Source organism: Streptomyces durocortorensis (genome assembly GCF_016901035.1).
GTDB lineage: Bacteria > Actinomycetota > Actinomycetes > Streptomycetales > Streptomycetaceae > Streptomyces > Streptomyces durocortorensis.
Genome location: NZ_JAFEUF010000010.1, coordinates 1 through 57,374 on the forward strand (window position 1 = coordinate 1; position 57,374 = coordinate 57,374).

A 57,374-nucleotide genomic window follows, 5' to 3' on the forward strand; every position below is an offset into this window, starting at 1 on the left:
CGCCCGTCCCGCCCGCTCCGTCCGCTCCGTCCGTTGCGGCGCCCTTGTTGGCTTTGGCCTCCGACACGGTCAATCCCCAGCTTTCACGACGCGATTGACAAACGCGAGTGCTCGCTCGCATTCTAGAGAAACGCGAGCGACTACTCGTGTTTGCCACGATAGACGGCAACGACCGACCCATGCTGCCCTGTGCTGCCCGGGTCTCGGTGAAGGGGACACCGCACCATGCCCGAAGTCAACCGTTCCGCGCCGCCGCCGGTCGGCGGCTGGACCCGGTTCGTCACCGCCCGGCCACGGCTCGCGCTGCTGGCCGCTCTGGTGATCACCGCACTCGCCGTGTTCGCCGGGAGCGGGGTGGCGGACCGGATGGGCAGCGGCGGCTGGCAGGCCCCCGACGCCGAGTCGAGCTACGCGACCGAGGTGCTGGCGCGGGAGTTCCCCGCCTCCCAGCCCAACCTGCTCCTCCTGGTGGACAGCGGCTACGCGACCGTCGACGACCCGGCGGTGGCCGCAGAGGCCGCCCGTCTCACTGAGCGGCTGGAGGCCGAGCCGGGGATCTCGGGCGTCGGGTCGTACTGGGGGACCGAATCGCCCGCGCTGCGCTCCGAGGACGGTCACGAGGCGATCATCGCCGCCCGGATCGGGGGTGACGAGACGACCGCCGGGGAGACCCTCGACCGGATAGCCCCGGCCTTCGCGGGGGAGCGGGGGCCGGTGACGGTCTCCCTCGGCGGGCCGGTCGCCGTGCAGCACGAGATGCAGACGATCATCCAGGAGGATCTGCTGCGGGCCGAGCTGATCGCCCTGCCGGTGACGCTCGTCCTGCTGGTCATGGTCTTCGGCAGCGCCGTCGCCGCGATGCTGCCGCTCGGCGTCGGCATCGTCGCCATCCTGGGCACCAACGCCGTGCTGCGCGGCCTGACGGAGTTCACCGACGTCTCGGTCTTCGCCATGAACCTCACCACGGCGCTCGGCCTCGGACTCGCCATCGACTACGCCCTGTTCATCGTCCGCCGTTTCCGCGAGGAGCTGGCCGGCGGGGCGGACCCCCGGACGGCGGTGGGCACGACGCTGCGGACCGCCGGGCGTACGGTGCTGTTCTCCGCGCTGACCGTGGCGGTGTCCCTGTCGGCCATGCTCGTCTTCCCGCAGTATTTCCTGCGGTCCTTCGCCTACGCCGGTATCGCCGTGGTCCTCCTGGCCGCCGCTGCCGCACTGATCCTGCTGCCCGCGGCGCTGGTCCTGCTCGGCCACCGGATCAACTCGCTGGACCTGCGCCGACTGCTCCGCCGCCGGAAGAAGGCCACGACAGGCTCGGCGGGCTCGGCGGGCACGACGGCCGAGGTGGGTACGGGTGCGGGTGCGGGTGCCGGCGCGATGGCCGGGGCGGGCGCGGCTTCCGGCGGCTCCGCGGCGGCCTCCGGTGACGGCGCCGATGTGTCGCCGGGCCGGGGCTGGGCGCGGCTGGGTGCGCTGGTCATGCGCAGGGCACCCGTCTTCGCCGTCGTCACCACGGTCGGGCTCCTGCTGCTCGGACTGCCTTTCCTGGGAGTCAAGTTCGGCACTGCGGACGACCGTCAGCTGCCGGCCGGCGCGGAGTCCCGGGTCGTCCAGGAGCACATCCGCGACGGGTTCCCCGGCAGCCCCGGCGGCGGCCTGGAGGTGCTGGCCGAGGGGCAGGGTTCGCCCGCCGCGTACGCGGACCTGAAGGAGCGGATCCAGCAGCTCCCGGGCGTCCAGCGGGTCGACGGCCCGGTGGCCGAGGGCCCCGTCGCCTACTACAGCGTGCTGCCCGAGGGGGAAGCGGTCGGCGAGGAAGCCCAGCAGCTCGTACGGGACCTGAGGTCCATGCCCTCCGCCTCCTCCCTCGACACCTCGGTGACGGGCACGGCGGCGGTCCTGGTCGACTCCAAGGACGCCATAGCCGACCGGCTGCCCTGGGCCCTGGCGATCATCGTGGTCGTGACCCTGTTCCTGGTCTTCCTGCTCACCGGCAGCGTGCTCATCCCGCTCCAGGCGGTCGTGCTCAACGCCCTCAGCCTGACCGCGATGTTCGGAGCGGTGGTCTGGGTCTTCCAGGACGGGAATCTCTCCGGGCTGCTCGCGTTCACCAGCACGGGCGACATCGAGACGACGCTGCCCGTCCTGATGTTCTGCGTGGCCTTCGGGCTCTCCATGGACTACGGGGTCTTCCTGATATCCCGGATCAAGGAGGAGTACGACCGCACCGGCGACCACGAGCACTCCGTCACCTTCGGCCTCCGGCACACCGGCGGACTGATCACCGCGGCCGCCGTCATCCTCGCGGTCGTGATGGTGGCCATCGGCACCTCACGGGTCACCAACACCAAGATGCTGGGGCTCGGCATCGCGCTGGCGGTCCTGATGGACGCCATGGTGGTGCGCAGTCTGCTGGTCCCCGCGGTGATGAAGCTGATGGGCCGCTCCACCTGGTGGGCCCCCGCACCCCTGCGGGCCTTCCACCGCAGGTTCGGCCTCAGCGAAGGGGAAGCGGCCCCGGCCGGCGCGCCTGCGGCAGAGCCCGCCCCCGAGGTGGCCGCGCTCCTCGCCGAACGGCCCGAACCAGCCGAACCGGCGAGACGCTGACACCCGTTCCGGGTCGGCAAAGTCCTTCGGAAACAGGCCTCGGGGGGCTGGGAATACCCTCCGGACGGGCCCCGGTGGGCCCGTCCGGCACCGAACGGGTGGGGGCGGCGGGGCCGGATCCCCCGCCCGGCCGGAAGGCGTCAGAGGGGCGTGGGCGGCCTCGACGATAGGGCGCTGACCTGGGGTTTCATGCTCCGGCTCCCTAGAATTGCCCCATCGGAAAAGGGGGCCCGGATGGACCGGCACGTACGCACGACCGACGATGTACTGGCGCTGATGGACGGGCTGTTCGCTCCGGGGGCGGACCGGTGGACGAGCGAGGGAGCGCCCTGGTGGGACGACTTCTACGCGGACCGTTCGAAGGCGGTGCCGTTCTTCGCGGACAAGCCCGACGAGAACCTCGACGCGTACCTCCGGCAGGGGCTGGTCGCCCCGGGCCGGGTGCTCGAACTCGGCTGCGGACCCGGCCGCAACGCGCTCCACCTGGCCTCGCTCGGCTTCGAGGTCGACGCGGTCGACCTCTCCCCGGCGGCGCTGGCCTGGGCCCGGGAGCGGGCCGACGAGGCGGGGGCCCACGGCGTCCGGTTCCACCGCGGGGACGCGTTCGCCCTGACGGCGGAGGGGGCCGCCCTGGCCGGCCCCTACGACCTGATCTACGACTCCGGCTGCTTCCACCACCTGCCGCCCCACCGGCGGATCAGCTATCTCGCCCTCCTGGAGCGCTGCCTCGCGCCCGGCGGCCACTTCGCGCTCGCCTGCTTCGCCGCCGGAGCGGGCGGGATGGGCTCGGAACTGCCGGACGCCGAGCTCTATCTGACGGGGCGTCTGCACGGCGGACTCGCCTACACGGACGACGAGCTGCGCCGCGTCTTCTCCGGGCTGACGGAGATCGAGCTGCGCCGGATGAACGACGAGGCAACCGACTCCTTGCTCTTCGGGGAGTCGTTCCTCTGGACGGCCCTCTTCCGCAGGGCCGTCGAGGAGGAGTGATCGGGCGTCAGCGCCCCCGGTTGCGCGGGCGCGAGGCGACCCAGGCACGGACTGTGTCGCCGAACCAATACGGCTTCCCGTTCTTCACCTCGTCGGGCGGCGGCAGGAGCCCGTGCTTGCGGTAGGAGCGGACGGTGTCCGGCTGGACCTGGATGTGCGCCGCAATGTCCTTGTAGGACCAGAGCGTTCTGTCCGTCATCGGTGACACCTCTCTGCACTTCTCAAGCCGACGATCACTCAGCCTGTGGCCGGTTGAACGACCCCGTGCGGTGGGCGGGGTGGGGCTGTCGACCGGCTGTGACAGAAAACCCGCGTAACGGAGATATGTGTGCCCAAACGGTTACTGCTGTGGCAGAAAGGATGAACCGGGGCCGGTGGTGCGGGCCCGGTGGTGAGGAGCGGCCGCTGTCGGACCCGGGTGCCACGATGGAGAACATGAGTACTGTCGAACGCCCGATGCCCCCGCTGGACGCCGACGAACGCACCACCTTGGAGAGTTGGCTCGACTTCTACCGCGCCACCCTCGCCCAGAAATGCGCAGACCTGCCGGAGAAGGGCCTGCGCGAGGCGTCCGCGGCGCCCTCGCCGATCACGCTGCTCGGACTGCTCCAGCACCTGGCGGAGGTCGAGCGGAACTGGTTCGGCCGGGTGCTCGCCCAGGAGGACGCGCCGCCGCTCTTCGCCCCTCCGGCCGGCGGCGGGGACGGGAGCCAGGGCCGTGAAGGGGGCTGGGAGTTCGCCGAGGACGCCACCTATGAGCAGGCGCTCGCGCAGTGGGAGGGAGAAGTGGCGGCGGCCCGGGAGAACTGCGCGGCCCGGGCGATCGACGACACCAGCCCGTTCATGGGCGGGCGGGTCACGTTGCGCTGGATCTACACCCACATGATCGGTGAGTACGCACGGCACTGCGGCCACGCCGACATCGTCCGCGAACGCGTCGACGGCCGCACGGGAGTCTGACCCGAGGACCTCCGGCCCGGGGATCCTCGGACCCGGGGATCCCTGACCTGGAGATATCTGACCCGGGGATTTCTCCGGCCCCGGGGTCGCCCGGTCTCAGCCGAGGGGCGAGCCGGGCCTTCCGCAGGAGCGGAGGAACTCCCGGGTGCGGCGCGCGATGGGGAACGGCTTGTCCGGCGGGCACGGATACATGTCCTGCTCCACGATCGCGAACAGGTCGACGTCCAGGGCGCGGGCCGCCTCCAGGACCGGTTCCAGGGCGGGCACCCCGCCGGGCGGCTCGCACATCACCCCCCGGGCCACGGCCGGGCCGAACGGCACCTCGTCCGCGACCACCGCCGCCAGGACCTCCGGGTCGACCTGCTTGAGATGGAGGTAGCCGATGCGTTCCCCGTACGTCTCGATGAGCTTGACGCTGTCCCCGCCGCAGTAGGCGTAGTGCCCGGTGTCCAGGCAGAGCGAGACGAGCTCCGGATCGGTGGCGTCGAGGAAGCGGTTGACGTTCTCCTCGGTGTCGATGTGGGTGTCGGCATGCGGGTGGACGACGATCCGCAGCCCGAACCGCTCCCGGACCTCCCGGCCAAGACGCTCCGTCTGCGCGGTCAGGTCACGCCACTGCGCGGGCGTGAGCGTGCGGTCCTCCAGCACCTCGCCCGTCTTGTCGTCGCGCCAGAAGGAGGGGATGACGACCAGGTGTTCGGCGCCCATGGCCCGGGTCAGCGCGGCGATGTCCGCGACATGCGCCCAGGTCCGGTCCCAGACGGCCGGGCCGTGGTGCAATCCGGTGAAGACGGTGCCGGCGGAGACCGTGAGCCCCCGGTCGCGGGTCTCGTCGGCCAACCGGGCCGGGTCGGTGGGCAGATAGCCGTACGGGCCGAGCTCGATCCACTCGTACCCGGCCTCGGCCACCTCGTCGAGGAAGCGTTGCCAGGGCACCTGCTGCGGGTCGTCGGGGAACCACACGCCCCAGGAGTCGGGGGCCGAGCCGATGCGGATGCGGGCCGAGGAGCGGACGGAGGGGGTCATAATGCCCAGCCTCCTGGCCCGTGCGGAAGAGTGTCAAGGGTTCGTCCGAATGTCCGGACAAAATGTTGACAGGGTTCCCGGGAGAGGGCTAGACCTGGGACCAGCCGGCCACCGGCGGGGCGAACCGGCGGGGCGAGCCGGTGGTGCGAAGGGATGGGCATGCCTGAGCCGTACGACGTGATCACCATGGGGCGGATCGGGGTGGACCTCTACCCGCTGGAGGTCGGTGTACCGCTCGCCCGGGTCGAGACGTTCGGCAAGTTCCTCGGCGGTTCCCCGGCGAACGTCGCGGTGGCGGCGGCCCGGCAGGGGCGGCGCACGGCCGTCATCACCCGGACCGGGCAGGATCCCTTCGGCGCGTACCTCCACCAGGAGCTGGAGCGGTTCGGGGTGGACGACCGGTGGGTGACGCCCGTGCCGGAGTACCCGACCCCGGTCACCTTCTGCGAGATCTTCCCGCCGGACGACTTCCCGCTCTATTTCTACCGGCAGCCCAAGGCCCCCGATCTGGTGATCCACGCGTCGGACCTCGACCTGGACGCGGTGCGCGACGCCCGGATCTTCTGGATGACGGGCACCGGCCTCAGCGCCGAGCCGAGCCGCTCCGCCACCCTGGCTGCCCTCCGCGCCCGCAGTGGGAGCGCGGCGCGTACCACCCGCCCGGCGGACGCCCCCCGTACGGCGACCGTCTTCGACCTCGACTGGCGGCCCATGTTCTGGGACGGGGGCGACGACAGCGCCGAGGCGCCCGCACGGTACCGGGAGGCGCTGGCCCATGCCACGGTCGCCGTCGGCAACGTCGACGAGTGCGCGATCGCGACCGGCGAGCGCGATCCGTACGCCGCCGCCCGGGCCCTGCTCGCGGCCGGGGTGGAGCTCGCCGTCGTCAAGCAGGGGCCGAAGGGCGTGCTCGCCGTGCACCGCGACGGCACCACCGCCGACTGCCCGCCGCTGCCGGTGGAGGTGGTCAACGGCCTCGGCGCGGGCGACGCGTTCGGGGGTGCGCTCTGCCACGGCCTGCTCGCCGGGTGGCCGCTGGACCGCCTCGTGCGGTACGCGAACGCGGCCGGCGCGATCGTCGCCTCCCGGCTCGCCTGCTCCTCCGCGATGCCGTTCCCGGACGAGGTCGAGGAAGCCCTCGCGGCCGGCGCGGTCACGGCGCAGCTGGGCGCTCCGGCGAGGACCGGTGCGGCGACTGCCCCCGGCGCTCCTGCAAGCAGCGGTGCGGCGACCGGCCCGGCCGCTCCGACCGGCCCAGACACTTCAACTGCTCACCCGGGCAGCCCCGGCCCCGCAGCTCACCCAGCCGCTCCGGGCGGCCCCGACGCCTCTGCGGGCCCCCGCACCGGGGCGGGCTCATGACGCCGCTCGCGCCCTCCCTCTCCGCGCTCGTCCGGCTGCGTGCCGAGCGTCCCGAAGCCGTTGCCGAGGCCGCCGCGCGACGGAAGCGGCGACGGCTGATCCGGCACCCCGGCGACCGGCTGATGATCATCGCGGCCGACCACCCCGCGCGCGGCGCGCTCGCCGTGGGGGACCGGTCCCTCGCCATGGCCAACCGCTTCGAGCTGCTGGAGCGGCTCTGCCTCGCCCTCTCCCGCCCCGGGGTCGACGGCGTGCTCGCATCGGCCGACGTCCTGGACGACCTCCTCCTGCTCGGAGCCCTGGAGGACAAGGTCGTCATGGGCTCGATGAACCGCGGCGGGCTGGCCGGGGCCGCGTTCGAGCTCGACGACCGGTTCACCGGGTACCGTCCCGACGACCTGGTCCGGCACGGGTTCGACGCGGGGAAGCTGCTGCTGCGCATCGACCACGACGACCCCGGTTCGCTGGACACCCTGCACACCGCCGCCCGCACCATCGACGCGATGGCGGCGCACCGGCTGCCCGTCTTCGTCGAGCCTTTCCTCTGCCGCCGGGTCGACGGCCGCCTCCGCAACGACCTCGGCGCCGCCGCCGTGGCGACGTCCATCGCCATCGCGTCGGGCCTCGCCGGGACCTCCGCGTACACCTGGCTGAAGGTCCCCGTCACCGAGGACCCCGACGCCATGGGCCGGGCGATGGAGGCCTCCACGCTGCCCGCCGTCCTGCTCGGCGGCGAGGTCGGCGACGACCAGGACGCCGCGTACGGGAAGTGGCGCGACGCCCTGCGGCTGCCCACCGTGCGCGGGCTGGTGGTGGGCCGTTCGCTGCTCTACCCGACCGACGGGGACGTGACGTCCGCCGTCGACACCGCCGTATCGCTGCTCCGCACGGGTAGGGAGGGGCTATGACGACGCATCACCCCGACCAGGGACAGCACCGGGGCCAGGGACAGCATCAGGGCCAGGAACCGCGCCGGTTCCATCTCCCGTCCGGCAGCGCCGCGCGCGGGGCGTACGCCGTCGACATCGATCCCGGGCGGGCCGGCTGGGACCGTTCGGCCCTGCGGGTGCTGGAGCTGGAGCCGGGCGGTGTTCATGAGTTCGTCACCGGCGGCAGTGAATGGATCGTTCTGCCGTTGGCCGGTGGCTGTACGGTGCATACGGCAGGTGAGACCTTTGAACTGCTGGGCCGGGACAGCGTGTTCAGCGGGGTGTCCGACTTCGCCTACGTACCGCGCGACACCCGCGCGCAGATCTCCTCCGGCGCAGGTGGCCGCTTCGCCCTGGCAGGAGCGAAGTGCGAGCGACGACTCCCCGCTCGCTACGGCCCCGCGCCGGAGGTACCCGTCGAGCTGCGCGGCTCCGGGACCTGCTCCCGCCAGGTGAACAACTTCGCCGCCGCCGACACCTTCGACTGCGACCGGCTGATCGCCGTCGAGGTCCTCACCCCGGGCGGCAACTGGTCCTCGTACCCGCCCCACAAGCACGACGAGCACGTCCCGGGCGAGGAGTGCGAGCTGGAGGAGATCTACTACTTCGAGGTGCGGGACGGCGGGCTCGGCTACCACCGCGTCTCCCCGTCGCGCGACGGCGGTACGGACGTCCTGGCCGAAGTCCGCACCGGGGACGCCGTCCTGATCCCCGACGGCTGGCACGGCCCGTCGATCGCCCCGCCCGGCCGGACGCTGTACTACCTCAACGTGATGGCCGGGCCGGGGGAGGAGCGCGCCTGGCTGATCCGCGACCATCCCGACCACCGGTGGATCCGCGACACCTGGCCAGGCGAGCCGATCGACGCCAGACTCCCGCTCTACACGGCGCATCCGTCGCCCGGCCCGGAGGTAACGCCTTGAGCCCGACGAGTCCCGCGAGCCCGAAGAAGCACAACCCCGCCCCCACCCGCCGTCTGACCACCGCTCAGGCCCTGGTCACCTTCCTGGCCCGGCAGTACACCGAGAGGGACGGCCGCAGGCAGCGGCTCATCAGCGCCACCTGGGGCATCTTCGGCCACGGCAACGTCGCGGGCATCGGCCAGGCGCTCGTTGAGGCGGCAGCGGGCGGCGGCCCCGGCGGAACCACCCACAGCACCGGCACCGGGCACCGCATGCCCTACCTCCAGGGCCGCAACGAACAGGCCATGGTGCACGCGGCCGTCGGGTACGCCCGGCAGTCGGGGCGCCTCTCCGCGCACGCGGTGACCACGTCCATCGGGCCCGGGGCCACCAACCTCGTCACCGGGGCCGCCCTCGCCACCATCAACCGGCTGCCCGTCCTGCTCCTGCCCGGGGACACCTTCGCGACGCGGCCCGCCGACCCCGTACTGCAACAGCTCGAAGTGCCGTACGCCGGTGATGTGTCCGTCAACGACTGTCTGCGGCCGGTCTCGCGCTACTTCGACCGGATCACCCGGCCGGAGGCGCTGATTCCGGCCGCCCTCCAGGCGATGCGCGTCCTCGCCGACCCCGCCGAGACCGGGGCCGTCACCCTCGCGCTGCCGCAGGACGTACAGGCGGAGGCGTACGACTGGCCGGAGGAGTTCTTCGCCGAGCGCGACTGGCACATCCGCCGGCCCGCGCCCGACACGGCCGAACTGGAAGCGGCGGTACGAGCGATTCGCTCCGCCCGCCGCCCCCTCATCGTCGCGGGCGGCGGGGTCCGGCACAGCGCCGCCGAGGAGACCCTCGCCGCGTTCACCGCCGCGACCCGCATCCCGGTCGCCGCCACCCAGGCGGGCAAGGGCGCGCTCCGCCACGACCACCCGGCCGACGTCGGCGGCATCGGCCACACCGGCACCGCCACCGCCGACGAGCTGGCCCGCACCGCCGACCTGGTGATCGGCGTCGGCACCCGCTTCTCCGACTTCACCACCGCATCCGGCACCCTCTTCACCGGCCCGGCCGTCCGCTTCCTCCACCTCAACATCACCGCCTTCGACGCCCACAAGCTGGCCGCCCTCCCGCTGGTCGCCGACGCCCGGGCGGGCCTGGAGGCGCTCACGGCAGCGCTCGCCGGACGCGGCTACCGGGTCGACCCGGCGTACGAGACGGAGTACACCGGCGCGAAGCAGGCGTGGGAGGAGCGGGTCGAAGCGTCCTTCGCCACCCCCGACCCCACCGCACGCCCCACCCAGACCCAGGTCCTCGGCCTCCTGGACTACCTGGTCACCGAGGAGGACATCCTCATCAACGCCGCCGGCTCCCTCCCCGGCGACCTGCACAAACTCTGGCGGACCCGCTCCCGCGACCAGTACCACGTGGAGTACGGCTACTCCTGCATGGGCTACGAGATCCCGGCCGCGATCGGTGTCCTCCTCGCCACCGCAACCCACGAGCGGCCCCGCCCCGTCTGGGCGCTCGTCGGCGACGGCACGTATCTGATGAACCCCACCGAGATCGTCACCGCCGTCCAGGAGAACCTGCCGCTGAAGCTGCTGATCCTCCAGAACCACGGGTACGCCTCCATCGGCGGCCTCTCCGAGGCGGTCGGCGGCGAGCGCTTCGGCACCGCCTACCGCCACCGCGACGCGGACGGCGGCTTCACCGGACCGCCGCTCCCCGTCGACCTGGCCGCCAACGCGGCGTCCCTCGGTATGCGGGTCCTGCGCGCCGCCACGGTCGACGACCTGCGCAAAGCCCTCTCCGAGGCCCGTGACGCCGATGGTCCCACTTGTGTCTACGTCGAGACCGAAACGCCCGACACAGTGTCGGGCCCCCCTCCGGCACAGGCGTGGTGGGATGTTCCGGTAGCCGAAACCGCGAGCCGACCGGCGGCGGTGAAGGCCCGGGAGGAGTACGACCGGCAGGTCGCCGCCCGACGCCGCCACCTGTGAAGCCCTGCCTGAACGCGTGAACCGGCCCCCACGCCTGCCCGAAGTCTGAAGGAGTACGTCATGACGAAGACCGTCAACCACTGGATCGGCGGCAAGACAGTGGAGGGCACGTCGGGCCAGTTCGGTCCCGTCACCGACCCGGCCACCGGCGCGGTCACCACGCAGGTCGCGCTCGCCTCCACGGAGGAGGTCGACGCGGCCGTCGCGGCGGCCAAGGCCGCGTACGCGACGTGGGGCACCTCCTCGCTCGCCCAGCGCACCACGGTCCTCTTCCGCTACCGCGCGCTGCTGGACGCCCACCGCGACGACATCGCCGCGCTGATCACCGCCGAGCACGGCAAGGTGCACTCGGACGCGCTCGGTGAGGTCGCCCGGGGTCTGGAGATCGTCGAGCTGGCGTGCGGGATCACCACGCAGCTCAAGGGCGAGCTGTCCACCCAGGTCTCCAGCCGGGTCGACGTATCGTCCATCCGCCAGTCGCTGGGCGTGGTCGCGGGCATCACCCCGTTCAACTTCCCGGCCATGGTGCCGATGTGGATGTTCCCGCTGGCCATCGCGTGCGGCAACACGTTCGTGCTGAAGCCGAGCGAGAAGGACCCCTCGGCCGCCAACCTGCTGGCCGAGCTGGCGTCCGAGGCGGGCCTTCCGGACGGCGTCCTCAACGTCCTGCACGGTGACAAGGTCGCGGTGGACGGTCTCCTCAACCACCCCGACGTGGCCGCCGTCTCGTTCGTCGGCTCCACCCCCATCGCCCGCTACATCCACGCCACGGCCTCCGCCAACGGCAAGCGCGTCCAGGCGCTCGGCGGCGCGAAGAACCACATGCTCGTCCTCCCGGACGCCGACCTGGACGCGGCCGCCGACGCGGCGGTCTCGGCGGCGTACGGCTCGGCCGGTGAGCGCTGCATGGCGATCTCCGCCGTCGTCGCGGTCGGCGCGATCGGTGACGAGCTGGTCGCCAAGATCCGCGAGCGCGCCGAGAAGATCAAGATCGGCCCCGGCAACGACCCCGCCTCCGAGATGGGCCCCCTGATCACCGCCGCCCACCGCGACAAGGTCGCCTCCTACGTCACGGGCGCCGCCGCCCAGGGCGCGGAGGTCGTCCTCGACGGCACGGGCCACACGGTCGAGGGCTTCGAGGACGGCCACTGGATCGGCCTGTCCCTCCTGGACAAGGTCTCCACCGACTCCGACGCGTACAAGGACGAGATCTTCGGCCCGGTCCTGTGCGTGCTCCGCGTGGAGACGTACGAGGACGGCGTCGCCCTCATGAACGCCTCGCCGTTCGGCAACGGCACCGCGATCTTCACCCGCGACGGCGGCGCGGCCCGCCGCTTCCAGCTGGAGGTCGAGGCCGGCATGGTCGGCGTCAACGTGCCGATCCCGGTCCCGGTGGGCTACCACTCCTTCGGTGGCTGGAAGGACTCGCTCTTCGGCGACCACCACATCTACGGCAACGACGGCGTGCACTTCTACACCCGCGGCAAGGTCGTCACCACCCGCTGGCCGGACCCGGCGGACGCCCCGGCGGGCGTCGACCTGGGCTTCCCGCGCAACCACTGACCGCCGCACCCCCGGCAGCGCCCGGGCCTCCGGCTAAATCCGGATGCCGGGGCGCTGTCGTGTCCCGCATCCTGGGCACATGAACACCCCGCCCGTCCCGCCCAGCCACGAGATCCGCGCGCTCCAGACCGCCACCACGGTCACCGTCTACCAGGCGTACCGGCCGGCCATCGGCCTCCCCGCAGCCCGCGACGGACGGTTCCCCGCCGAGTGGAAGCGGGACCGGATGACCTGGATCAAGCCCAGCTTCCTGTGGATGATGTACCGCTGCGGCTGGGGCACCAAGGAGGGGCAGGAGGTCGTCCTCGCCGTCGAGATCGAGCGGGCCGGCCTGGAATGGGCCCTCGCCCACGCCGAACTCTCCTATTACGTACGCGGAGTTCACCCGGACCAGGCCTCCTGGCGGCGCAGCCTGCGCACCGCCCCCGCCCGGGTGCAGTGGGACCCCGAACGCGACCTCGACCTGACCCCGCTCCCGTACCGCTCCCTCCAGCTCGGGCTGAGCGGCGAGGCGTCCCGGCGGTACGCGGACGAGTGGACCGTCTCCGTACGCGATGTCACCCCGCTCGCCCGCGAGGTCCACGCGGCGGTCCGGGCGGGGGAGCGGGAGCGGGCCGCCGCCCTGCTGCCCGTGGAGACGCCGCTCGACCTCGCCGTGCCCCGGCCGGTGCCGGCCGTGTGACTCCGGCCGGCCAGGTGACTTTCGGCAGTGCCGGGAGGCGTCCGGTCTCCGTAACCTCGCCTTCGTGAACACCTTCTCCCTCGTGAACAGGGTTTCCGGTGGCTCCGGCAGGAGGTCCGGCCGGGGATCCGGCCTCCGGTGGGCCGACCCCGGGGGTCTGCTGGTGCCCGCCGTCGCGGCGTTCGGCGCGCTGAGCCTGGTGGGGTGGTGGTGGGGCCTGCCCACGGCGCTCGCCGCGTTCGCCGCCGGGCGGGGGCCCGGGCGCGGCAGGACCGTCGTCCTGTGTCTGGCCGGGGCTCTGGTGGCCGGGGCGGTGGCGGTGGTCGTCGTGCCGTCCCTGCTCGCCCTTGCGACGCAGTTCGTCGCGGTCGTCATCCTCGCCGTGCTGGTGCCCTGGTTCGTCGGGCGGTTCTCCCGCCAGTACCGGGAGCTGGTCCGGGCCGGCTGGGAGCGGGCCGAACAGCTGGAGCGGGAGCGGCAGTTGGTCGCCGAGCAGGCGCGACTGCTGGAGCGGGCCCGGATCGCCCGGGACATGCACGACGTGCTGGGCCACGACCTCAGCCTGATCGCCCTGTCGGCCGGGGCCCTGAAACTCGCGCCCGGCCTGGACGAGGAGCACCGGCGGGCCGCCCAGGACATCCGGGGCAGGGCCGCGGCGGCGGTGGAGCGCCTCGGCGAGGTCATCGGCGTCCTCCGCGAGGAGCACGAGGGCCCGCTTCAAGGGCCGGGAGACTCCGACATCGGCCGGCTCGTCGGTGACGCGGCCGCCTCCGGGCTCCCGGTCGACCTGTCCGTGGACGGCGAGGCGACGGGACTGCCGCCCGCCGTCGGGCGAGCCGCCCACCGGGTCGTGCAGGAAGCCCTGACCAACGCGGCCAAGCACGCGCCCGGCACGTCCGTGAGCGTCGAGCTCGCGCACACGGCGACCGAGACCCGGGTGACGGTCAGGAACGCGGCCTCGGCCGCCGCTCCGGTGGGCCCCGCCGCAACGCCCCGTCCATCGGGCCGCTCGCCGGTGCGCCCGTCGCCGACCGGTCCAGCCGCCCGCCCGCCGACCGGCCCTCCTCCCGGGTGGGGCGGCCGCGGGCTCATCGGGCTGGACGAGCGCGTCCGGCTCGTCGGCGGCTCCCTCGACCACGGCCCCCGGGACGGCGGCTTCGCGGTCACCGCCCGGCTGCCCCACCGTGTCCTCGCGCAGATCCCGCCGCGCCCCGCCGACAGCCGGGAGGCACCCGCGCCCGCGGGGTACCGGCGGGCCCGGCGGCGCGTCCGCCGCACCCTGCTCACCGCGTTCGCGGTGCCGCTGGCGGCGGGCGCGGTGCTGCTCGCCGTCGTCGGGACGTGGGAGACCGTGGCCGCGTCCCGGTCCGTCCTCGACCCGCGCGACTACGCACGCCTGCGGGTGGGGCAGGATCGGACGGAGATACAGAAGGTTTTGCCGGACCGGCAGTCGGCGGAGCGGCCCGCGGGCGCGGGGCCTGAGGAACGACAGACACGACGGGGAGTGACGTGCGAGTACTACGCGATGACGGCCGACCGCTTCGACGACCGGTCCGGGGACGCGTACCGGCTCTGCTTCCGGGACGGCCTGCTGGTCTCCCGCGACGCGCTGACGCCGTGAGCGCCCGATGACCCGGTCCGACGCTGCCCCCGCCGCCGCACCCCGGTCGACGGAGGCCGAACCGATCCGGGTGCTCGTCGCCGACGACGAGCCCATGATCCGGGCCGGCGTGCGCGCCGTGCTCGCCACCGACCCGGGCATCGAGGTCGTCGCCGAGGCCTCCGACGGGCACGAGGCCGTCGAGCTGGTCCGGGCCCACCGCCCGCATGTGGCCGTCCTCGACGTACGGATGCCGAGGACGGGCGGCATCGACGCCGCCGCCGAGATCCGCCGCACCCTGCCCGCCACCGGCGTCGTCATGCTGACCACCTTCGGCGAGGACGACTACATCCTGCGGGCGCTGAGCGCCGGGGCCGCCGGGTTCCTGATCAAGTCCGGCGAGCCCGAGGAACTCCTCGCCGGGGTGCGGGCCGTGGCCGAGGGCGCCGCTTATCTGTCACCGAAGGTCGCCGCCCGGGTGGTCGCGCACCTCGCGTCCACCGGGGCCGGGGAGCGGGCCGGCCGGCGGGAGGCCGCCCGGGAGCGGGTCGCCGGGCTGACGCCCCGCGAGCGGGAAGTGCTGTCGTACCTCGGCGGCGGACTGTCCAACGGGCAGATCGCCCGGCGGCTGCACCTGGTCGAAGGAACGGTCAAGGCGTACGTCAGTTCCGTCCTGGCGCGCCTCGGCGTCGACAACCGGGCCGCGGCCGCCGTCGTCGCGCACGAGGCCGGCCTCCTGCCCCCGCCACCGCCCGAGCAGCGCTGAGACGAGCAGCCCGGCGGGGCGGTCCAGCACCAGGAGCACCGAGGCGACGACCGCCCCGCCGAGCAGGGCTCCGGCGACCACGTCGTGCGGGTAGTGGACGCCGACGAGGACCCGCAGCAGCGCCGCCGCCACCGCCACCGGCAGGGTCACCGCGGCCAGGCGCGGCCGCCGGACGGCCAGCCCGACCGCGAGGGCGGCGGCCAGCGTGGCGTGGTTGCTCGGGAACGACCAGTCGCCCGGCTCGGGGCACGCGGCGAGCGCCGTCGCGCCGTCCACCGCCCGGCACGGCCGCTCCTCGTCGACGACCAGCTTCAACGCCTCGCTGACGGCGTACGCCACCACCGTCCCGACGCCGATCAGCACGGTCCCCGCCACCGCGCCCGGATCCCTCCGGCGCAGGGCGGTCCAGCAGACCCCGAGCAGCAGCAGCCCGAGGACGATCAGTGTGGCCTCCGAGGACAGCTCCAGGAGGTGCCCCAGCCACCCCGGGGCGTCCCCGACCGCCTCCGTCAGTGAGCGGTACGCGGAGACGGACGCCCCGTCCGTGACCTCGGTCGGACCGGGCCGCCCCAGGCCGCCGGGCGACAGCATCCCGATCCCGGCCGCCGCTGTCGCCGGCAGCGCGGCCGCCCCGAACAGCCTCAGCGGCCAGTGGTGTTGATATGTGTGCTTTGCCATGCGGCGAACGTACGAAGGCGACCCGGTCCGGCGCGGGGGCCGAACGGCAGGAGCGACCCCCGACGAACGTCAGGGTTGACGCCCGGCCGTGTCGTCCCCGAACCCCCACACCAGCATCGCGAACCTCCCGTCGTCACCCGCCCCCGCCGCCCCGTACGTCGCGAGCGCCGCCTCGTTGTCCTGCTCCACGCCGACCCACACGTCGTAGCAGTCGCGCTCCCGGGCGAGGTCCACCAGCGCCCGCGTCAGGGCCTTGCCGATGCCCCGGCGGCGGAACGGTTCGTCGACACCGAGTTCGTACAGGCACATCTCCGTGCCCTTGTCCGGGTGCAGCATCTCGATGCCCGAGACGAAGCCCGCCGGGACGCCGTCCACGTACGCGATCAGCAGCACGTGGCCGTCCGCGGCGAGGAAGCGGGCCGCCCACTCCTCGCGGGGCGGGGCGTCGAAGAGATGGCCGGCGGCCAGGAGCTCCGCGACGGTCGAAGCGGGGCGAATGTCCACAAGGGCCTCCCGAGGGCAGGAATTCCGTACCGCGTCCGGAGTACGGGCGAGGCGCACCGTACCTCTCAGGGAGGCCGCGCACTTCACCCTGGCGGCACTCAACCGGCTTGCGTCCTCCGTTTAGGGTCGAGGGATGGAGACCCCTACTGCTCGATGGCGGCGCCTGCTGCCCCGTACCCCTGCCCGGTGGGCCGCGGTCGGCGCCGCGCTCGCCGTGCTCGTGGGCGGCGGCACCTGGTCCGCCGTCGCCGACGACGGCTCGCCCGCCGTGCAGCGCGAGGACCGGACGCTGCGCATGGACGGGGTGCCGATCGACACCTCGTACTTCCGTGCCGAGGGTTCCGGTAAGCGGCCCGCCGTGCTCATCGGGCACGGCTTCGGCGGCAGCAAGAACGACGTCCGGGCCCAGGCCGAGAAGCTGGCCGCCGACGGGTACGCCGTGCTGACCTGGTCGGCGCGCGGCTTCGGGAAGTCCGGCGGGGAGATCTCCCTCAACGACCCCGACCACGAGGTCAAGGACGTCTCCCGGCTCATCGACTGGCTCGCCGAGCGGCCCGAGGTGGAGCTGGACGGCAAGGGCGATCCCCGGGTCGGTCTCACCGGGGCCTCCTACGGCGGGGCCGTCTCCCTGCTGGCCGCCGGCCACGACGAGCGCGTCGACGCCATCGCGCCCGTGATCACCTACTGGAACCTCGCCGACGCCCTCTTCCCCGACGGGGTCTTCAAGAAGCTCTGGGCCGGGATCTTCATCACCACCGGCGGTGGCTGCGAGCGGTTCGAGAAGCAGCTCTGCGAGATGTACGAGCGGGTCGCCGTCAGCGGCAAGCCCGACGCGGAGGCGGTGAAGCTGCTCACCGAGCGTTCGCCGTCCGCCGTCGCCGACCGCATCAAGGTGCCGTCGCTGCTTCTCCAGGGGCAGTCCGACTCCCTCTTCCCGCTCGGCCAGGCCGACGCCATGCAGAAGGCCATCAGCGCCAACGGCGCACCCGTATCCGTCGACTGGATCTCCGGCGGCCACGACGGCGGCGACAGCGAGACCGGACGGGTCGAAGGGCGCGTCGGGGACTGGTTCGACCGGTATCTCAAGGAGGACACCGGCACCGGCACCGGGCCCGCCTTCCGCGTCACCCGCACCGGAGGCGTCGACTCCACCGACGGCGCCGCCCTCCTGCGCGGGGCGAGCAGCGACACCTACCCGGGGCTGCGCAGCGGCGGCCGGGACATCGCACTCGGCGGCGGGACCAAGACCTTCCGCAACCCGGCCGGTGCCGCCCCGCCCGCCATCTCCGCCGTGCCCGGCGTCGGCGGCGGACTCGCCCAGCTCTCCTCCCTCGGCGTCGGGCTCTCGCTCGACTTCCCGGGACAGTTCGGCCGGTTCGAGTCCGCCCCGCTGGACAGCTCCGTGCGCGTCACCGGCACGCCCACCGCGAAGGTGACGGTGAAGGCGGACGGCGACCGGGACGCGGTGCTCTTCGGCAAGGTGTACGACGTGTCGCCGGACGGCCGGCAGCAGGTTCTGCCCCACCAGCTCGTCGCCCCCTACCGGATCACCCCCGACCAGCAGGGCAAGCCGATAGAGCTGGCGCTGCCCGCCGTGGACCACGAGTTCGACGCCGGGCACCGGATGCGGCTCGTCTTCTCCGCGACCGACCTCGGCTACGCGTCCCCCGCCGAGCCCGCCACGTACACCGTGACCGCCGAGGGCCCGCTGACCGTCCCCACCGCGCCCGCAGTGACAACCGCCGCGGCCGCGCTCCCGTGGTGGACCTGGGGCCTCCCGGCTGCCGCGCTCGTCATCGCGGCCGCGCTGCTGATCACCGCCCGGCGGCGGACCGCGACGCCCGCCCCGGACCCGGAACTCGCCGACGTACCGCTCCAGATCACCGGGCTCTCGAAGAAGTACGCGAAGTCCGTCGACCGGTACGCCGTGCGCGAGCTGTCCTTCCGCGTCGAGAAGGGTCAGGTGCTCGGGCTCCTCGGTCCCAACGGCGCGGGCAAGACGACCACGCTGCGGATGCTCATGGGGCTCATCACCCCCGACGAGGGCGAGATCCGCGTCTTCGGACAGGCCATCCGGCCGGGCGCCCCGGTGCTGTCCCGGGTCGGGGCGTTCGTGGAAGGGGCCGGGTTCCTGCCCCACCTCTCCGGGCGCGCCAACCTCGACCTGTACTGGCAGGCCACCGGCCGCCCCGCCGAGGACTCCCACATCGACGAGGCCCTGGAGATCGCGGGCCTCGGCGACGCGCTGGCGCGTGCGGTGCGGACGTACTCCCAGGGCATGCGGCAGCGGCTCGCCATCGCGCAGGCCATGCTCGGCATGCCGGACCTGCTGATCCTCGACGAGCCGACCAACGGGCTCGACCCGCCCCAGATCCGTGAGATGCGGGACGTGATGATCCGGTACGCGGCCGGGGGCCGGACCGTCATCGTCTCCAGCCACCTCCTCTCGGAGGTCGAGCAGTCCTGCACGCACCTGGTCGTCATGGACCGGGGCCGGCTCGTGCAGGCCGGTCCGGTCGCCGAGATCACCGGTTCCGGCGACATGATCCTGGTGACCACGGCCGATGAGGTGTCCGAGCCGCTCGCGGAGAAGGTCGCCGCCCTGCCCGGCATCGGCTCCGCCGTCCGCACCGACGACGGGCGCGGGCTCCTCGTCCGCCTGGACGGGGCCACCACCTCGCGGCTCGTCTCCGACCTCGTCCGGCTGGACGTCCCGGTCACCGGCGTCGGACCGCACCGCCGCCTGGAGGACGCCTTCCTCACCCTGATCTCCGGAGGAGCAGCATGAGCGCCCCTGTACAGCCGCCCGCGGTCCGGGTGGAGACCGAGCACCCGGAGGCCGCGGGCTACCGCGCCGGGCGCACGCTTCCCCTCCGCGTCGAGGCCATGCGGCAACTGCGCCGCCGCCGCACCCTGCTCATGGGCGGGGTGCTCGCCGCCCTCCCCTTCATCCTGATCATCGCCTTCGCGATCGGCGGCACGCCGGACGGCGAGGACGGCGGCGGGGGAGGCGGCGGTGGCGGGGGCGGCAGCCGGATCAACCTGATGGACGTGGCGACCGAGTCCGCCGCGAACTTCGCCGCCACCTCCCTGTTCGTCTCGGCCGGATTCCTGCTCGTGGTGCCGGTGGCCCTGTTCTGCGGGGACACCGTCGCCTCCGAGGCGAGCTGGTCCTCCCTGCGCTATCTGCTCGCCGCGCCCGTGCCGCGCGTCCGGCTGCTGTGGTCCAAGCTCGTCGTCGCGCTCGGCTTCAGCCTCGCGGCGATGGTGCTGCTGCCGGTCGTCGCGCTGGCGGCGGGGACGGCGGTCTACGGGTGGGGGCCGCTGAAACTGCCCACCGGGGGAGCGCTGGCCGCCGGGGACACGGTGCCGCGCCTCGCGATCGTCGTGGCCTTCATCTTCGTCTCCCAACTGGTCACCGCAGGGCTGGCGTTCTGGCTCTCCACCAAGACGGACGCCCCGCTCGGCGCGGTCGGCGGCGCGGTCGGCCTCACCATCGTCGGCAACGTCCTCGACGCGGTCACCGCGCTCGGCTCCTGGCGCGACTTCCTGCCCGCGCACTGGCAGTTCGCCTGGGCCGACGCGCTCCAGCCGCAGTTGGAGTGGGGCGGCATGATCAAGGGCACGGCCGTATCAGTGACCTATGCCCTGATCCTGTTCGCGCTGGCCTTCCGCGGGTTCAGTCGTAAGGACATCGTGTCCTGAACCTGATGTTCCGCCGGTCTCCTGCCCGCTGTTGCCGCATCGAGATGGTTCCGCAACGCTTTCGTCGACTCCGGTCGGCGGCCCCGTACGTCACATTCACAGATGTCGAGGACATCGTGACGATGTGGGGGGTTACGCATGAACCAGATCAGCCGACGACATGAGAAGCGGGCGGGAGGCCGCGCGGGGCACCGGGCGGGGGCCGTGGCGCTCCTCCTCGCGGGTGCCGTGGTGCTCACCGCTTGCAGCGCCTCCGACGGCGGATCGAGCAGCACGCGCGACGTGAGCTCCGGCTCGCGCAAGGGACAGGGCTCGACCGGCGGCGGACAGCCCGCGCCGGACGCGGTGGCGCCCGAGAACGGCCGGTCGGCCGCACCGGGGGGAGACGCCGACTCCGAGGACTCCGCCGTGCCGGACCCCGAGGTGCCCGACTACCTCTCCACCTTCGCCCTGGACGTGGACACCGCCAGTTACGGCTACGCTCGCCGCACCCTCGGCGACGGCAGGCTGCCCGACGCCGGGGACGTACGCCCCGAGGAGTTCGTCAACAGCTTCCGCCAGGGGTACGAACGGCCGAAGGGCAACGGCTTCTCGGTGAACGTCGACGGGGCGCGCATCGGCTCCGGCAAGGGCGGGGGCGGTGGAACCGGAGCCTCCGACTGGTCGCTGCTGCGGGTCGGCCTGGCCACGAAGACCGCGCCGCCCGCCGCCGAACGCCCGCCCGCCGCGCTCACGTTCGTCGTCGACATCTCGGGTTCCATGTCCGAGACCGGCCGCCTCGACCTGGTCCGGAAGTCCCTGACGATCCTCACCGACGAACTGCGCGACGACGACTCCATCGCCCTGGTCACCTTCAGCAACGAGGCCGAGACCCGGCTGCCGATGACCCGCATCGAGGGCAACCGGAAGCGGATCAAGGACGTGGTGGCGGAGATGAGTCCGGCCCAGTCCACGAACGTCGAGGCAGGCATCACCCTCGGCTACGAGGAGTCGGTCGACGGCCACCGCGAAGGCGCCACCAACCGGGTGGTGCTCCTCTCCGACGCCCTCGCCAACACCGGTGACACCGAGGCCGAGTCCATCCTGAAGAGGATCGAATCGGCCCGCCGCGAGTTCGGGATCACCCTCTTCGGTGTCGGCGTCGGCAGTGACTACGGCGACGCGTTCATGGAGCAGCTCACCAACAAGGGCGACGGGAACACCACGTACGTCGGTGACGAGGCGCAGGCCCGCAAGGTCTTCGTCGACCAGCTGCCCGCCCACCTGGAGATCCGGGCCCGCGACGCCAAGGCCCAGGTGGCGTTCGACCGGAAGACCGTGCAGCAGTTCCGGCTGATCGGCTACGAGAACCGCAAGGTCGCCGACGAGGACTTCCGCGACGACAGCGTCGACGGCGGCGAGGTCGGCCCCGGCCACACGGTGACCGCCCTGTATGCCGTACGGCTGCGCGAGGGCGCCTCCGGCACGGTGGCCAAGGCGACGGTCCGCTGGCTCGACCCCAAGACCCGTAAGGCCCAGGAGGAGACCGGAACCGTCACGACCGGGGCGGTCGACACAACCCTCTGGGGCGGCGAGAACGACCGGCTCCAAGTCGCTGCCGTTGCCGCCTACTTCGCCGACCGGCTGCGCGGAGGCGACCTGCCCGGCGCACCCGGCCTCGGTGAACTCGCCTCCCGGGCATCCGGGTTGGCGGAGTCAACCGAGGACAGCGCCGTGGAGAAGCTGGCCACGGCCATCGGCCGGGCGGACCGGCTCCAGCGCGGAGCCGGGACGGACGACGCGCCGGAACCGAGCGAGGGCGAGATCGGCTGAGAGCGAGGGCGCGATCGGCCGAGACGGATCGCCCGCGCACGCCGGGGGGCCGGTACGGCCGGGCCCGCCCGCATCGGGACCGCCCCGGTGCGGGCGCGGCCGCTCGAAAATGCGTCCTGCGAACCGGCCTCCCAAGCCATGATGCCCGCCATGACCTCCCTCCTCCTGGTGCTTGCCACGATCGTCACCGGCCTCTACGCGGGCTTCATGCTGACCTTCCTGACCGGGATCATGCCCGGCCTCGCCGACCTGACGGACGAGCAGTTCGCCGTGGCCATGCGCCGCTTCAACGAGAAGGTCCCCGGGCCGGTCTTCCTGGTCCTGTTCCTCGGCGTCGTCGCGCTGCCCGCAGCCGCGTTCTTCACCGGCCTCGGCGAGCACGACGAAGGGGCGGGACCGGCCATCCTGGCGGCGCTGATCTGCTCGGTCGTCGGTCATCTGATCACCGTGATCGGGAACATCCCGCTCAACAACGCCCTCGCCGCCTCCGAGGGCGGCGACGACAGCGCGGCCCGCGCGGCCTTCGAGTCCCGCTGGAACACGCTGCACCGGGTGCGTACGGTGCTCTCGCTGGCGGCGTTCGTGCTGCTGGTCGTCGCGCTGTAAGTGACCGCAGGGGTACGGCGTACGTCACCACCGGGGTACGGCGTACGTCGTCACCGGGGTGCGGCGTACGTCGTCACCGGGGTGCGGCGTACGTCGTCACCGGGGTGCGGCGTACGTCGTCACCGGGGTGCGGCGGCGGGGCTACCGGCCGCTGCCGGCCCCGGCCCGCCCCGGGTGGCGGGGGCCCAGCAGCACCACGAGGGCCGCCTTCCCGGGCACCGGCGCGTCGACCCGCCGCCAGCCGGTCCGCTCGTACAGGCGCAGCGCCGCCTCGGCCCGTGCGGAGGTCAGCAGCCAGCACCGGCCGCCCGGGGCGGGCCCCGTCACCGCCTCCAGCAGCGCCGCACCCAGCCCCGCGCCATGGGCCTCGGGCGCGACCGCCAGTTCGTTCACCTCCAGCGCCCCGCACAGCCACGCCCGCGTACGCCCGGCCCCGAGAGCCTCGGCGACCTGCCCGTAGCTGCGGTCGGCCGGAAAGGCCTCCGGGGTGATCCAGGCCGTGGCGAAGCCGGCCACCGTCCCCCCGTCCGTCGCCACCGCCGCCGTGAACCCGGGCCGCAGCGCGTCCCGCGCCAGCCGCTCCGCATAGACGTCGGCCTGCGCCGGATCCTCGTTCCAGGGCGGGGCCGCGAAGGCGCTCGCGTACACGTCGCGGATGCCGTCCGCGTACCGGTTCAGCTCCCCGGGGCCCACCGTTCGCACCTCGGTCGTCATCGCACCGTTCCTCCGCCGTACCCCGGATGTCACCGGCGGATCATCCGCGAACTGCCGTTCCGAGCACAACCCTTCGCCCGGTAGGCCCGTCTGAAGGGGTGCGAGTGGCCACTCGATCACCCCCATGTCCGTGACAACCGAAGTACGCCGCGGTGCCGAGCAGACAGCGCTTTCCCGCTGTCCGTCCGGCACCCCGGAAACGAACGTTCCAGCAGAAGGAGTCCCCGTGACATCCCGAGCCATCGGTACCGGTGTGGTCCTGGCCCTCACCCTGGCCACCGCAGTCGTCGCCCTGCCCGCCACCGCCCACGCCGCACCGGCCCCCGACCCCCACGGCGCCCGCGCCGACTTCAACGGCGACGGCTTCCCCGACCTGGCGTTCGCCGCGCCCGGCGCGACCGTGAAGGGGGCCGAGGGCGCCGGATACGTCGGCGTGGCCTACGGCTCCGCCAACGGGGTCAAGGACTCCGCGAAGAGGGTGTTCACCCAGGCCTCGGCGGGCGTCCCCGGCACTCCGGAGGCCGGTGACGCCTTCGGTACCTCCGTCACCTCCGCCGACCTCGACCAGGACGGCTACGCGGACCTGGTCGTCGGATCGCCCGGCGAGCAGACCGGCGCCGCCGAAGCCGCGGGCGGCGCGACCGTCCTGTGGGGCGGGCCGGGCGGTCTGGCCGGCGGGGCGACCCTGCTGTCCGGCGAGGAGTACGACCGCCTCGGGCGCGGCCTGACCGTCGGCGACTTCAACGGCGACGGCGCACCCGACCTCGTCGTCGGAGGCGGCACCGACCTCCGTACGCTCACCGGGCCCTTCACCCGGGACGGCGCGGCGGCCGCGACGGGCGAGATCCCGAACCTCCACGACGAGCGCTACCTCGACGTGGCGGCGGGCGACGTGAACGGCGACGGCCGCGACGACCTCGTCGTCCTGGCCAACGACGGCGACGAGTTCGACGCCCGGCGCATCAACATCGGCCTCGGTTCTGCGGCCGGGCTCGGCACGGACCTCACCACCGTGAAGGGGAAGGACGGCTACTCCCTGGAGGGCGGCGAACACCTCGCCGTCGGCAATGTGAACAACGACAAGTACGCCGACCTCGCCGTCGGCCGTGCCATCGACGGCTACGACAGCGACCTGGACCTGCCGCTCGCCAAGGGCGGCATGCTCACCTACGTACCGGGCGGCGCGACCGGACCGCAGGGCACCAAGGCCGTCGTCCTCAACCAGGACTCGGCCGGCGTGCCCGGGGCCGCCGAGGACGACGACGCCTTCGGTACGTCCGTGGCCATCGGGGACACCGATGGCGACGGCTACGGCGAGATCGCGGTGGGCGTCCCCGGTGAGGGCCAGGGCACGGTCCAGCGGGCGGGCGGACTCGTCGTCCTCCCCGGTACCGCCACCGGCCCCACCGGGAAGGGCAGTTACGGCTTCAACCAGGGCACCCCGGATGTCGTCGGGGCCGTGGAGAAGGGAGACCGCTTCGGCGGCGCGGTGTCCCTGCGCGACCTGAACGGCGACGGCCGCACCGAACTGGCCGTGGGTGCGCCGGGCGAGAACGCGGACGAGGGCGCCCTGTGGGTGTTCCCGGCCACCGCCTCCGGCCTCGCGGCCAAGGGCTCGTTCAGCTTCGGCCACGGGACGCTCGGCACGGTGGCCGCGAAGGCGGAACTGGGCAGCGGCTTCAACCGCTGACCCGGGCGCGGAGGCCCGGCTCTCGCCCTCCCGCGAAGGAGGGGGAGAGCCGGGCGCCTTCGTCCGTCACACGTTGGGCACCTTGAGCCGGTCCCAACTGCTCTTCCCGGGAATGCCGTCCGCGTCGCCTCCCGAGTAGCCCAGCTTGCGCTGCCAGGCGGCGTACGACTTCCGGTCGGCCTCGGACCAGGCCGGTCCTGGGCCCACCGTGTACCGGCCGCAGCCCTCGGCCACCAGACGCTTGCCCATCGCCGTGACGATCGCGCTGTTACGGCCCACCGTGAAGAACGCGGCCCCCGGGAACGGCTCGTACGTCGGCTTCGGCGGCGGCTCGGAAGGGCCGTCCGGGGAGCCGCCCAGCCGCTTGCCGATCCGGGTGCGCATCGAGTTCATCGTGAAGCCGCGCGGATCGATCTTGCCCGGCTGCCACTCCAGATGCCCGATCACGGACCGCTGCGACCAGCGGTGCGCCCGGCAGACGGCGGCGGCGGCCCGCTCGATCGCCAGCAGCTGGGCCGCCGGCCAAGGGTCCTTGCCGTCGCCGAGGTTGACGCACTCGAAACCATAGAAGTGCCGGTTGCCGTCGGTGTTGGCCTCGTTGTCCGGGGGCAGCGCCTTCTCCGCGATGACGGCGCGCAGCACGTCGTCGTCGCCGAGCCCGGCGTGGTTGGCCCGCCCGTTCCCCACGAGGTGGACGGTCCCGTCCTTGGCGATGACCCCGTGGCAGAGCGGGCCGGGCAGGGCGGAGTGGCCGTTGTAGCAGAGCTCGACCGAGGACGCGGTGCCCGAGGTGACGGTGTGATGGATCATCACCCCGTGCGCCGGGCCCCACGGGCCTTTGTGGTTGCGGTTGTTGGTACGCCAGCTCCGGTGTTCGACGACGTGGAGGCCTTCGTCGCGGAGGGCTTTGAGCAGCTTGTCGGCGGACAGCGGCGTCGCCATCGCGGCGCTCCTTTCCCTGATGGTGCGTAGTTCACGCGGGCGCTTCGGTGTGCGGGCGGCGGGACCGTGGTGGACGGACGGCGGCACGGGGCCGCGGATGCCCGCCGGGTGACGGTGCGGGGCGGGGGCCGGTCCCGCGGAGGGGATTCCGCCTTTCGGAGCCCACCTGATCGATTTGCCCGCTCCCATGCCCTGACGAACGTCCCGTCGGGCGGAAGGTTTCAGCGCGCTCGAACTCCCGTCCGGGTATGTCCGAACTCCTGCCCGAAGGTCGCGGGCGTCGGATGCGTCGGTCTGCTCCCGCCGTCCCTTCGTGCAGCGAGGGCCGGATCGCGCGCACCGCCTCGTGGACGGCCGGAGTGAAGAGGTGGGCGCCGACGATCGCCAGACCGCTCCGGGGAGCCGTGGGTTCTTCCTCCGGGGACACCGCGCGTCCCTGGTCGTCCAGTTCGGCCACGCCGAAGACGGCGAGGTCGGAGACCCGGGTCGTCTGCGCTACGGCATTCAAAAGCCCCCGAGCGTCGGCCGGTTCGTATGCCGGCCGTCGCGGCGATCACTTGTGTGCACGTGCCTGACGCGCAAGGCGTGGGCGCTCCGGCGCGGGGGCCGCCTCGCCTCCGCACCATGTACCTCCCTGTTGGTGTATCTTCGCCATGAAGATACGTCCCTCGGGTAAGTTGTCGAACCCGGTGACGGAGCGTGTCACCCAGGCAGATGGGGAAGTTGGAGCATGTCGATGGAGGAAGCGGACTCCGGTGCACTTGAGGCCCAGCGCGACCGCCTCATGGACGGACTCAGGGCGTTCGGCGCGAACTACACCGATTTCACGCAGCGTTTCGCGACCTGGCTCGGTCTGCACTCCACGGACGCCGCGGCCCTGACCGAGATCCTCTATGCGGAGGACCAGGGCGTGCCGCTGTCGCCCGCCCGGCTGAGCGAGCGGATCTCCCTCTCGTCCGGCGCCACCGCGACCCTGCTGAACCGCCTGGAGACGGCCGGGCACATCGTGCGGACCCGGGAGCACACCGACCGCCGGATCGTGACGCTGCGCAGCAGCCCCGACGTCAGGCCGCGGGCCGAGGAGTTCTTCGGCCCCTACGCCCAGCGCATGGCCGAGGTCATGGCCCGGTACAGCCCCGACCAGCTCCAGCAGTTCGAGGACTTCATCGCCCAGCTCCGCGACACCATGGACTCCCTGCTCGCCGACGAGTACGACGAGCGCCGCCCGAGGGGTTCCCACACAAGGAACGGGACCAGAGAGTGAGCTCATCGAAAGCCTCAGCACGTGCGGGCGGCCGTTCCCTGTCGCTCAACGAAGGTGCGATCACCTTCCCCAACTTCGCCGTGGGCTCGGTCTTCTGGTCGACGGCGGCGCCTCGGTCATCGTCATCGAGCACAACCTCGGCATCGTCGCCCACGCGGACTGGGTCGTCGACCTCGGGCCCGGCGCCGGGGGCGACGGCGGCCGCATCGTCTACGAAGGCCCTCCCGCCAAGATGCTGAAGACCGGGAAGTCGATGACCGGCCGCTTCCTGCACGCGTCCCGGTCGTAACCCTTCCTACCCTTCCCGCACACCGCACACCGCGCGACGGGGCCCTGCGGACCGATTCCGACGGACCGGACCGCAGGGCCCGCAGCGCACTGAGGCCCTGCGCTCCGCCGTCACGTGCCAGACCGGCATCGTCGCCCGGCCCGTCCCGTCCAGCCGCAGACCCGCCGGCTGGTCCGCCGTGACCTCGGCGTCCGGGTACTCCTCCTTGATCATGGCCGCGATGTCCTCCGGCAGCAGCGAACTGCTGTACGCCACCGCCTCCACGGCCACCACGTCCCGGACGCTCCCGGCCATCCGGCGCAGGTTCACCGCAACTGTGCCGGTGCGGCCCGGGGAACGGGGCGTCCAGTTTGGTCACCCCCTCCTCGTGCGGCCCCCTCGGACGACCCCTCCGCGTTCACCCTCGCCATGCCGCTACTCGATTTGACGGCCACAGCGCGCAGAGTTACCTTCACTATAAAGATACACCAGGGTGGAGGAACCGTGATCGCCACAGAAGAGACCCCGTCCATGCGTCAATGGCTCGGCCTCGTCGCCGTGTCCTTGGGCGTGGCCCTGATCGTTGTCGACATCACCATCGTCAACGTGATCCTCGCCCCGATCATCGAGGACCTGGAGGTCACCTCGGTCGAGGCCCAGTGGGTCCAGGAGTCGTACGCGATCATCTTCGCGGCCCTGCTCCTGATCTCCGGGCGCCTGTCCGATCTGCACGGGGCCCGCAAGATCTTCCTCATCGGCCTCGTCGTCTTCGGGCTCACCAGCCTGGTGGCGGCGGTCGCCCCCAACGGCGGCCTGCTGATCCTCGCCCGCTTCCTGCAGGGCATCGGCGGCGCCATGATCCTGCCGACTTCGCTGGCCCTGGTGAACGCGACGTTCACCGGCAAGGCCCGAGGGCAGGCGTTCGCCGTCTGGGGATCGACCATCGGAGCCGCGGCGGCCGTGGGTCCGCTGCTGGGCGGCTGGCTCGCCGACTTCTCCTGGCGCTGGGCCTTCGGCATCAACATCCCGCTGGTGGCGCTGATCATCGCCGGCGCCCTCTACTACCTGCCCGCCTCGCCCCGTACGCGCGGCAGCATCGACGTCCTCGGCGGCGTCCTGTCGGCGATCGGGCTCGGCTTCCTCGCGTTCGGGCTGATCGAGGGCCGTACGTACGGCTGGCTCAAGACCATCGAACCGCTGGAGGTCGCCGGCATCTCCTGGAGCGGCGGCCCCTCCCCGGTCTTCGTCGCGTTCGTCGTGTCCATCCTCGTCATGGTGGTCTTCTGGCGGCGGCAGACGGCCCTCAGTCGGCGCAACGAGGAGCCGCTGATGGATGTGCGGCTGTTCTCCATCGCCTCGTTCCGCAACGGCAACGTCGTCACGCTGGTCGTCGGACTCGGTGAGTTCGGCATCATCGCGGTGATGCCGCTCTGGCTGCAGTTCGCCCTCGACTACAGCGCGTTCCAGGCGGGCCTGGCGCTCGTCGCCCTCGCGGCGGGCAGCTTCTGTGCCAGCGGCGCGAGTTTCTCGATGTCCAGCGCGCCGATCACCCTGGTGCGCCTCGGCCTGATCCTCGAAGCGGCGGGCCTGGCGATGCTGGGCCTGATCGCGGCCACCGACAGCGCCTGGTGGCTGATCGCGATCGCCCTGTTCGTCTACGGCATCGGGGTCGGCTTCGCCACCGCGCAGGTCACCAACATCGTGCTCGTGGACGTGCCCGCCGAGAGCGCCGGACAGGGGTCGGGCCTCCAGAGCGCGTCCCGCGAACTCGGCGCCGCGCTCGGCATCGCCGTGCTGACGACCCTGTTCTTCACCACGATCACCTCCAACCTGCGCGACAGTCTGACCGGCTCCGGGGTTCCCGACGAACAGGCCCGGGAGCTGAGCGGTGTGGTGACCGACAGCGCCGGTTCGGTCATCCCGGGCCTCGCGGCGGACCCGCAGACCGCGTCCGCCGCCGACGCCGCACGCCAGGCGATGGCCGACGCGATCGAGGTGTCCAGCTACGTGTGCGCCGGGCTGCTGCTCCTGGCGCTCGCGGCCACGCTGTTCGTCAAGCCCCGCAACCCCGGCGGCGGGAGCGCCGCCGAGGACAAGCACGAGGTGACGAAGCCGGAGCCGAGCGCGCACTGATCGACCCGGTCGGCCGGCGTCGGCCCCACGAAGGTCAGCACCACGCAGACGACGGCCGTGACGCGATGGTGGTGGTCGCTGATCCGGGATCCACGACTGGACCAGGAAGGTGTGCGCCAGGACGGTCCGCCAACTCGGCCAGATCTCGGCGGGTATGAAGGTCAGCAGCACCGCCGGGACCGAGCCCGCGACGTACACCGGGAAGAGACCGGTGAGAGGGGGGCATCCCCCGCCCGGCAGGGCACGAACGGGATACGCGCGGGCAGCCGCGCGCGGTGTGCGGCGGGCGTGCGGAAGCCGAGGAAGGCGAAGAAGAAAGAGAAGGAGAGAAGGAGAAGAAGGTGGGGGAGGGCGCGTTGCGGTGGTCCGGCGCGATGAAAGCGATGCGGGCCGGGAGTCCGGTCGTCCCCGACGGGTCCTGCCGGCGAAGAGGGGGCCGGTGCGACGATGCGCTGGCATCCCCGGGATGAATCGAATCTTCTTCACCGCAGGCCGACGTGTCAACGACGGCCCTGAACGACGAGAAGGCCCTCCTGTGCGGAGGGCCTCACGGTGGTGCGGTCGGTGCGCCCCCGGCAGGACTCGAACCTGCGGCCAAGCGCTTAGAAGGCGCCTGCTCTATCCACTGAGCTACGGGGGCCGGGAGTCCTGATCGGTGGTTCCGTGGCCGTGCCGGGACAAGGATAGGGCTCCGATCCCCTGGACCCGGTTGCTTCACCTGCGTGGCACGATGTGGAGGTTCGGTGAAGCGAACCGATAATCGCAGGTAGGTGCGAATCCCGCAGCGCTTTTCGCCCGCCGCGCCCCGGGTGTTGTGCACTCGTTATGCCCCCGCCCCACTCGTCCCCTCTGTCCTGACTCTGTCCAGAGGGTGGAACCGCCGCGCAGAGGGGTCTATACGCTTCAAAAAGGCTCCAAAATTGGGCATTCTTCGCATGTGGTGACCATGGACGTACGGCCTCAGCTCATCGACGCACTTTCCGCCCTGCGCGACCGTGTCGCCGCCGTGCGTCTCCCACTGCCCCTGCCGGGGGCCGAACGCGCCCGGCAGACCAGGGTCGAACTCCTCGCCCAGCTCGACGACTACCTCCTGCCACGCCTCAAGGACCCCGAGGCGCCGCTCCTCGCCGTGATCGGCGGATCCACCGGGGCCGGGAAGTCCACCCTGGTCAATTCGCTGGTGGGGTGCCGGGTCAGCCAGGCCGGGGTGCTGCGGCCCACCACCCGGACCCCGGTGCTGGTCTGCCACCCGGACGACCACCACTGGTTCGCCGGGGTACGGGTGCTGCCGCAGCTCACCCGGATCTGGCTGCCGCCGGGGCAGACGCCCGACCCGGACGGCCTCGACGACCTCGCCGCACGCGGGGAGGACGGGGAGATGGCCCTGCGGGTGGAGACCGCGCTCAGCCTGCCCCGCGGGCTCGCGCTCCTGGACGCCCCCGACATCGACTCGCTCGTCGTCCGCAACCGCGTCCTGGCCGCCGAACTCATCTGCGCCGCCGACGTCTGGGTGATGGTCACCACCGCCTCCCGCTACGCCGACGCCGTGCCCTGGCACCTGCTGCGTACCGCGAAGGAGTACGACGCCGCCCTCGTCACCGTCCTCGACCGGGTGCCCCACCAGGTGATCGCCGAGGTCTCCCGGCAGTACGCGGCGCTGCTGACCCGGTCCGGACTCGGGGACGTACCCCGCTTCACCATCCCCGAACTGCCCGAGTCCACCGGCGGCGGCAGCGGACTGCTCCCCACCAGCGCCGTCGCCCCGCTGCGCGCCTGGCTCGCCCACCGGGCCCAGGACCCCGCCGCCCGGCAGCAGGCGGTGGGGCGCACCGCCTCCGGCGTCATCGAGTCGCTCAACGTACGGATGCCCGCCCTGGCCTCCGCGGTCGCCGCCCAGTACGCCGCCTCCGTACGGCTGACCGGGGTGGTCGACGAGGCGTACGGCAAGGAGGCCGCCCGGATCCGCCGCCGCCTGAAGAGCGGGGCGGTGCTCTCCGGGGACGCGCGGACCCGGTGGCGCGGCTACCCCCTCTACAGCACGCCCGAGGAACTCCTCGAAGCCCTCGTCGACAGCCTGGTGGCTCTGCTCCAGTGCTCGGTCTCCGCCGCCGACGAACAGATCCGCACCCAGTGGCGCCGCGAACCCGCCGGGGCCCTGTTCCGGTTCGAGGACGCCGGGCGGGAGGCCGGCGGCTGGGGGCCCGCCGAGGACGTCGAAGGGCGGATCGCCGTCGCCGTACGCCGGTGGCGCCGGGTTCTGGAGGAGCTGGCCGAGGAGGAGGTGCGCCAGCTCGACCGCAGTGTCGCGCCCGCCCCCGAGACCGTCGCCGCGCTCCTCGCGGCCGCCCTCCTCGGTGGGCGGCGCGCCCGGGCGGCGGGGGAGCAGCTCGCCGAACGCATCGGCGCCCAGGGCGCGCTGCGCCTCCGCGACAAGGGCGGTGAGCTGCTCACGACCTACCTCGACCAGGTCCTCGGCGGCGAACGCGAACGCCGCCTCGCCCCGCTCGACGCGCTCGACGTCACCCCCGAACCCCAGGCCGAACTGATCGCCGCGCTTTCCGTACTGCAGAAGGAGAGGTGGCAGCGATGACTGCCGTCACGGACGAGGACCACGGCAAAGACAGCGACAGCGGTACGGGGAAGACGGACGGGCGCAAGGACGGGCGCTGGGACGACGGGCTCATCGCCCGGCGCGCGGCTGCCGCCGAGGCCCGCGAAGCCGGGGAGAGCGAACCCCGTACGCCCGCCGAGGACGACGCGGACCCGCAGGTCGAGGCGTACGCCCCCGCCGAGGGGCCGCTGCCCACCCGGCTCGACGCCCTGCGCGAACTCGTCGGGCTCTCCCGCGCCCGGCTCGACCGGGACACCCTCGCCGAGGCGGGACGCGTGCTGGACGAGGCGGCGGCCCGGCAGCGGCTCTCCTCGCGGCACACGGTCATCGCCGTCGCGGGAGCCACCGGCAGCGGGAAGTCGACGCTGTTCAACGCGCTCGCCGGGGCCCCCATCTCCGACACCGGGCTGCGCCGGCCCACCACCTCCCAGCCCATCGCGTGCAGCTGGACGGACGGGGCGGCCGGTCTGCTGGACCGCCTGGCCGTCCCGGGGCGGCTGCGCCGCAGGCCCCACCCCGGGCCCGCCGCCTTCGACGAGGCGCTCCAGGGGCTCGTCCTGGTCGACCTGCCCGACCACGACTCGGCGGCCACCGAACACCGCGCCCAGGTGGACCGGGTGCTGGCCCTGGTCGACGCGGTGATCTGGGTCGTCGACCCGGAGAAGTACGCGGACGCCGCCCTCCACGAGCGCTATCTGCGCCCCCTCGCCGGACACGCCGAGGTCACCTTCGTCGTCCTCAACCAGACGGACCGGCTGCCCGGTGAGGCGGCCGACCTCGTCCTCGACGACCTCCGCCGCCTCCTGGACGAGGACGGCATCGCGCTCGGCGAGCACGGCGAACCCGGCGCCACCGTCATGTCCCTGTCCGCGCTCACCGGCGACGGGGTGCCCGAACTCCGCGAGATGATCGGCCGGTTCGTCCAGGACCGCACCGCCGCCACCCGCCGCCTCTCCGCCGACGTCGACGCGGCGGCCGCGCGGCTGCGCCGGGTGTACGTGGCCGAGGGGCGGCCCGGTCTCGGCGAGCGGGCCCGCGACGAGTTCACCGACCGGCTGGCCGAGGCCGTCGGCGCGGCGGCCGCCGGACAGGCCGCCGAGCGGGAGTGGCGCCGGAACGCGAGCCGGGCCTGCGGGACGCCGTGGCTGCGGCTCTGGCGCTGGTACGAGAACCGGGGCCTGCCCGGCAGCCTGGACCGGCTGGGCCAGGCGCTCACCCCGCCCGAGGAGGAGCTGACGGCCCGGCAGCGGGTGGAGCAGGCGGTGCGGATCGTCGCGGACGACGCCGCGGACGGGCTGCCCGGACCCTGGGCGCAGGCGGTGCGCGAAGCCGCGTTCACCGGGGCGCAAGGGCTGCCCGAGGCACTGGACGAACTGGCCGTCAGGGCCGGGGCGCCCGGAGCCTCCAAGCGGGGCGGCGGTCCGGAGGAGGGGCGGAGCACGGGCACGGGCGTCCCGGTCGTCGGCGCCCCGGTCGGCGGCCGGCCGGCCAAGCCGCCCCGGCCGAAGTGGTGGCCGGCCGCGGTGCTGGCCCAGGTGTCGATGACGCTCCTCCAGATCTTCGGCGGCCTGTGGCTCGTCGGCCAGATCATCGGCGTCCTGGAGCCGGGGCTCGTCATCCCCGCGCTCATCATGCTGGCCGGTGTCGTCGGCGGCCCGCTGGTCGAGTGGGCCTGCGCCGCGGCGATCCGGGGACCGGCCAGACGCTACGGGCAGGACGCCGAGCGGCGGCTGCGCGAGGCGGCGGCCGGGTGCGGCCGGGCCAGGGTCCTGGACCCGGTCGCGGCCGAGCTGGTGCGCTACCGGGAAGTGCGCGAGCGGTACGTGACGGTGACGGAGTTCTCCACAACCGGCCGGTAGTCCACAGGCCCCGACGCGATTCCTTTCCGGCGCGCACCATGGAGTGCGTACGACACCGCGGTACGACGAGGTACGCGCGGTGCGAGGAAAGCGGGGCGGGAAATGAACGAGACCTTGGTGACCCTGGTGGGTAACGCGGCGACCGCGGTGGACTTCCGGGAGACGGCCACCGGAGGAATGGCGCGATTCCGTTTCGCCGTCACTCCGCGCCGCTGGGACCGCGAGAAACAGCTCTGGGCCGACGGCCGTACCAGCTTCTACACCGTCTGGTCCTGGCGCACGCTCGCCGCGAATCTGGCCGGTTCCGTTTCGGTCGGAGAACCCCTGGTCGTGCACGGCAGGTTGAAGGTCCGTGAGGAGGAACAGGCCGGTCAGCGAAGGGCGTTCGTCGACGTCGAGGCCGTCGCCGTCGGTCACGATCTGAGCCGGGGAACAGCCGCCTTCCGCCGGGCGGTCAGAACGGAACCGGTTCTGACGGAGCGTCCGGAGCGGAACACGGACGGCGACGCGGACCTCTCCAGGAGGGACCGGGAAGGAGCCGCCGAAATGGCGGCGGTGTCCTGAAAGGGCTGTTCGCGGCCGTCGCCCCGGCGATAACGATTCCGATTCGGAATGGTTGGCGAAGGGCGGTACGGGGGACTCACCTCCGCCCGTTCTTTAGGATTCCCAGTGCTCACGGGTCACTTGGGTCTGTTGGCGAGGCATTCCCCCACACGCGCACCATGCGCGAGGGCCTCGCCCGGAGGGGAATTCTGTGTTTTCTGCGTCTTCAGCGTCCGCTGCGTCGTCCGGCACCACAGGGGCGCCCCCCGGCCGCGGGATCCTCCGCCCGGTCGCCGCGCTGCTGGTCACCGGTCTCGTCGCGGCGGCCGCGCTCGTCGGCGCCGGACCGGCGGCGGCCGACGACCCGGGCCGGCACCAGGGCGGCGCGGCCGCGGTGCTCGACGGACTGAAGACCTTCGACAGCGCCGTGCTCCGCGTCGCGGGGGAGGGCGGGGTGCCCGACCGGACCCAGGAACTGCCCGCCGGACTGTTCGAGATGACCGTGGACGGCGGCGGCAAGCTCAAGACCTACTGCATCGACCTCCACAACCCCACCCAGGACCAGGCGAAGTACCTGGAGACCCCCTGGGCCGAGACCTCGCTCGGCGGCAACCGGAACGCGGGGAAGATCCGCTGGATCCTCCAGCACTCCTACCCCCAGGTCGACGACCTGGCGGCGCTCGCCGAGGCGGCCGGTACCGGCCCGCTGACCGAGCGGACCGCCGCCGCCGGAACCCAGGTCGCCATCTGGCGCTACTCGGACAACGCCGACGTCACCGCGTCGGACAAGCAGGCGGAGAAGCTCGCCGACTGGCTGCAGCGCAGCGCGCGCCCGGAGAAGGAGCCCCGGACCTCGCTGACCCTGGAGCCGGCCGCCGTCTCCGGCCGGGCGGGCGAGCTGCTCGGACCGGTGACCGTCCGCACCGCCGCGGGCCAGGTCTCGGTGTCGCCCCCGGTGGACGCGGCGGCCAGCGGCGTCCGGGTCACCGACAAGAAGGGCGCCCTGGTCACCGAGGCGTCCGACGGGGACCGGCTCTACTTCGCCGTGCCGAAGGACACCGCCGACGGCACCGCGTCCCTGGCGGTCCAGGCCACCACCTCGGTGCCGGTCGGCCGGGCCTTCGCCGGGACCGGCCGCACCCAGACCCAGATCCTGGCCGGCTCCAGCGAGTCCACGGTCTCCGCCCGGGCCACCGCGACCTGGGCCGAGACGGGCGCCGCCCCGGCGCTCACCGCGCGGAAGAACTGCGCGAAGGGCGGCGTGGACATCACGGCTGCCAACCGGGGCGACGAGCCGTTCACCTTCGAGCTGGCCGGCACGGAGCACACCGTCGCCGCCGGGGAGACCAGCACGGTGACCGTCCCCGTCGCCGAGGACCAGGCGTACGACTTCACGATCACCGGGCCCGCCGGGTTCGGCCGCACCTTCACCGGGACGCTGGACTGCGCCACCAGCGGCAGCGTCCTGGAGAAGGAGAGCGAGGAGGCGGGCGGCGCGGGCAACGACGTCGGCACGCAGAGCGCTGAGCAATCCGTCCCGGCCACGACCGGCTCCGCCTCGTCGGGGCTTGAGGGCGACCTCGCCGCCACGGGCGGCTCCAGCGCCACCCCGATGCTCGCCGCCGTCGCCATCGGGCTGCTCGTCGTGGGTGGTGGCGCGGTCTTTCTGCTCCGCCGGAGGAAGCCGCACACGGACGGTGAGTGATCGCCCGCGCGCATGAGGCGACCGGGGTTCCGGTGCCGGTGGGTGGACGGGTTTCCGTCCGGGGGCGGGTGTCAGGCAAGATGGGTGTATCTGCCCACACCTCTATTGCTGCCGGACGGTTTCTCTTGGCTGAGTACATCTACACCATGCGCAAGACGCGCAAAGCGCACGGCGACAAGGTGATTCTCGATGACGTCAATCTGAACTTCCTGCCCGGCGCGAAGATCGGTGTCGTGGGCCCCAACGGCGCCGGTAAGTCCACGGTGCTGAAGATCATGGCGGGCCTGGAGCAGCCGTCCAACGGTGACGCGTTCCTGTCGCCCGGCTTCAGCGTCGGCATCCTCATGCAGGAGCCGAAGCTGGACGAGGAGAAGACCGTCCTGGAAAACGTCCAGGACGGCGCCGCCGAGATCATGGGCAAGCTCCACCGCTTCAACGAGGTCGCCGAGCTGATGGCGACCGACTACTCCGACGCGCTGATGGAGGAGATGGGCAAGCTCCAGGAGGACCTGGACCACGCGAACGCGTGGGACCTGGACGCCCAGCTGGAGCAGGCCATGGACGCCCTGGGCTGCCCGCCCGGCGACTGGCCGGTCACCAACCTCTCCGGTGGCGAGAAGCGCCGCGTGGCGCTCTGCAAGCTCCTCATCGAGGCCCCGGACCTGCTCCTCCTCGACGAGCCCACCAACCACCTGGACGCCGAGTCGGTGAACTGGCTGGAGCAGCACCTCTCGAAGTACGCGGGTGCGGTCGTCGCCGTCACCCACGACCGGTACTTCCTGAACAACGTCGCCGAGTGGATCCTCGAACTCGACCGCGGCCGCGCGATCCCCTACGAGGGCAACTACTCCACCTACCTCGACAAGAAGGCCGCCCGCCTCAAGGTCGAGGGCCGCAAGGACGAGAAGCGCCAGAAGCGCCTCAAGGAGGAGCTGGAGTGGGTGCGGTCGAACGCCAAGGGGCGCCAGACCAAGTCCAAGGCCCGTCTCGCCCGGTACGAGGAGATGGCGGCCGAGGCCGACAAGATGCGGAAGCTGGACTTCGAGGAGATCCAGATCCCGCCGGGCCCGCGCCTCGGGTCCATCGTCGTCGAGGTCGAGAACCTCTCGAAGGCCTTCGGCGACAAGGTCCTCATCGACGACCTGTCGTTCACGCTGCCCCGTAACGGCATCGTCGGCGTCATCGGTCCGAACGGCGCGGGCAAGACCACGCTGTTCAAGATGATCCAGGGCCTGGAGACCCCCGACAGCGGCTCGGTCAAGATCGGCGACACGGTCAAGATCTCCTACGTCGACCAGTCCCGCGCCAACATCGACCCGAAGAAGACCCTCTGGGCCGTCGTCTCGGACGAGCTGGACTACATCAACGTCGGCCAGGTCGAGATGCCGTCCCGCGCCTACGTCTCCGCGTTCGGCTTCAAGGGCCCGGACCAGCAGAAGCCGGCCGGCGTCCTCTCCGGTGGTGAGCGCAACCGCCTCAACCTGGCGCTGACGCTCAAGGAGGGCGGCAACCTGCTGCTCCTCGACGAGCCCACCAACGACCTGGACGTCGAGACGCTCTCCTCGCTGGAGAACGCGCTGCTGGAGTTCCCGGGCGCCGCTGTGGTCATCTCCCACGACCGCTGGTTCCTGGACCGGGTCGCCACGCACATCCTCGCCTACGAGGGTGACTCCAAGTGGTACTGGTTCGAGGGCAACTTCGAGTCGTACGAGAAGAACAAGATCGAGCGCCTCGGTGCGGACGCGGCCCGCCCGCACCGCGCCACGTACAAGAAGCTCACGCGAGGCTGATCGTCTTGGCTCGGCACATCTACAGCTGCCCCCTGCGCTGGTCGGACATGGACGCCTTCGGCCACGTCAACAACGTGGTCTTCCTCCGCTACCTGGAGGAGGCGCGCATCGACTTCATGTTCCGGCTGGCGCCCGGGGACGGTTCCCCGTCGTTCTCGGGCGGGTCCGTCGTGGCCCGCCACGAGATCGACTACGTACGGCCGCTGGTCCACCGGCACGAGCCGGTGACCGTCGAGTCGTGGGTCACGAAGATAGGCGCCGCGTCCCTGACGATCGCCTATGAGATCAAGGACCCCGAGCAGGTCTACGTACGCGCCTCGACCGTCGTCGTGCCGTACGACCTGGCGGCGGAGCGGCCCCGGCGGATCTCCGCCGAGGAGAAGCTCTACCTCCAGCAGTACCTGGCAGAGGAGCCCGCCGCGGCATGACCGTGCCCGTGCAGTCGCTGCAGTTCGCCGACGCGAGGGAGGCGGCGGATCTCGCCGCCTTCCTCGGCCGGCTGCTCCACTACGACCGGGCCGCCGCGGTCCGGTTGCAGGCGGGCGGCGACGCACTGGCCGTGTTCGGCCGGCCGCCCTCCTTCGAGGTCCTGGCCATCCGCACCGCCCGCCTGGCGCGCCCCGAGACGCTCGACGTCACGGTGTCGGCCGGGGAGCTGCTGGAGTCCCTGTCCCTCGACGTCTCCGGTGCGGCCGGTGCGGGGGGTTCGCTGCCCGCGCCCGTCACCGGGCCGCCCTGGACCGGGGTCCTGCCGCCCCGGGGGCCCTGGCGGGAGCAGGCCGGACTGCCCCGGCCCGACGCCCTGCGCACCGCACTCGACCTGGCCGTCGCCGAATTCCGTACGCGGGACGAGGCGCTGCCCGAGGAGTCGCGCACCCGCGCCGAGCGCGACCGGATCGGCCGCGAGATCTGGTCCCGGCCGGTCGGCACCACGGACCTGCCCCTGCGCGCCGTGCACGCCGCCCAGTCCCTCGGCTTCCTGCGCCCCGACCCGGACTTCCCGGTCTCGCTGCTCTCGGCCGGCGGCGCGGGCGGCTGGCTGCGGCTGCGGACGCCCTTCGGCTCGATCGCCCTGCGCCGCGATCCGGCCGGCGGCCTGGGCGGCCTCGGCCTCTCCGTCGGGCACGGCTGAGCGGTCGCCGGGCGCGGTGGGCTCAGCCTCACGGTCGGGCGTGGCTGAAGGGCCGCCCGACCGCCGCTACTTCTCCGGTGCGCCCTCAGCCGGACTGCCCTCAGCCGGACCGTCCGCCGACGCCCCGTGCGTGTCCGGCCAGACGCCGATGTGGTCCTGCTCCAGCTCCAGCAGTACCCGGTGCTCCATGCCCAGCGCCTGCGTGTAGTCGGCCGGCAACTGGAGCCGCCCCGCCCGGTCGAGCATCGCGTACTCCCGTGCCACCTGCGACTCCTGGCCCGTCGCCGCGTCCACCTCCGTCCGGCGCAGCACCTCGGAGGACGTACGGCCGTCGCGGATGGCGACCGTACGGCGCACCTCGTTCGCGACCGCCTGGTCATGGGTGACGATCACGATCGAGGTGCCCAACTCCTCGTTGGCGCGCCGGAACGCGGCGAAGACCTGTTCCCCGGTGGCCGAGTCCAGCTCCCCGGTCGGCTCGTCCGCCAGCAGCACGGACGGGTTGTTGGCCAGCGCCACCGCGATCGCCACCCGCTGCTGCTGCCCGCCGGAGAGCTGCTGGGGCCGCCGGTCGCGGCAGTCCGCGATGTCGAGCATGGCGAGCAACGACTCGGCGCGGGCCGCCCGTTCACGCTTGCTCCCCCCGCCGCGCAACTGCATGGGCAGGGTGATGTTCTGGATCGCGGTCAGATACGGGAGCAGATTGCGGGCGGTCTGCTGCCAGACGAACCCGACCACGTCCCGCCGGTAGCGCAGCCGTTCCTTAGGGCCCATCGACAGCAGATCGCAGCCCGCGACCTTCGCCGAGCCTGCCGTCGGCACGTCCAGCCCCGCCAGGATGTTCATCAGCGTCGACTTGCCGCTGCCCGATGCCCCCACCAGGGCCATCAACTCGCCCTCGGTGACCAGCAGATCGAGGCCCTGGAGGGCCTGCACCTCCACCCCGTCCGTGGTGAAGATCCGCACCACCCGGTCGCAGGCGATCAGCGCGTCATGCCCGTAGGAGGGGCGGTTCCGGCGGGCCGCGGCCCGCTGCTCCAGCTCGGCCAGTGTCGTCTCGGCCGCGCGGTCCGTGCCTGCCGTCCCGCCGGACGTGGAGGTGGACGAGGTCATCGGGAGTCTCCTGCCCTGAGTTCGGTGATCGATCCGCGGCGGCTCGCCCACCACGCCTGAACGCCCGCGACCGCGGCGGCGAGCGCCACCACCCCGGCGGCCGGCAGCGCCAGCGACCAGAGGTCCGCGCGCAGCGTGACGGGGCTGGTGTCCGATCCGGCGACGCCCGCGAGCGCGAGTGGCACCAGATCGATGCCGGGGGACAGCAGGACGATGGTCGCCCAGCCGGTGAGCAGGCCGCCGCCCGCCGCCAGCAGCGCCTGCGGGGTTGCCTCGAAGGCCAGCAGCCGCCTGCCCTGCCCGGTGGTGAGCCCCATCGTCCGCAGCCGCGCCAGCAGCGTCTTGCGCTCCGGCGCGGTCTGGAGCAGCGACAGCAGGACGGCCAGCAGCGCGTACCCGGCCCCCGCCGCGACGGCCGCGAGGTAGATCCGCTCGGCCCCCGCCTGCATCGGGGTGTTCACATACCGCGCGCGCTCCTCGGATCGCAGTTGTACGACGAACTCCTCGCCGCTCCTGTCGGCCGCCGCGCGCAGCTTGCCCGGGTCGGGGGCGCCGGTGAGCAGCAGCGTGGTGGGCGCCCGCTCCTCCAAGGAAGCGGAGTTGACGATCAGGAAGTTCGTGGAGGCGAGCGACGCCACCCGCTCGACGGTGCCCACCACCTGGACCTTGAAGTCCCCGGAGAGGGTGTCGACCGCGTGCTGCTCCTTGCCCAGCCGGGCCGCCACCGCCGGGGATGCGATGACCGGAAGTACGCGTTCAGGGCCGGACTTCGCGCCCTTCGGCAGCGGTGCCGAGGGGCCGGTGGCCTTCAGCAGGCCGCTCGGGAAGTCCGGCAGCCCGGTCGTACGGGCCAGCCGGGTGTACGAGGCCGGGTCGACGCCCACCATGGTCGTGGCCCTCGCCCCGGCCGCGTCGCCGCCACCGGTGTCCGCGCCCGTATCCGTACCGCTGTCGTTCGGACCACTGCCCGCACCGCCGTCACCGGCCGCCGTCTCCGGCATGGTCACGCCGAACTCGATCCGCAGCGGGGCCGCGTTCCGCACCCCGTCCAGGCCGCTCACCGTGCGGACCAGCTCGCCGGGCAGCGTCGCCCGCTCGCTCCTGCCGCTGACCCGGGCGTCCGCGCCGACAGCAGTCAGCGCCGCGTCGTCCCGCGCGTCCCCGATGCCGGCGATCACCGAACCGCCGAACGCCGCCGTGGCCAGCGCCAGCAGCAGGGCGAGCAGCGGCAGCGCCCCGCCCGCCGCGGAACGCCCGGCGCGGGCCAGCGAGAGGAAGCCGATCGCCCCGCGCAGCCGGGCCACGGGGCGCGCGGCGAGCCGTAGCGGCAGCGGATAGAGCCGTACGAGCACCAGCGCCGCGATCAGCGCGACCAGCACGGGTGCGCCGCTGACCAGCAGGTCGGTGCCGCCTCCGGACGACGTGCCGCGTCGGCGCAGCGCCGTCACCGCGCCGACCGCCAGCACCAGCAGGGTCAGTTCGGCGACGGTCCGCCGGCGCGAGGGCCGGGCGCTCACCATGTCCTCGCGGGCGCCGTGCAGGGTGGGCCGGATGTGCTGGAGCGTCGTCCGCAGGGGCAGCGCGACGCAGACGAGAAGCCCGACACCGGTCGCCGCCAGCGCCGCCGGCCACCAGCGGCCCTCGCCCACGAGCAGCACCGCGAGCAGCAGGCCGAGCGCGCTCGCGGGCAGCACGGTCACCGCGGTCTCCGCGAGCAGCCGGCCGCCGATACCGCGCAGCGAGCCGCCGCGCGAGCGCATCAGGGCCAGTTCGGCCTTGCGGCGGGCGGCGATCAGGGCGGCCGTCATCACCAGGACGACGGCCGCCACGGAGCCGATGCCGAGCGCGGCCACCGCGATCACGGGGCTGATCGCGTCCCGCATCCGCGCGTTGGCCTGCACGATGTGCCCGAGCCCGGTGAGGACCTCCGCCGTGTCCCCGGCGATCGCCCGCACCTTCAGCAGCCCGGGTCCGCTCTCCAGCGAGGCGATGACGGCGGTCAGCCGCGCGCCGTCGGGGCCGGTGAGCGCGGAGGGGTCGGGCGGGAACCGCCAGAACAGCGACGGTTCGGTGGCGGTGGCCAGGAGCGCCGGACCGGCGTCCTCGGCCAGCAGGACGGTGCCGGTCCAGTAGTTCTGCGGGAAGGGGCTCGCGGGGTCCGGGATCAGGGACGGGGTGCGCACCAGCGGATCGGCGGACCAGTAGCTACCGCGCGGGTCACGGGGGGCGACGATGCCCGTGACGGTCACCTTCAGCGGACCCCCGACCGCGGTGGGCAGCCGGAGGGTCGAGCCGACCTTCATGTTCAGCGCGGCCGCCGTCTCCTCGGTGACCGTGCCCTGCACCGCACGCGTTTCCGAGGTCACCGCGGCAGGCGTCGTCGGCCAGGCGCCCGAGACCAGCCGGGCGTGCTTCTTCAGCCCCGTCTGCGCCGTGTACGAGAGCTGCGGCGGCACCGTGTCGGGCCTCGGCAGCCAGGGCTCGGTCGCCAGGACCGGCTTCAGGGTGCGTATGCCGTACGCGACGGACGGGGTGTCCGCGCGCAGCGGCGCGGGCAGGGCCTTCAGCAGCGCCCCGCCGACCCGCGACAGCTCGGGGCTCCGCGCCTCGGCCTCCCGCTGCGTCTGCGGCAGTTCGAGACCGGGCTGCGGCCGGGAGACCTCCACGGCGCCGCGGCCCGCGTCGGCCGACCCGATGTCGTGGCGCAGCCCCTTCGTCTCGTACGCGTCCACGGCCCGCGGGAACGCCGCCGCGAGGAACGCCGTCACCAGCACCAGGACCGCGAGGGCCACCGCCGCGCCGGGCGCGGTGCGCAGCCGGGTCCGTATCCAGGGGGCGCTCGCCGCCCGGTTGCCGTGCCTCATGTCAGTGGTCCCCCTGGTGGCGCAGTGTGACCGCCGGATCCCCGCGGCGGAGCGCCATCGTCGCGACGATCACGAGCGGCAGGGCGGCGACCCCGGCCAGCAGCGCGGCGACCTGCCCGGCGGGCAGCTCGACCAGCACCGGCGGAACGGGCCGGTCCGCCTGCCCGGTCAGCACGATGAGCGGGACGACGGCCCGGGTCAGCACCGTGCCGATGCCGAGCCCGATCAGCAGGGCGAGGGCGATCAGCACGCCCTGTTCGGCGGCGATCATCCGGGCCAGCTGGCGGCGCGGGGCGCCGAGCGCCCGCAACACGCCGAGCTCCGCCGACCGTTCGCGCCGCGATCCCGAGGCGCTGACCGCGAAGCCGACCGCAGCCAGTGCGGCGGCGACCACCGCGACGGCCGGCAGCGCCGACTGCGGTCCCGCCCCCAGCGGGTCGTCCACCAGCCGCTGGGCGGCCTCCGTGCGGACCAGCACCTGGGCCGGGTCGGTGTCCGGCAGCGCGCGGAGGGCGGCGGCCACCTGCGCGGCGTCGCCCGGATCGGCGCTCAGCCACCACTCGGTCGCCTCGATCGTGGCGGTCTGCCGCTGGGCCAGGACCTGGGTGACGGCCTTGAGGTCCAGCAGCAGGGCGCCGCCGCCCCCCGTCGGGTCCGCGCCGCCGCCGGCCGCCGGGTCCGTGCCGCCGTTCGCCGCCGGGCCCGCGCCGCCGGACGGCTCGGCGGCCTCGGTGGTCGGCAGCCGCCGCACCGATTCCGCCAGGGTCACCCGGACGGTGTTCCCGGCCAGGGTGAGGTCGATCTCGTCGCCCAGCTTCGCGTTCGTGCTCTTCAGGTAGGCGTCCGTCGCGACCGCCCTGATCTCCGTCGCCTTCGGCCGGTCGGCGGTGATCCGCAGCGTGCTGGTGGTCCGCTCCCAGACGTCCTCGCTCTCCACGCCGGTGTCGTACGTGAAGTCCGGCAGGCCCGAGGCCCTGTTGCGCACGGGCGGCTTGCCCGGCCGGTTCTCGCCGAACTCGGTGAGCGCCATCGACGCGTTCCAGCGCACGGATCCGGATGCCGGCACCGGGCGTTCGGAGCCGGAGTCGGCGCCCGAGCCCGAGCCCGAGCCGGAGCCCGAGCCCGAGCCCGAGCCCGAGCCCGAGCCGGACCCCGGGCCCGTGCCCGTGACCACGCGTACGTCGCTCACCGCGACCCGGCGCTTCTGGGCCTGCCCGAAGGGTGGTTCGTCGTCCACCTCGACGCCGGTCACGGCCAGACCGCCCGCCGCCGACACCGGGAAGGACACCGGTACCGGGCGGCCGTCCGCGGGCACGGGGCCGGCCAGGAAGCGGTAGGGGAGGCCGTAGCGGTCCTCCAGCAGCACGGTCACCACCGGCGCTTCCTCGCCGGCCCCGGCGGCCGGCGAGGAGCCCTTCGGCGACACCGTCGTGATCCGCAGGTCCAGCTTCAGCCGGGTGCTGCCCTTAGGGAGGACGAGCCCGGGGCGCGGGCCCTTCCGCGGGGCGATCGCCTCGAACAGCCGGCGGGGGCTCTCGTCGGCGAGGTCGGAGCGCATCAGCATCCGCTCGTCCGCGTGGGCGGTGTCCAGCGCGAGGATCTCGGCCGTGCGCCCGCCGGAGGTCTGCACGGTGGCCCGGTGGGCGGGGGCCGCCTCCCGTACGCCCGCCAGTTCGCTGTACGCGCCGGCCGACGCCGGACCGCTGCCGTGCCCGCCCACCAGCCGGACCGAGGCGCCGGAGCCGAAGTCCGCCTGGTCGGACTGCGAACGGTTCCACGAGGCGCTCTGCCCGATCGCCAGCATGCCCATCGCGACCGACAGGACCAGCAGCAGCACCGGACCCGCGCCGCGCAACGGGCGGCGGCTGAACTGCCAGCCCGCCAGGGCCGCGGGCAGCCCCCGGCCCTTGGCCGCCCGCCGCTCCGCGAGCCGCGCGGCGGGCGGCAGCAGCCGCAGGGTGAGGACCGTCCCGGCGAGCAGCGCGAGAGCAGGGGCGGTGACCAGCAGGGGGTCGATCCCGAGGTTGCCCGCCCGGTCACCGGTGAGCGCCCCGCCGCCGGCCTGCCGGTCCAGCTGCCAGTACGCCACCGCCGCGATCAGCAGCAGCCCGAGTTCCGCGCCCGCTTCCGCCGGCCCCGGCAGCGACGCGGCCCGGGTCCTGCGCCCGCCCGCCCCGGCCGTGAGCGACGGGGCCACCACCGCCAGGGCGCAGGCCAGCGCGACGGCCGCGGAGACCAGCCACACGGTCCCGGTCGAGGCCTGGCCGACATCGAGACCGATCCGGGACAGGGCGCTGCGCTCGGCCAGCAGCCCGGTCAGCGGTCCCGCGAGCAGCGGGGCGACCACGGCGGCGGGCACGGCGAGCAACAGCGCCTCGATCGCGGCGAACGAGGTGATCCGGCCGCGGGAACCGCCCCGGGCCCGCAGCAGTTCGCGCTCGCCGTCCCGCTCGCTGTTCAGCAGCCGGGCCACCAGCAGCAGGGCGTAAGCGGCGAGCAGCACCAGCTGCACCGCGACGATCATCAGCGTGGAGCGGGAGACCAGCAGCGCCCGGTCGAGCTGGTCGAGCACGGTCGGCAGCGGCATCCGCGCGGTGACACCGGACGCGAACACCGGTGCGGCCGTCAGGGCCTTCGGGGCGCCCGCCGAAGCCTCGCGCAGCCCTTCCATGGAGCCGGTGGTGAGCGTGGCGAAGTCGGCGCCCGCCAGCCAGGACGTCTGCCCGCCGGCGAGCGCGCCCGAGGCGAGGACCGAGGCATCGGTGAGCAGGGGACCGTACGTCGTGAAGGCGAGCTTGCGTACCCCGCGCCCGCCGAGCGGGTCCAACTGCCAGTACGGGTCGGACTGGTCGGCGGCCTCGTAGACACCGGTGACCAGCACCCGCTGCTTCTTCTCGCGCAGCCGGTCGGTCACGGTGAGCCGCGCGCCCGGCTTCAGCTTCAGCGCCTCGGCGGCGACGACGGGCAGCGCGACCTGGACGGTGCCGTCGCGGCCGGGGGCCGCCGCGGGCGCCCTGCCCTCGGTGATCCGCACCCGGTCGCGGTCGAGGGCGGCGAAGTGGGTGAGATCGGGCTCGCCGCGCCGGGCGGCCGGGTCCTGGAGGCTTCGCGGCAGCGCGTACGACCCCGAACTCTCCAGCTTCCCCACGGTCACGGGCAGCCCGTCGAACGCGTCGCGGGAGACCTTGCGGACAGCCTCGTCGGCCTCCGCGCGCTGTTCGTGGTCCACCGAGGCGGAGACGACCAGGGCGGCGGAGGCGGCCGACCCGTGGGTGAGCGTGTGGCGCAGGGCCGCGTCCCCCACGGAACCCGAGAACGCGGTGAGCGCGGCCAGGACGGAGGTGGTCAGCAGGACGGCGAGGACGGCCGCGGAGAGCAACAGGCGATGAGCCCGAACCCGCAGAAGGACGAAACCCGTCACCTGATCCCCCAGCCCCCGAAACACCGCATGCGCACGCCCCCCGACGTACCGGTGATGCTTTCAGAGGCACCCGGGTTTCGGTAACCGCTTACAGGCGCACCTTGATGCGATCGTGATCGTTATCCGGAGGTGGAGCGTCGAATTCCGGAGGCATCCGGTCACGGATCGTTCACACGGTCGCCCGCAGGTGATCCGCCGACACCCGGAAGCGATCAGTCCGCGGTGTTGACCATCGAGGCGGCGGCGTACGTCAGGTAGTCCCACAGCTGCCGCTCGTGCTCGGGCGCGAGCCCCAGCTCGTCAAGCGCGACCCGCATATGGGCGAGCCAGGCGTCATGGGCCGCGCGGTCCACCCGGAACGGCGCGTGCCGCATCCGCAGCCGCGGGTGGCCCCGGTGGTCGCTGTAGGTGCGCGGGCCGCCCCAGTACTGCATCAGGAACAGCGCGAACCGCTCCTCGGCCGGGCCCAGATCCTCCTCCGGATACATCGGCCGCAGCAGCTCGTCGCCCGCCACGCCCTCGTAGAAGCGGTGGACCAGGCGCCGGAAGGTCGCCTCGCCGCCGACCTGCTCGTAGAAGGTCTGCTCCTGAAGCGTGTCGCGCGGAATCTCAGTCACCCGTCCATGGTCGCAGACGTACCGGCCGAGGTCAGCGGTCCTAGGACCAACGTCCGGTATCCGGCCGTGCGCTTCCCCTCTCGCCCGCACGGCCCCGGCGCAGGACAGTGGAGACATGGGTGCGTACCGGCAAGGCCCCTCCCCGTCCGCCCCCGACGCCGAGGCCGACGCGGCGCGGGACGCCCTCGTGCGGGAGATCGCCGCGCGGGGCGAGCTCACCGACCCGGCCTGGCGCACCGCCTTCGCCGAGGTGCCCCGCCACCTGTTCGTGCCGTTCTTCTACGTGCACGGAATCCGGGGCTACGAACGCCTCTGGGGCGAGGACCCCGACCCCGAACGGCGCTCCCGCTGGCTGCACGGGGTGTACGCGGACGGAGCGCTGGCCACCCGGCTCAAGGACGGCGAACTCGTCTCGTCCTCCAGCCAGCCGTCCCTGATGGCCCTGATGCTCGACGCCCTCGACGTGGCGGACGGACACACGGTCCTGGAGATCGGCACCGGCCCCGGCTACAACGCGGCACTGCTCGCCCACCGGCTCGGCGACCCCGCGGTGACCAGCGTCGATCTGGACCCGGAGATCACGGAGTCGGCGCGCGGGCATCTCGCCGCGGCCGGGTACAGCCCGACGGTGGTCACCGGCGACGGGGCCCGCGGCTGCCCGCAGCGCGCCCCGTACGACCGGATCATCGCGACCTGCACCCTGCCGTCCGTGCCGCAGAGCTGGCCGGAACAGTGCTGTCCGGGGGCGCGGATCCTCGCGCCGCTCGCCACCGGCCTGGTCTCGCTCCAGGTCCACGCGACGGCGCACGGCCCGCGCGCCGAGGGACACTTCCTGCACACCCCGGCGTACTTCGTGCCCCTGCGCGGGGCGCTCCCGCTGTCCGGCGGGCTGCCGCACCTCGGCGGACTGCCGCGCCGGGTGGCGGGGGACGACCTGTTCCGGTTCCTGCTGACGCTGACCGCGGGCACCCTCGATCCGCACGAGGCCCTCTCGCTCTGGGAGCGCGAGGGGCGGCCGCAGCGGGAGAGGTACGGCATCACCGTCGGCCAGGGCCGGCAGTGGGCCTGGCTCGACGACCCGCAGGGCCCGTACACCTGGCCGCTCGCCGCCGGGTGAGGCGGTGCGCGTCGCGGTGTACGGGCCCTGGTGCCTGGTGGAACCGGTCCGGGAGATCCGGGCGGTGTCAGTCCCGGCGGACCGGGCGTGCCGTTCAGTCCCGGCGGACCGTGATCGTCGTCCACGCCCCGACGTGCACCTGGTCACCGTCCTGGAGCGGCACGGGGACGTAGGGCTGGATCGGCTCCTCGGCGCCGTTCAGCGTGGTGCCGTTGGTGGAGTTCTGGTCGACGACCGCCCAGCCGCCGTCCGGCTGCTGCACGAGAACCGCGTGCTGGTGCGAGACGCCCGGGTCCTCCGGCGGCACCGACAGATCGACGTCGGGGGACTCGCCGGTGCTCTGCCGGCGACGCCCGATGGTGATCTGGCCGCCGGTGAGCGGAAGCCGCTGCTCCGGGGAGTACGCGGGCAGGTTCAGCCCGGTCGCCTCGGGGCCGCTGCGCTGCATCATCGCCAGGAAGTACGCGCGGTCCGGAGCGATCACGGCGGTCCAGGACACGGACTCCTGGGACCGGCCCTGACCGGGAACCCCGCCGTGCTGCTGACCTTGGTCGTACCCCTGGTCGTAGCCCTGGTCCTGACCCTGCTGCCGACCCGGACCCGGCTGGCCCTGGCCCTGGTGTCCCTGTCCCTGTCCCGGTCCCTGGCCCTGGTAGGGGTCCGGCTGCTGGAACTGCTGGGGCGGCTGCGACGGCTGGGCCTGGGAAGGCGGCGACAGCATCCAGTCGTCCCCGCCGCCGGTGTGCCCCGACGACTGCGGCGGCGCGGGCGGCGCCGACTGCTGCTGATGCTGCGGCGGCGCGAAGGGCGAGGCCTGCTGCGGCTCGAACGGCGAGTGCCCCGAGGGAGCCGGCTGCTGCGGTTCGAACGGCGAGCGCGTCGACGGCGCCGACTGCTGCGGCGGGCCCTGCTGCTGGAACGAGGGCGGCGGCGGAGGACCCTGCTGGAACGACTGCGGCGGAGGCCCGCCCTGACCGCCGTTGCCGTGCGGACCGTTCTGCTCGGGGGCGAGCGGCTCGGCGGGACGGTTCATCTGCGAGGGGCGCGAGCCCTGGTAGTCGAACGGGTCGCGCGGCTGGGGCGCGCCGGGCTGACCGCCCTGCCCACCGGGCCCACCGTGACCACCCGGACCGTGCTGGCCACCAGGCCCACCGGGACCGCCCTGGCCGCCGGGGCCCGGCGCCTGGAAGCCGGGCGGCAGGTTGAGGCCGGGCGGCGGGCCGCTGGGCGTGCCGTGCTGCGGGGCCAGCGGGGTGTAGGAGGTCGCCGTGTTGGTGAGGAAGTTCCAGCGGCACTCCTCGCAGTACGGCGCCATCGCCTCACGCGGCGTACGGCACTGCGGGCAGAGCTCCGCCTGCATGGTGGGCTGTCCGCCGCCGGTGCCGGAGCCCGGCTGCGGGTAGCCGTAACCGGGCGCGGGCGGCGGAGGAGGCGGCGGGGGCACCGCGCCCGCGGGCGCACCGCCGGTCGTCATGCGGTGTCCGCAGACCTCGCACCAGTCCTCGGAACCCGACTGGTGTCCGTTCGGGCAGGTCGGCATGTCGGCGCTTCCCCCTCTCCTCTTCCGGCCCCGGAGGCCGTCATGCTGTCGATCGCGGCGTCGTTGCTCAGCGAATGCGGATGGCTGCTCTGTGCTCACGGCCGGTGGTCATCGGATGACCGCGCCGTGTTACTTCTTGACGCGAACGGTCTTGGTGGAGCGCGTTTCGAGGGTCATCTCGTCCGCTTCCGCGACCTTCGCCTTCAGTCGCACAGTACCTGTCGCGGCATCGACGACGTCGACCACCTTCGAAAGCAGTTTCGCAGTGTCCTGGTTCCCGGACGCCGATGCCAACTGCACCGCACGCCCCAGTTTCGCCGTCGCGCCGTCGAAGTCGCCCGACTTGCGCGCGTCCAGGCCCTGCTGGATGACCTGTGCCAGTTCCGCCTGACCCGTGTAGTGCGCGACCTGCGGATTGATCGACGTCGACGCCACCATGTCGTCCGTCCACACGGCCCGTACGAGCCCCTGCGACAGCGTCTGCGGCGTGCCCGCGCCCGAGGGGTCGGGCAGGATCAGCGAGACCCGGGCCGCCAGCATCTCCTGGCCGATCCCGGCCTCCGGCACCAGCACGCACACGTGGTAGTCGCGGGATTCGTCACCCCAGGAACCGGTCGGGTAGTCCCCGGCCCGGGGGCCCGCCTCGGTACGCCGCGCGGTGAGGTCCGCGACGGTCGGCGCGACCTGCTTCACGAACCGGATCTCCACCCCGACCGGCGTCCAGAGGCGCAGCGCGACGTCCGCGACCTCCTTGCCCATGGCGTTCTCCATCATCCGCGTGAAGTCCGCGGCCAGGCCCGAGGGGTCGGCGACGATGTCGGCCGTGCCGAGGAGGCCGGCGGCTATCCCGGTGACCTCCTTCACCTCCCAGTCGGTGCCCACCCCGCGGGCGTCGCAGGTGAACCGCCCGGCGCAGGACTCCACAGCCGCCCGCAGGTCCTCGGGGGACTCGTGCTCGTTGCGGCCGTCGGTCAGCAGGATGCCGTGCCGGATGGAGGCGTCGGCGGAGTTCAGCAGCCGGTCGGCCAGCCGCAGCCAGGTGCCGATCGCGGTGCCCCCGCCCGCGCTCAGCTTCCGCAGGGCGTCCTTGGCCCGGGCCTTCGTCTGCGCGTCGGCGACCGCGAGCCGCCCGTCGCCCGGATAGACGTCCTTGGCCACATGCGTCCCGGCGACCACCGCGAACCGGGTGCCCTCGCGCAGGGTGTCGATCGCCGCCGCCGTCGCGTCGCGCGCGTTGCGCATCTTCGTCGGCGGGTAGTCCATCGAGCCGGAGCAGTCGACCATCAGCACCACGGCCGCGCCCGGCCCCTGCCCCGCCCCGGACCCGGGCGAGGGCCCTGCGTCCGCCAGCGGTGTCCCGCCGGTGGTTCCGCCGCCGGTCGAGGTCACGGTGACGATCGCGTTGACCTCACGGCCGCCCTCGGGCAGGAACGCGTTCTGGTACACCTCGACGGAGAACTGCGGCACGGTCGACTTGGAGAAGTTGGCCATCTGGTCGGCTCCTTGAGGCTCAGACGGTTTCGCAGGCCGATCCTGCCCCTTGCGGCCGGACGGCGAACGGCACGAGCGCCACTGTTACGTTGTCGTGGCCCCCGCCGTCGAGCGCGTGCCCGACGAGCACCTGGGCCGCGCGCAGCGGGTGCTGCTGGGCGTCGGCCGGGACCGCGGCGGCCATCTCCTCGGCGGACTCCGCGTAGTTCCACAGACCATCCGTGCACACGACCACCAGGCCCGGCCGGTCCGGCTTGAACGCAGCGGTGTGCGGCTCCAGTTCGTACGCGTCGGCGCCGAGCCAGCCCGTGATCGCGTGAGCGCGCTCGTCGGCGTACGCCTCCGCCTCGTTCATCAGGCCGGCCGCCACCATCTGCGCGGCCCAGGAGTCGTCCTCGGTGAGCCGGGCGGTCGGCTGGGTGCGGTCCTCGGGCACCCAGTAGACCCGGCTGTCGCCGACCCAGCCGACGATCAGCAGCTCGCCCGCCATGATCGCGCCGACCAGGGTGCAGGCCGGGGCGTTCTGGTGGCGGTGCGCGTCGTGCTCCATCGCCCCGGCCGGCTCCTGCGCCAGGGCGTTGACCGCCTCGGACGCGGCGACGATCGCCTCGTGCATCGCCTGCTGCGGATGCGTACCGCGCGGCAGGGACTCCAGCAGCGACTCGTTGGCGGCGCTCGCGGCGGCAGCCGACGCCTCGTCTGGGCGGCTCGCCGAGGAGACGCCGTCGCAGACGATCGCGACGACGGCGGGCGAACCGTCCGGCAGGGCGGTCGAGGACACCGCGAAGGAGTCCTCGTTACGGTGGTGGCGCAGGCCCCGGTCGCTCACCGCGGCCACCGAGCCGAGCTCCTGCTCCATGTGGTCGCGCTCGCGGGGCTGGGCGTGCCCGCAGTTCTCGCAGTAGCCGTCGGGGTCCACCCGGCCGGAGCGGCAGGCCACACAGACCTTCGCCCCGGCGGCGGGAGCGGCGGGTGCCGCGGCGGCGTGTTCCGCCGTACGGGGGTCGGGCGCGGCCAGCGCGAAGTCACCGGCGTGCTCCGCACCGTCCTGCGCCGCCCGGTCGTCGTGGCGCACGGGAACGGCCGAGGACTCCGCCCCGCCAACGGGCCCCGCCGCACTGACGGGCCCCGGCCCACCGGTGGGCTCCGGCACCGGCTGCTGGCCGTGTTCCGGCCCCGTCAGCGGCCTGCCGCCCGAGTCCGTCCCCGGCAGGTCCGCCGGGCGGTGCACGGGAGCGGGCACGTCCGAGCTGTCGGTCTCCGCGGCGGCGGGCCACCGTACGGCCTCCGCCGCCGGCGCGGCCGCCCCCGCCGGGGGCACGGTGATGGCCATCGTGGGCCGGTCACCGGGGCGCGCCGGAACGGCGGAGAGGTCGTAGCCGCACGCCCCGCAGAACAGGTCGCCCGCGTCCAACGGCTCCTCGCAGCCGGGGCACTTCGACAGGGCGGGCTGCTGGTGGCTCTGTGACATCTTCACACCCACGTCCGGGGGCGGAAACGGTTGGCCCGCTCCACCAGTTCGATCCTCTCGTCGCCCCGCTGTGCGAGCCGGGCGAGCATCCGGTACGAGCGTTCCAGCCCGAACCGCAGTCCCCGCTCGTCCAGTTCGGCGCCGAGCAGCTTCCGTGCGTCCGGCGGACCGGCGGCCGGTCCGCCCGGCCCCGGGACACCGGGACTACCGGAGAGTACCCAGTCCAGCGCCTTGCCCAGTACCTCCGTCGACAACTGCTCGTGGCGCACCGGGTCCAGACCGAAGGCGCCCAGCGCCGTCACCTGGATCCCGGCGGCCGTCAGATCGACAAGCAGCGGCTCCCGGTACGAGCGCTCGCGCAGCCGTGCCCGCACGGCGGCGACCCGGGCCGCCGTGTAGTGGATCGAGGCCTCCGGCACCGACTCCAGGGTGCTCACCGCCCCGGCCCGCTCACCGGCGGCGATCTGCACCCGGGCCAGGCCGAACGCGGCGCTGACGAACCCCGGATCGGTCGCCCACACCAGGCGGTAGTACTCGGCGGCGTTGTCCAACTGGCCCAGCACCTCCGCGCAGATTCCGAGCGCCAGCTTGGGCGCCATCTCCCCGGGGAACGCGTCGTAGACCGCGTCGAAGGAGAGCGCCGCCGTCTCGTGGTCGCCGGTCACCAGCGAGGTGACGCCCCGATACCAGACGACCCGCCAGTCGTCGGCGTGTTCACCCTCCAGGGTGGTCAGCGCACGGGCGGCCGCATCCAGCTCCCGCATCTCCAGCCGGGCCCGCAGCTCCCGCAGCCGCGTCTCCATCGAGGGGGCCGGCACCGTGTGCAGGGCGGTGATCAGCTCGGCCGGGGCGGAGGCCATCAGACCGGCGAGGAAACCGGCGTTCGGGTCCATCGCGTCGACCCGGGGGACCGGCAGCGCCAGCGAGGTGGCCCGGGTGTCGAACAGGGCGAGCCGGACACCCCTGGCGGTCGCTCCGAAGGGACCGTACGGTCCGGTCGGGGCGCCCGGTCCGGTCGGGGCGCCCGGTCCGGCCGAGGCGTCCGGAGCCTGCTCGGCGGCCGCCCGGGGCGCCGGAACGGGGGCGTGCGCCGGGGGAGCGTACGGGAACGGAGCCCCGCCGCCCGGCGCGGAGCCCCGGACATGGGTCGGCGGCGCGGCCAGCGGAGCCGCCCCTGCCGCGCCCGGCGCATGAGGCCCCGCAGGGCCCGCGGCGTGAGCCCCCGCAGGAACCGGCGCATGAGTCCCCGCCGGGCCGGGCGGCTGCGCGCCCACCGGCAGCGCCCCGGCCACCGCGGACGTCACGGCCCCCGGCGCGAGGGGAGCCGTGCCGCCGTGGGCCTGCCAGGTGCCGCCCTGCGCCGGGATGCCGGCCGACCGACCGCCACGGCCCTTGCGGCGGCCCAGCAGCCCGCCCCGCGCGGAGCCGGTGTCCCGGCCGCCCAGCTGCGAGACGTCGTCCGTCTGCGGGGCGAACAACTCCGTGTCGACCACGCGCAGTTCCGCGCCGAACAGCGTCGACAGGGCCGGGCGCGGCCGGCCCGTCTGGAGCGCCACGACCTCCCGCAGCACCCCCGTCAGCTGCTCGGCCATCTCCGCCGCCGAGGCGAACCGGCGGGCCGGGTCCGGGTCGGTGGCCCGCACCAGCAGCCGGTAGAACGACTCGTAGGCGCGGAACACCTCGATGCTGTCCGGGTCCGGCAGCGAGTCCACGAAGACGTTCGTGTACCCCTGGAAGTCGAAGGTGAGGACCGCCAGCGTCCGGGCCACCGTGTACAGGTCGGAGGCGACCGAGGGGCCCAGCTCCGCGACCTCCGGGGCCTGGTAGCCGACCGTGCCGTAGATCGCCGACTCGTCGTCGTCCATCCGGCGCACCGCGCCCATGTCGATCAGCTTGAGCTGGTCCTCGGTCTGGATCGCGTTGTCGACCTTGAAGTCGCAGTAGAGCAGATTGCGGCTGTGCAGATGACCGAGCGCCTCCAGCGCCTCGATCCCGTACGCGCAGGCCTGCTCCACCGGCAGCGGATCGCGCTTCCCGGCCGGGGTGCGGCGCTCGTTGGCGATCTCCTTGAGGGCCTTGCCGCCGACGTACTCCATGACGATGTAGCCGTCGAGCGAGCCGGTGCGCTGGTCCAGGTGCTCGACGAAGTTGTAGATCCGCACGATGTTGGAGTGCTCGATCTCGGCGAGGAACCGGCGCTCGGAGATCGCGGCGGCCATCGCGTCCTGGTCGCCGGTGTCCAGCAGGCCCTTGAGGACCACCCAGCGGTCCGAGACGGCCCGGTCCACCGCGAGATACACCCAGCCGAGCCCGCCGTGCGCCAGACAGCCCACGACCTCGTACTGGCCGTGCACGATGTCGCCGCCGGTCAGCTTCGGCACGAAGGAGTACGGGTGGCCGCACTTGGTGCAGAACCCCTCGGTGCGGCCCTCCCGCTCGCCGCGCGAACGGCCCACCGGGGCCCCGCAGTCCGAACGGGAGCAGAACCGCTTGCGCTCGGGCACCTCCGCCCGCTCCATCACCGCCGTACGCGGATCGGGCCGGGGGACGTCCGGGACCTCCACCAGGCCGACGCCGAGCCGCCCCCGGGCCGAGGTCGCCGACGTCGAGCCGGAGGAGCGCACCGAGACCGAACGGGAGGTCGACGCCCCGGACAGCGAGCGCGACAGCCGGCCGGAGACCGAACGGCGCGAGGTCGACGAACGGGACGAGGACCGGGCGGAGGCGCGGGAGCCGGAGCGCTGCGAGGAGCTGTCCCGGCTGCTCGCCCGGCCGCCCCCGGCGATCCCGGTCGGCGGCGAGGAGACCATGCCCGTGGGCGAGACGACCGGCGCCAGACCGCAGGTGTCGCAGTACAGCTCACCGCCGCCCATGTCCTCGTAGGCCCCCTCGCACGCGGGGCGCTGGCACTGCGTACTCATCGTGTCTCCCCCTGTTCGCCCGCGCCCCGGCCGTCCTGGGGTGCGTCGGGCCGGCGCGGCTGCAGCAACTCCGCGACCGCGTGCTGATAACGCAGGACGGCCTGCTCGGCGACCCGCAGATCGCACGGCGCACTCCACAGCATGCGGCGCGCCGCGTCGTACCGCTCGATCAGCAGCGGATCCTCCGCCAGACCGTGCCGGGCCACCTTCGCCTTGTACGCGTCGAGCCGGCCGCGCAGCTCGGCGCGGACCGCCAGCGGGGCAGTCACCGAGGTCAACGACTCACGGGCGCGCAGCAGTTCGTCCTCGGCCTCCTGCTCCAGGGACTCCAGCAGCGGCGAGAGCCGGTGCCACTGGGCGTGCCGGCGGTGGTCGGAGGCGGCCGCCAGACGCTCCTGGAGAGCGGTCGGCGGACCGCTGACCGCGGGCACCTCGGAGGCGGCGATCTTCGCCAGCACCTCGCCGCGCGCCGCCCGCGCCTCCGTCAGGGTGCGGTCGGCCCGCGAGAGCACGTCCCGCAGCCGCACCAGACGCGCCTCCGCGTCCTGCCGGACCGCGAGCACCGCCTCGATCTCCCGCCGTACGTCCTCCAGGGCGCGGGCGGCCCGGTCGTAGCGCGAGGTGTCGGGGCGGCCGCCGCCGGGCGCGGCGCTGCCGGGGCCCGGCAGCCAGAACGCCAGCGGGTCCGAGATCACCTGCACCCGCAGCGTCGTCAGCTCCTCGGTGATCTCCGCCAGATCGTCCCCGGCCGGATGCTCACCGGGCCGCACCCCCACCGAGTGCGCCAGCGACCGCGTCCGGTGCAGCTCGGCCGCGAGGAGGTCGATCCGGGCGGGCAGCGCCGACCAGACGGAGTCGGAGGCGACGACCATGTCCAGCGACCTGGCGTACAGCTCGTTCATCCGGGCGACCAGCTCCTGGAGCGAGAACCGCTCGGAGAGCCGGGCCGGACCCGCGACCGAAGGCGGCGGCACCGCCCCCGGGTTGGCGACGGTGACCGACTCGCCGCGCAGCAGTTCGGTCAGCGCGGTGAGGTCCTCCCGGTTCGGGTGGCGGCGGCGCGCACGGATCTCCCGGGCCTGCGACAGGGCCCCCGCGTACGCGTCGAAATACCCCCACAGCAGGGTGATCGACTGCTCGGTCGTGGCCCAGCGCTCCCGGGTGACGCCGGTCAGCTCGGCGCCCTCCAGGAGCCGGCGGCCGGCATGGTCCTGGAGCGCGAGGAGCGAGGTCTCGATGGCCTCGTGCTCCGCGCCGAGCCTGGCCAGCGCACGGTCCGCCTCCTCCCGGTCCATGACCGGGCCGGGGGGCCTCCCCGCGAAGCTGGGGAAGGATCCCGCGACGCCCATCGATCACCTCTCCGCTCTCCCCGCCCGGGGGGGGGGGCGCGGCGGGGGGGGGGGGGTGGGGGGGGGGGGGGGGGGGGGGGCCGGGCCCCGCGGGAACGTGCCGCCGCCCCGGGGGGGGGGGGGGGCGGGG

General features: G+C 73.4%; 41 protein-coding genes, 1 tRNA gene and 2 pseudogenes. 26 read left to right on the forward strand and 18 right to left on the reverse strand.

The features are described from left to right. Positions 1 to 225: 225 nt before the first annotated feature. Positions 226 to 2,607 carry an MMPL family transporter gene (locus JS521_RS03735; protein WP_205081265.1) on the forward strand — a complete coding sequence of 794 codons (2,382 nt, stop codon included), beginning with the start codon at positions 226 to 228 and terminating at the stop codon, positions 2,605 to 2,607. Between the two features lie 234 nt (positions 2,608 to 2,841). After that, positions 2,842 to 3,597, forward strand: coding sequence for a class I SAM-dependent methyltransferase (locus JS521_RS03740; RefSeq protein WP_205081266.1), 756 nt, complete (start codon positions 2,842 to 2,844; stop codon positions 3,595 to 3,597). 7 nt (positions 3,598 to 3,604) lie between these two features. Here the strand turns inward: JS521_RS03740 and JS521_RS03745 are convergent, their stop codons facing one another. Continuing rightward, complete coding sequence (locus tag JS521_RS03745) at positions 3,605 to 3,796, reverse strand: helix-turn-helix transcriptional regulator (protein ID WP_205081267.1); 192 nt, start codon at positions 3,794 to 3,796, stop codon at positions 3,605 to 3,607. A 236-nt stretch (positions 3,797 to 4,032) separates the two neighbouring features. On the opposite strand from JS521_RS03745, the gene JS521_RS03750 reads away from it, so the two are divergent. Further along, positions 4,033 to 4,557 (forward strand): DinB family protein, encoded by a 525-nt coding sequence (locus JS521_RS03750; RefSeq protein ID WP_205081268.1) that lies wholly within the window; start codon positions 4,033 to 4,035, stop codon positions 4,555 to 4,557. 96 nt (positions 4,558 to 4,653) lie between these two features. Here the strand turns inward: JS521_RS03750 and JS521_RS03755 are convergent, their stop codons facing one another. After that, on the reverse strand, positions 4,654 to 5,583 hold the full coding sequence (locus JS521_RS03755) for a sugar phosphate isomerase/epimerase family protein (protein ID WP_205081269.1): 930 nt from the start codon (positions 5,581 to 5,583) through the stop codon (positions 4,654 to 4,656). A gap of 159 nt (positions 5,584 to 5,742) precedes the next feature. Here JS521_RS03755 and iolC point away from each other — a divergent pair, with 159 nt between their 5' ends. From iolC to JS521_RS03795, 8 genes are all read left to right on the forward strand, one after another. Beyond that, positions 5,743 to 6,945 carry a 5-dehydro-2-deoxygluconokinase gene (iolC, locus tag JS521_RS03760; RefSeq protein ID WP_205081270.1) on the forward strand — a complete coding sequence of 401 codons (1,203 nt, stop codon included), beginning with the start codon at positions 5,743 to 5,745 and terminating at the stop codon, positions 6,943 to 6,945. After that, positions 6,942 to 7,853: a Cgl0159 family (beta/alpha)8-fold protein gene (locus JS521_RS03765; protein WP_205081271.1), complete on the forward strand. Its 912-nt coding sequence runs from the start codon at positions 6,942 to 6,944 to the stop codon at positions 7,851 to 7,853. Before iolC ends, JS521_RS03765 begins: the two co-directional genes overlap by 4 nt. Next, positions 7,850 to 8,797, forward strand: coding sequence for a 5-deoxy-glucuronate isomerase (gene iolB, locus JS521_RS03770; RefSeq protein WP_205081272.1), 948 nt, complete (start codon positions 7,850 to 7,852; stop codon positions 8,795 to 8,797). Before JS521_RS03765 ends, iolB begins: the two co-directional genes overlap by 4 nt. Further along, positions 8,794 to 10,773: a 3D-(3,5/4)-trihydroxycyclohexane-1,2-dione acylhydrolase (decyclizing) gene (gene iolD, locus JS521_RS03775; RefSeq protein ID WP_205081273.1), complete on the forward strand. Its 1,980-nt coding sequence runs from the start codon at positions 8,794 to 8,796 to the stop codon at positions 10,771 to 10,773. Before iolB ends, iolD begins: the two co-directional genes overlap by 4 nt. A 60-nt stretch (positions 10,774 to 10,833) precedes the next feature. Next, positions 10,834 to 12,336, forward strand: coding sequence for a CoA-acylating methylmalonate-semialdehyde dehydrogenase (locus JS521_RS03780; RefSeq protein ID WP_205081274.1), 1,503 nt, complete (start codon positions 10,834 to 10,836; stop codon positions 12,334 to 12,336). 79 nt (positions 12,337 to 12,415) lie between these two features. Then, positions 12,416 to 13,018 (forward strand): DUF4291 domain-containing protein, encoded by a 603-nt coding sequence (locus tag JS521_RS03785; RefSeq protein ID WP_205081275.1) that lies wholly within the window; start codon positions 12,416 to 12,418, stop codon positions 13,016 to 13,018. Positions 13,019 to 13,181: 163 nt separating this feature from the next. Then, positions 13,182 to 14,639 (forward strand): sensor histidine kinase, encoded by a 1,458-nt coding sequence (locus JS521_RS03790; RefSeq protein ID WP_205081314.1) that lies wholly within the window; start codon positions 13,182 to 13,184, stop codon positions 14,637 to 14,639. Between the two features lie 7 nt (positions 14,640 to 14,646). Next, positions 14,647 to 15,384, forward strand: a complete 738-nt coding sequence (locus JS521_RS03795; protein ID WP_205081276.1) for a response regulator — start codon at positions 14,647 to 14,649, stop codon at positions 15,382 to 15,384. Here JS521_RS03795 and JS521_RS37640 read toward each other — a convergent pair. Continuing rightward, positions 15,346 to 16,062, reverse strand: a pseudogene (locus tag JS521_RS37640) (phosphatase PAP2 family protein); the annotation flags it as partial. The gene JS521_RS03795 and the pseudogene JS521_RS37640 sit on opposite strands and share 39 nt — an antisense overlap. A 69-nt stretch (positions 16,063 to 16,131) precedes the next feature. After that, the gene (locus JS521_RS03805) at positions 16,132 to 16,566 is read right to left on the reverse strand and encodes a GNAT family N-acetyltransferase (protein ID WP_205081277.1); all 435 of its coding nucleotides are present in this window, start codon (positions 16,564 to 16,566) and stop codon (positions 16,132 to 16,134) included. Positions 16,567 to 16,699: 133 nt separating this feature from the next. On the opposite strand from JS521_RS03805, the gene JS521_RS03810 reads away from it, so the two are divergent. The 4 genes from JS521_RS03810 to JS521_RS03825 all read left to right on the forward strand — a co-directional run bounded on the left by JS521_RS03810 (position 16,700) and on the right by JS521_RS03825 (position 22,689). Then, positions 16,700 to 19,354, forward strand: coding sequence for an alpha/beta fold hydrolase (locus JS521_RS03810; protein ID WP_205081278.1), 2,655 nt, complete (start codon positions 16,700 to 16,702; stop codon positions 19,352 to 19,354). Beyond that, positions 19,351 to 20,271: an ABC transporter permease gene (locus JS521_RS03815; RefSeq protein ID WP_205081279.1), complete on the forward strand. Its 921-nt coding sequence runs from the start codon at positions 19,351 to 19,353 to the stop codon at positions 20,269 to 20,271. The genes JS521_RS03810 and JS521_RS03815 overlap by 4 nt, the downstream gene beginning before the upstream one ends. A 138-nt stretch (positions 20,272 to 20,409) precedes the next feature. Then, positions 20,410 to 22,083: a vWA domain-containing protein gene (locus tag JS521_RS03820; RefSeq protein ID WP_205081280.1), complete on the forward strand. Its 1,674-nt coding sequence runs from the start codon at positions 20,410 to 20,412 to the stop codon at positions 22,081 to 22,083. A 150-nt stretch (positions 22,084 to 22,233) separates the two neighbouring features. After that, entirely contained in the window at positions 22,234 to 22,689 is a 456-nt protein-coding gene (locus tag JS521_RS03825; RefSeq protein ID WP_239486767.1) for an anthrone oxygenase family protein, read from the forward strand. A gap of 141 nt (positions 22,690 to 22,830) precedes the next feature. Here JS521_RS03825 and JS521_RS03830 read toward each other — a convergent pair whose 3' ends face one another. Next, positions 22,831 to 23,403, reverse strand: a complete 573-nt coding sequence (locus tag JS521_RS03830) for a GNAT family N-acetyltransferase (RefSeq protein ID WP_205081282.1) — start codon at positions 23,401 to 23,403, stop codon at positions 22,831 to 22,833. A gap of 226 nt (positions 23,404 to 23,629) precedes the next feature. On the opposite strand from JS521_RS03830, the gene JS521_RS03835 reads away from it, so the two are divergent. Next, positions 23,630 to 25,093 carry an FG-GAP-like repeat-containing protein gene (locus JS521_RS03835; protein ID WP_205081283.1) on the forward strand — a complete coding sequence of 488 codons (1,464 nt, stop codon included), beginning with the start codon at positions 23,630 to 23,632 and terminating at the stop codon, positions 25,091 to 25,093. A 66-nt stretch (positions 25,094 to 25,159) separates the two neighbouring features. Here JS521_RS03835 and JS521_RS03840 read toward each other — a convergent pair whose 3' ends face one another. Beyond that, on the reverse strand, positions 25,160 to 26,035 hold the full coding sequence (locus JS521_RS03840) for a peptidoglycan-binding protein (protein ID WP_205081284.1): 876 nt from the start codon (positions 26,033 to 26,035) through the stop codon (positions 25,160 to 25,162). Between the two features lie 319 nt (positions 26,036 to 26,354). Beyond that, positions 26,355 to 26,522: pseudogene (locus tag JS521_RS36450) on the reverse strand (glucose-1-phosphate thymidylyltransferase); the annotation flags it as partial. Between the two features lie 243 nt (positions 26,523 to 26,765). Here JS521_RS36450 and JS521_RS03845 point away from each other — a divergent pair. After that, entirely contained in the window at positions 26,766 to 27,299 is a 534-nt protein-coding gene (locus JS521_RS03845) for a MarR family winged helix-turn-helix transcriptional regulator (protein WP_205081285.1), read from the forward strand. A 295-nt stretch (positions 27,300 to 27,594) separates the two neighbouring features. On the opposite strand, the gene JS521_RS03850 is transcribed toward JS521_RS03845, so the two are convergent. Further along, the gene (locus tag JS521_RS03850; protein ID WP_205081286.1) at positions 27,595 to 27,882 is read right to left on the reverse strand and encodes a hypothetical protein; all 288 of its coding nucleotides are present in this window, start codon (positions 27,880 to 27,882) and stop codon (positions 27,595 to 27,597) included. Positions 27,883 to 28,098: 216 nt separating this feature from the next. On the opposite strand from JS521_RS03850, the gene JS521_RS03855 reads away from it, so the two are divergent. After that, complete coding sequence (locus tag JS521_RS03855; protein WP_205081315.1) at positions 28,099 to 29,700, forward strand: DHA2 family efflux MFS transporter permease subunit; 1,602 nt, start codon at positions 28,099 to 28,101, stop codon at positions 29,698 to 29,700. A 567-nt stretch (positions 29,701 to 30,267) separates the two neighbouring features. On the opposite strand, the gene JS521_RS03860 is transcribed toward JS521_RS03855, so the two are convergent. Then, positions 30,268 to 30,340: transfer RNA gene (locus JS521_RS03860), tRNA-Arg, on the reverse strand. A gap of 306 nt (positions 30,341 to 30,646) precedes the next feature. On the opposite strand from JS521_RS03860, the gene JS521_RS03865 reads away from it, so the two are divergent. The 7 genes from JS521_RS03865 (at position 30,647) to JS521_RS03895 (ending at position 39,340) form a co-directional block, all read left to right on the forward strand. Next, positions 30,647 to 32,290 carry an ATP-binding protein gene (locus JS521_RS03865; protein WP_205081287.1) on the forward strand — a complete coding sequence of 548 codons (1,644 nt, stop codon included), beginning with the start codon at positions 30,647 to 30,649 and terminating at the stop codon, positions 32,288 to 32,290. Further along, positions 32,287 to 34,170 (forward strand): YfjP family GTPase, encoded by a 1,884-nt coding sequence (locus JS521_RS03870; RefSeq protein WP_205081288.1) that lies wholly within the window; start codon positions 32,287 to 32,289, stop codon positions 34,168 to 34,170. Before JS521_RS03865 ends, JS521_RS03870 begins: the two co-directional genes overlap by 4 nt. 102 nt (positions 34,171 to 34,272) lie before the next feature. Next, positions 34,273 to 34,734: a single-stranded DNA-binding protein gene (locus JS521_RS03875; protein ID WP_205081289.1), complete on the forward strand. Its 462-nt coding sequence runs from the start codon at positions 34,273 to 34,275 to the stop codon at positions 34,732 to 34,734. Positions 34,735 to 34,924: 190 nt separating this feature from the next. Then, entirely contained in the window at positions 34,925 to 36,418 is a 1,494-nt protein-coding gene (locus JS521_RS03880; RefSeq protein WP_205081290.1) for a Cys-Gln thioester bond-forming surface protein, read from the forward strand. 125 nt (positions 36,419 to 36,543) lie between these two features. Beyond that, positions 36,544 to 38,208 carry an energy-dependent translational throttle protein EttA gene (gene ettA / locus JS521_RS03885; protein ID WP_205081291.1) on the forward strand — a complete coding sequence of 555 codons (1,665 nt, stop codon included), beginning with the start codon at positions 36,544 to 36,546 and terminating at the stop codon, positions 38,206 to 38,208. Positions 38,209 to 38,213: 5 nt separating this feature from the next. Further along, the gene (locus tag JS521_RS03890) at positions 38,214 to 38,636 is read left to right on the forward strand and encodes an acyl-CoA thioesterase (protein ID WP_205081292.1); all 423 of its coding nucleotides are present in this window, start codon (positions 38,214 to 38,216) and stop codon (positions 38,634 to 38,636) included. Then, complete coding sequence (locus tag JS521_RS03895) at positions 38,633 to 39,340, forward strand: DUF8010 domain-containing protein (protein WP_205081293.1); 708 nt, start codon at positions 38,633 to 38,635, stop codon at positions 39,338 to 39,340. The genes JS521_RS03890 and JS521_RS03895 overlap by 4 nt, the downstream gene beginning before the upstream one ends. A 66-nt stretch (positions 39,341 to 39,406) precedes the next feature. Here JS521_RS03895 and JS521_RS03900 read toward each other — a convergent pair whose 3' ends face one another. The 4 genes from JS521_RS03900 to JS521_RS03915 all read right to left on the reverse strand — a co-directional run bounded on the left by JS521_RS03900 (position 39,407) and on the right by JS521_RS03915 (position 47,355). After that, positions 39,407 to 40,453 (reverse strand): ABC transporter ATP-binding protein, encoded by a 1,047-nt coding sequence (locus JS521_RS03900; protein ID WP_205081294.1) that lies wholly within the window; start codon positions 40,451 to 40,453, stop codon positions 39,407 to 39,409. Continuing rightward, complete coding sequence (locus tag JS521_RS03905; protein ID WP_205081295.1) at positions 40,450 to 43,317, reverse strand: ABC transporter permease; 2,868 nt, start codon at positions 43,315 to 43,317, stop codon at positions 40,450 to 40,452. Before JS521_RS03905 ends, JS521_RS03900 begins: the two co-directional genes overlap by 4 nt. Position 43,318: 1 nt before the next feature. Further along, positions 43,319 to 46,738 carry an FtsX-like permease family protein gene (locus tag JS521_RS03910; protein WP_205081296.1) on the reverse strand — a complete coding sequence of 1,140 codons (3,420 nt, stop codon included), beginning with the start codon at positions 46,736 to 46,738 and terminating at the stop codon, positions 43,319 to 43,321. Between the two features lie 212 nt (positions 46,739 to 46,950). After that, on the reverse strand, positions 46,951 to 47,355 hold the full coding sequence (locus JS521_RS03915) for a globin (RefSeq protein WP_003969111.1): 405 nt from the start codon (positions 47,353 to 47,355) through the stop codon (positions 46,951 to 46,953). Positions 47,356 to 47,470: 115 nt separating this feature from the next. Here JS521_RS03915 and JS521_RS03920 point away from each other — a divergent pair, with 115 nt between their 5' ends. Continuing rightward, on the forward strand, positions 47,471 to 48,472 hold the full coding sequence (locus tag JS521_RS03920; protein ID WP_205081297.1) for a methyltransferase domain-containing protein: 1,002 nt from the start codon (positions 47,471 to 47,473) through the stop codon (positions 48,470 to 48,472). A gap of 94 nt (positions 48,473 to 48,566) precedes the next feature. Here JS521_RS03920 and JS521_RS03925 read toward each other — a convergent pair whose 3' ends face one another. The 5 genes from JS521_RS03925 to JS521_RS03945 all read right to left on the reverse strand — a co-directional run bounded on the left by JS521_RS03925 (position 48,567) and on the right by JS521_RS03945 (position 57,244). After that, positions 48,567 to 50,012, reverse strand: coding sequence for an FHA domain-containing protein (locus JS521_RS03925; RefSeq protein WP_205081298.1), 1,446 nt, complete (start codon positions 50,010 to 50,012; stop codon positions 48,567 to 48,569). A gap of 129 nt (positions 50,013 to 50,141) precedes the next feature. Next, the gene (locus JS521_RS03930; protein WP_205081299.1) at positions 50,142 to 51,503 is read right to left on the reverse strand and encodes a vWA domain-containing protein; all 1,362 of its coding nucleotides are present in this window, start codon (positions 51,501 to 51,503) and stop codon (positions 50,142 to 50,144) included. A 19-nt stretch (positions 51,504 to 51,522) separates the two neighbouring features. Next, on the reverse strand, positions 51,523 to 52,974 hold the full coding sequence (locus JS521_RS03935) for a protein phosphatase 2C domain-containing protein (RefSeq protein ID WP_205081300.1): 1,452 nt from the start codon (positions 52,972 to 52,974) through the stop codon (positions 51,523 to 51,525). Positions 52,975 to 52,976: 2 nt separating this feature from the next. Beyond that, a complete protein-coding gene (locus tag JS521_RS03940) occupies positions 52,977 to 55,895 on the reverse strand; it encodes a serine/threonine-protein kinase (RefSeq protein WP_205081301.1) in 2,919 nt (972 codons plus the stop codon). Then, on the reverse strand, positions 55,892 to 57,244 hold the full coding sequence (locus tag JS521_RS03945) for a coiled-coil domain-containing protein (RefSeq protein ID WP_205081302.1): 1,353 nt from the start codon (positions 57,242 to 57,244) through the stop codon (positions 55,892 to 55,894). Before JS521_RS03945 ends, JS521_RS03940 begins: the two co-directional genes overlap by 4 nt. Positions 57,245 to 57,374 lie beyond the last annotated feature (130 nt).

Coding starts and splice junctions, on each gene's coding strand:
- JS521_RS03940 (WP_205081301.1), bottom strand. CDS start 55,895: ATGAGTACGCAGTGCCAGCGCCCCGCGTGCGAGGGGGCCTACGAGGAC.
- JS521_RS03840 (WP_205081284.1), bottom strand. CDS start 26,035: ATGGCGACGCCGCTGTCCGCCGACAAGCTGCTCAAAGCCCTCCGCGAC.
- JS521_RS03870 (WP_205081288.1), top strand. CDS start 32,287: ATGACTGCCGTCACGGACGAGGACCACGGCAAAGACAGCGACAGCGGT.
- JS521_RS03845 (WP_205081285.1), top strand. CDS start 26,766: ATGTCGATGGAGGAAGCGGACTCCGGTGCACTTGAGGCCCAGCGCGAC.
- JS521_RS03780 (WP_205081274.1), top strand. CDS start 10,834: ATGACGAAGACCGTCAACCACTGGATCGGCGGCAAGACAGTGGAGGGC.
- JS521_RS03920 (WP_205081297.1), top strand. CDS start 47,471: ATGGGTGCGTACCGGCAAGGCCCCTCCCCGTCCGCCCCCGACGCCGAG.
- JS521_RS03755 (WP_205081269.1), bottom strand. CDS start 5,583: ATGACCCCCTCCGTCCGCTCCTCGGCCCGCATCCGCATCGGCTCGGCC.
- JS521_RS03740 (WP_205081266.1), top strand. CDS start 2,842: ATGGACCGGCACGTACGCACGACCGACGATGTACTGGCGCTGATGGAC.
- JS521_RS03830 (WP_205081282.1), bottom strand. CDS start 23,403: ATGACGACCGAGGTGCGAACGGTGGGCCCCGGGGAGCTGAACCGGTAC.
- JS521_RS03750 (WP_205081268.1), top strand. CDS start 4,033: ATGAGTACTGTCGAACGCCCGATGCCCCCGCTGGACGCCGACGAACGC.
- JS521_RS03930 (WP_205081299.1), bottom strand. CDS start 51,503: ATGGCCAACTTCTCCAAGTCGACCGTGCCGCAGTTCTCCGTCGAGGTG.
- JS521_RS03820 (WP_205081280.1), top strand. CDS start 20,410: ATGAACCAGATCAGCCGACGACATGAGAAGCGGGCGGGAGGCCGCGCG.
- JS521_RS03825 (WP_239486767.1), top strand. CDS start 22,234: ATGACCTCCCTCCTCCTGGTGCTTGCCACGATCGTCACCGGCCTCTAC.
- iolB (WP_205081272.1), top strand. CDS start 7,850: ATGACGACGCATCACCCCGACCAGGGACAGCACCGGGGCCAGGGACAG.
- JS521_RS03945 (WP_205081302.1), bottom strand. CDS start 57,244: ATGGGCGTCGCGGGATCCTTCCCCAGCTTCGCGGGGAGGCCCCCCGGC.
- JS521_RS03865 (WP_205081287.1), top strand. CDS start 30,647: ATGGACGTACGGCCTCAGCTCATCGACGCACTTTCCGCCCTGCGCGAC.
- JS521_RS03900 (WP_205081294.1), bottom strand. CDS start 40,453: ATGACCTCGTCCACCTCCACGTCCGGCGGGACGGCAGGCACGGACCGC.
- JS521_RS03735 (WP_205081265.1), top strand. CDS start 226: ATGCCCGAAGTCAACCGTTCCGCGCCGCCGCCGGTCGGCGGCTGGACC.
- JS521_RS03815 (WP_205081279.1), top strand. CDS start 19,351: ATGAGCGCCCCTGTACAGCCGCCCGCGGTCCGGGTGGAGACCGAGCAC.
- JS521_RS03935 (WP_205081300.1), bottom strand. CDS start 52,974: ATGTCACAGAGCCACCAGCAGCCCGCCCTGTCGAAGTGCCCCGGCTGC.
- JS521_RS03745 (WP_205081267.1), bottom strand. CDS start 3,796: ATGACGGACAGAACGCTCTGGTCCTACAAGGACATTGCGGCGCACATC.
- JS521_RS03895 (WP_205081293.1), top strand. CDS start 38,633: ATGACCGTGCCCGTGCAGTCGCTGCAGTTCGCCGACGCGAGGGAGGCG.
- JS521_RS03810 (WP_205081278.1), top strand. CDS start 16,700: ATGGAGACCCCTACTGCTCGATGGCGGCGCCTGCTGCCCCGTACCCCT.
- JS521_RS03925 (WP_205081298.1), bottom strand. CDS start 50,012: ATGCCGACCTGCCCGAACGGACACCAGTCGGGTTCCGAGGACTGGTGC.
- JS521_RS03905 (WP_205081295.1), bottom strand. CDS start 43,317: ATGAGGCACGGCAACCGGGCGGCGAGCGCCCCCTGGATACGGACCCGG.
- iolC (WP_205081270.1), top strand. CDS start 5,743: ATGCCTGAGCCGTACGACGTGATCACCATGGGGCGGATCGGGGTGGAC.
- JS521_RS03795 (WP_205081276.1), top strand. CDS start 14,647: ATGACCCGGTCCGACGCTGCCCCCGCCGCCGCACCCCGGTCGACGGAG.
- JS521_RS03875 (WP_205081289.1), top strand. CDS start 34,273: ATGAACGAGACCTTGGTGACCCTGGTGGGTAACGCGGCGACCGCGGTG.
- JS521_RS03850 (WP_205081286.1), bottom strand. CDS start 27,882: ATGGCCGGGAGCGTCCGGGACGTGGTGGCCGTGGAGGCGGTGGCGTAC.
- JS521_RS03785 (WP_205081275.1), top strand. CDS start 12,416: ATGAACACCCCGCCCGTCCCGCCCAGCCACGAGATCCGCGCGCTCCAG.
- JS521_RS03855 (WP_205081315.1), top strand. CDS start 28,099: ATGCGTCAATGGCTCGGCCTCGTCGCCGTGTCCTTGGGCGTGGCCCTG.
- JS521_RS03765 (WP_205081271.1), top strand. CDS start 6,942: ATGACGCCGCTCGCGCCCTCCCTCTCCGCGCTCGTCCGGCTGCGTGCC.